Origin of the sequence: Dechloromonas sp. ARDL1, assembly GCF_051122455.1 — a bacterium.
GTDB lineage: Bacteria > Pseudomonadota > Gammaproteobacteria > Burkholderiales > Rhodocyclaceae > Azonexus.
In genome coordinates this window covers 1,364,158-1,419,284 of record NZ_CP168939.1, presented here as the reverse complement: position 1 = coordinate 1,419,284, position 55,127 = coordinate 1,364,158, and the positions used below count along the sequence as shown (strand labels likewise).

The 55,127-nt window shown below is 55.1% G+C and carries 59 protein-coding genes, 4 tRNA genes and 1 other annotated feature; of the genes, 46 read left to right on the top strand and 17 right to left on the bottom strand.

Going from position 1 to position 55,127, the window contains the following annotated elements:
* Positions 1-7 precede the first annotated feature (7 nt).
* Positions 8-1,624, top strand: coding sequence for a hypothetical protein (locus AB6Q56_RS06970; protein WP_434516352.1), 1,617 nt, complete (start codon positions 8-10; stop codon positions 1,622-1,624).
* A gap of 51 nt (positions 1,625-1,675) precedes the next feature.
* Here the strand turns inward: AB6Q56_RS06970 and AB6Q56_RS06965 are convergent, their stop codons facing one another.
* Positions 1,676-2,884, bottom strand: a complete 1,209-nt coding sequence (locus tag AB6Q56_RS06965; RefSeq protein ID WP_434516351.1) for an aromatic amino acid transaminase — start codon at positions 2,882-2,884, stop codon at positions 1,676-1,678.
* 76 nt (positions 2,885-2,960) lie between these two features.
* Here AB6Q56_RS06965 and uvrB point away from each other — a divergent pair, with 76 nt between their 5' ends.
* Together uvrB and AB6Q56_RS06955 are read left to right on the top strand one after the other, a co-directional pair.
* Positions 2,961-5,027 carry an excinuclease ABC subunit UvrB gene (gene uvrB, locus AB6Q56_RS06960; RefSeq protein ID WP_434516350.1) on the top strand — a complete coding sequence of 689 codons (2,067 nt, stop codon included), beginning with the start codon at positions 2,961-2,963 and terminating at the stop codon, positions 5,025-5,027.
* Between the two features lie 2 nt (positions 5,028-5,029).
* On the top strand, positions 5,030-5,512 hold the full coding sequence (locus AB6Q56_RS06955) for a low molecular weight protein-tyrosine-phosphatase (protein WP_434516349.1): 483 nt from the start codon (positions 5,030-5,032) through the stop codon (positions 5,510-5,512).
* Positions 5,513-5,579: 67 nt separating this feature from the next.
* Here the strand turns inward: AB6Q56_RS06955 and AB6Q56_RS06950 are convergent, their stop codons facing one another.
* Positions 5,580-8,225 carry an Rne/Rng family ribonuclease gene (locus AB6Q56_RS06950; protein ID WP_434516348.1) on the bottom strand — a complete coding sequence of 882 codons (2,646 nt, stop codon included), beginning with the start codon at positions 8,223-8,225 and terminating at the stop codon, positions 5,580-5,582.
* Positions 8,226-8,624: 399 nt separating this feature from the next.
* Between AB6Q56_RS06950 and AB6Q56_RS06945 the strand changes: the two genes are divergently transcribed.
* The 4 genes from AB6Q56_RS06945 to AB6Q56_RS06930 are packed head-to-tail and all read left to right on the top strand — an operon-like array spanning position 8,625 to position 11,570.
* Positions 8,625-9,629: an RluA family pseudouridine synthase gene (locus AB6Q56_RS06945; RefSeq protein ID WP_434516347.1), complete on the top strand. Its 1,005-nt coding sequence runs from the start codon at positions 8,625-8,627 to the stop codon at positions 9,627-9,629.
* 8 nt (positions 9,630-9,637) lie between these two features.
* Positions 9,638-10,276, top strand: a complete 639-nt coding sequence (locus AB6Q56_RS06940) for an HAD family hydrolase (protein WP_434516346.1) — start codon at positions 9,638-9,640, stop codon at positions 10,274-10,276.
* The gene (locus tag AB6Q56_RS06935; protein WP_434516345.1) at positions 10,255-10,605 is read left to right on the top strand and encodes a Rieske (2Fe-2S) protein; all 351 of its coding nucleotides are present in this window, start codon (positions 10,255-10,257) and stop codon (positions 10,603-10,605) included. The genes AB6Q56_RS06940 and AB6Q56_RS06935 overlap by 22 nt, the downstream gene beginning before the upstream one ends.
* A 2-nt stretch (positions 10,606-10,607) precedes the next feature.
* Positions 10,608-11,570 carry a S49 family peptidase gene (locus AB6Q56_RS06930; RefSeq protein WP_434516344.1) on the top strand — a complete coding sequence of 321 codons (963 nt, stop codon included), beginning with the start codon at positions 10,608-10,610 and terminating at the stop codon, positions 11,568-11,570.
* A 1-nt stretch (position 11,571) separates the two neighbouring features.
* Here AB6Q56_RS06930 and AB6Q56_RS06925 read toward each other — a convergent pair whose 3' ends face one another.
* Positions 11,572-12,279: an SAM-dependent methyltransferase gene (locus tag AB6Q56_RS06925; RefSeq protein ID WP_434516343.1), complete on the bottom strand. Its 708-nt coding sequence runs from the start codon at positions 12,277-12,279 to the stop codon at positions 11,572-11,574.
* Positions 12,279-12,860 (bottom strand): Maf family protein, encoded by a 582-nt coding sequence (locus AB6Q56_RS06920; RefSeq protein ID WP_434517138.1) that lies wholly within the window; start codon positions 12,858-12,860, stop codon positions 12,279-12,281. Before AB6Q56_RS06920 ends, AB6Q56_RS06925 begins: the two co-directional genes overlap by 1 nt.
* Positions 12,861-12,971: 111 nt before the next feature.
* Between AB6Q56_RS06920 and AB6Q56_RS06915 the strand changes: the two genes are divergently transcribed.
* The 9 genes from AB6Q56_RS06915 to AB6Q56_RS06875 all read left to right on the top strand — a co-directional run bounded on the left by AB6Q56_RS06915 (position 12,972) and on the right by AB6Q56_RS06875 (position 19,479).
* Entirely contained in the window at positions 12,972-13,460 is a 489-nt protein-coding gene (locus AB6Q56_RS06915) for a YceD family protein (RefSeq protein WP_434516342.1), read from the top strand.
* A gap of 19 nt (positions 13,461-13,479) precedes the next feature.
* On the top strand, positions 13,480-13,659 hold the full coding sequence (rpmF, locus tag AB6Q56_RS06910) for a 50S ribosomal protein L32 (RefSeq protein ID WP_434516341.1): 180 nt from the start codon (positions 13,480-13,482) through the stop codon (positions 13,657-13,659).
* Between the two features lie 57 nt (positions 13,660-13,716).
* The gene (plsX, locus tag AB6Q56_RS06905; protein ID WP_434516340.1) at positions 13,717-14,742 is read left to right on the top strand and encodes a phosphate acyltransferase PlsX; all 1,026 of its coding nucleotides are present in this window, start codon (positions 13,717-13,719) and stop codon (positions 14,740-14,742) included.
* A complete protein-coding gene (locus AB6Q56_RS06900; RefSeq protein WP_434516339.1) occupies positions 14,743-15,702 on the top strand; it encodes a beta-ketoacyl-ACP synthase III in 960 nt (319 codons plus the stop codon). It abuts the gene before it with no gap.
* A 17-nt stretch (positions 15,703-15,719) separates the two neighbouring features.
* The gene (gene fabD / locus AB6Q56_RS06895) at positions 15,720-16,646 is read left to right on the top strand and encodes an ACP S-malonyltransferase (RefSeq protein ID WP_434516338.1); all 927 of its coding nucleotides are present in this window, start codon (positions 15,720-15,722) and stop codon (positions 16,644-16,646) included.
* A gap of 4 nt (positions 16,647-16,650) precedes the next feature.
* The gene (gene fabG / locus AB6Q56_RS06890) at positions 16,651-17,391 is read left to right on the top strand and encodes a 3-oxoacyl-ACP reductase FabG (protein WP_434516337.1); all 741 of its coding nucleotides are present in this window, start codon (positions 16,651-16,653) and stop codon (positions 17,389-17,391) included.
* A gap of 73 nt (positions 17,392-17,464) precedes the next feature.
* On the top strand, positions 17,465-17,701 hold the full coding sequence (acpP, locus tag AB6Q56_RS06885; protein WP_027458475.1) for an acyl carrier protein: 237 nt from the start codon (positions 17,465-17,467) through the stop codon (positions 17,699-17,701).
* A 75-nt stretch (positions 17,702-17,776) separates the two neighbouring features.
* A complete protein-coding gene (gene fabF / locus AB6Q56_RS06880; RefSeq protein WP_434516336.1) occupies positions 17,777-19,012 on the top strand; it encodes a beta-ketoacyl-ACP synthase II in 1,236 nt (411 codons plus the stop codon).
* A gap of 29 nt (positions 19,013-19,041) precedes the next feature.
* Positions 19,042-19,479, top strand: a complete 438-nt coding sequence (locus tag AB6Q56_RS06875; RefSeq protein WP_434516335.1) for a protein YgfX — start codon at positions 19,042-19,044, stop codon at positions 19,477-19,479.
* Here AB6Q56_RS06875 and nadB read toward each other — a convergent pair.
* Complete coding sequence (gene nadB, locus AB6Q56_RS06870; RefSeq protein ID WP_434516334.1) at positions 19,448-21,031, bottom strand: L-aspartate oxidase; 1,584 nt, start codon at positions 21,029-21,031, stop codon at positions 19,448-19,450. The two genes, AB6Q56_RS06875 and nadB, sit on opposite strands and share 32 nt — an antisense overlap.
* A gap of 171 nt (positions 21,032-21,202) precedes the next feature.
* On the opposite strand from nadB, the gene rpoE reads away from it, so the two are divergent.
* From rpoE to nagZ, 13 genes are read left to right on the top strand one after another with little or no spacing between them, the layout of a single operon-like run.
* The gene (gene rpoE, locus AB6Q56_RS06865) at positions 21,203-21,802 is read left to right on the top strand and encodes an RNA polymerase sigma factor RpoE (RefSeq protein ID WP_434516333.1); all 600 of its coding nucleotides are present in this window, start codon (positions 21,203-21,205) and stop codon (positions 21,800-21,802) included.
* Between the two features lie 6 nt (positions 21,803-21,808).
* Positions 21,809-22,243: a SoxR reducing system RseC family protein gene (locus tag AB6Q56_RS06860; RefSeq protein WP_434516332.1), complete on the top strand. Its 435-nt coding sequence runs from the start codon at positions 21,809-21,811 to the stop codon at positions 22,241-22,243.
* A gap of 24 nt (positions 22,244-22,267) precedes the next feature.
* Complete coding sequence (locus tag AB6Q56_RS06855) at positions 22,268-23,692, top strand: DegQ family serine endoprotease (protein ID WP_434517137.1); 1,425 nt, start codon at positions 22,268-22,270, stop codon at positions 23,690-23,692.
* A gap of 10 nt (positions 23,693-23,702) precedes the next feature.
* Positions 23,703-23,927, top strand: coding sequence for a glutaredoxin family protein (locus AB6Q56_RS06850; protein ID WP_434516331.1), 225 nt, complete (start codon positions 23,703-23,705; stop codon positions 23,925-23,927).
* A 59-nt stretch (positions 23,928-23,986) separates the two neighbouring features.
* A complete protein-coding gene (gene lepA, locus AB6Q56_RS06845; protein ID WP_434516330.1) occupies positions 23,987-25,777 on the top strand; it encodes a translation elongation factor 4 in 1,791 nt (596 codons plus the stop codon).
* 14 nt (positions 25,778-25,791) lie between these two features.
* The gene (gene lepB, locus AB6Q56_RS06840; RefSeq protein WP_434516329.1) at positions 25,792-26,580 is read left to right on the top strand and encodes a signal peptidase I; all 789 of its coding nucleotides are present in this window, start codon (positions 25,792-25,794) and stop codon (positions 26,578-26,580) included.
* Positions 26,581-26,590: 10 nt separating this feature from the next.
* Complete coding sequence (locus tag AB6Q56_RS06835; RefSeq protein WP_434516328.1) at positions 26,591-26,944, top strand: DUF4845 domain-containing protein; 354 nt, start codon at positions 26,591-26,593, stop codon at positions 26,942-26,944.
* 3 nt (positions 26,945-26,947) lie between these two features.
* Complete coding sequence (rnc, locus tag AB6Q56_RS06830) at positions 26,948-27,616, top strand: ribonuclease III (protein ID WP_434516327.1); 669 nt, start codon at positions 26,948-26,950, stop codon at positions 27,614-27,616.
* Positions 27,613-28,497, top strand: coding sequence for a GTPase Era (gene era / locus AB6Q56_RS06825; protein ID WP_434516326.1), 885 nt, complete (start codon positions 27,613-27,615; stop codon positions 28,495-28,497). Before rnc ends, era begins: the two co-directional genes overlap by 4 nt.
* Positions 28,494-29,219, top strand: coding sequence for a DNA repair protein RecO (recO, locus tag AB6Q56_RS06820; RefSeq protein ID WP_434516325.1), 726 nt, complete (start codon positions 28,494-28,496; stop codon positions 29,217-29,219). Before era ends, recO begins: the two co-directional genes overlap by 4 nt.
* The gene (locus tag AB6Q56_RS06815) at positions 29,216-29,971 is read left to right on the top strand and encodes a pyridoxine 5'-phosphate synthase (RefSeq protein ID WP_434516324.1); all 756 of its coding nucleotides are present in this window, start codon (positions 29,216-29,218) and stop codon (positions 29,969-29,971) included. Before recO ends, AB6Q56_RS06815 begins: the two co-directional genes overlap by 4 nt.
* Positions 29,968-30,345, top strand: a complete 378-nt coding sequence (gene acpS / locus AB6Q56_RS06810) for a holo-ACP synthase (protein WP_434516323.1) — start codon at positions 29,968-29,970, stop codon at positions 30,343-30,345. Before AB6Q56_RS06815 ends, acpS begins: the two co-directional genes overlap by 4 nt.
* 23 nt (positions 30,346-30,368) lie before the next feature.
* Positions 30,369-31,361, top strand: a complete 993-nt coding sequence (gene nagZ, locus AB6Q56_RS06805) for a beta-N-acetylhexosaminidase (protein ID WP_434516322.1) — start codon at positions 30,369-30,371, stop codon at positions 31,359-31,361.
* A gap of 53 nt (positions 31,362-31,414) precedes the next feature.
* On the opposite strand, the gene efp is transcribed toward nagZ, so the two are convergent.
* On the bottom strand, positions 31,415-31,972 hold the full coding sequence (gene efp, locus AB6Q56_RS06800) for an elongation factor P (RefSeq protein WP_434516321.1): 558 nt from the start codon (positions 31,970-31,972) through the stop codon (positions 31,415-31,417).
* A gap of 37 nt (positions 31,973-32,009) precedes the next feature.
* On the bottom strand, positions 32,010-33,104 hold the full coding sequence (earP, locus tag AB6Q56_RS06795; protein WP_434516320.1) for an elongation factor P maturation arginine rhamnosyltransferase EarP: 1,095 nt from the start codon (positions 33,102-33,104) through the stop codon (positions 32,010-32,012).
* 60 nt (positions 33,105-33,164) lie between these two features.
* On the opposite strand from earP, the gene AB6Q56_RS06790 reads away from it, so the two are divergent.
* The 14 genes from AB6Q56_RS06790 (at position 33,165) to AB6Q56_RS06725 (ending at position 43,066) form a co-directional block, all read left to right on the top strand.
* Positions 33,165-33,767 carry a uracil-DNA glycosylase gene (locus AB6Q56_RS06790; RefSeq protein WP_434516319.1) on the top strand — a complete coding sequence of 201 codons (603 nt, stop codon included), beginning with the start codon at positions 33,165-33,167 and terminating at the stop codon, positions 33,765-33,767.
* Positions 33,768-33,773: 6 nt separating this feature from the next.
* Positions 33,774-35,585: an excinuclease ABC subunit UvrC gene (gene uvrC / locus AB6Q56_RS06785; protein WP_434516318.1), complete on the top strand. Its 1,812-nt coding sequence runs from the start codon at positions 33,774-33,776 to the stop codon at positions 35,583-35,585.
* A gap of 3 nt (positions 35,586-35,588) precedes the next feature.
* Complete coding sequence (pgsA, locus tag AB6Q56_RS06780) at positions 35,589-36,167, top strand: CDP-diacylglycerol--glycerol-3-phosphate 3-phosphatidyltransferase (RefSeq protein ID WP_434516317.1); 579 nt, start codon at positions 35,589-35,591, stop codon at positions 36,165-36,167.
* 54 nt (positions 36,168-36,221) lie between these two features.
* A tRNA-Gly gene (locus AB6Q56_RS06775) sits at positions 36,222-36,297 on the top strand.
* Positions 36,298-36,364: 67 nt separating this feature from the next.
* Positions 36,365-36,438 (top strand) — tRNA-Cys (locus AB6Q56_RS06770).
* Between the two features lie 8 nt (positions 36,439-36,446).
* A tRNA-Gly gene (locus AB6Q56_RS06765) sits at positions 36,447-36,522 on the top strand.
* 224 nt (positions 36,523-36,746) lie between these two features.
* Positions 36,747-37,034 (top strand): hypothetical protein, encoded by a 288-nt coding sequence (locus tag AB6Q56_RS06760; RefSeq protein ID WP_434516316.1) that lies wholly within the window; start codon positions 36,747-36,749, stop codon positions 37,032-37,034.
* A gap of 45 nt (positions 37,035-37,079) precedes the next feature.
* Positions 37,080-38,174, top strand: a complete 1,095-nt coding sequence (locus AB6Q56_RS06755; RefSeq protein ID WP_046535740.1) for an IS5 family transposase — start codon at positions 37,080-37,082, stop codon at positions 38,172-38,174.
* A 159-nt stretch (positions 38,175-38,333) separates the two neighbouring features.
* Entirely contained in the window at positions 38,334-39,242 is a 909-nt protein-coding gene (locus AB6Q56_RS06750) for a tyrosine-type recombinase/integrase (RefSeq protein ID WP_434516315.1), read from the top strand.
* Between the two features lie 114 nt (positions 39,243-39,356).
* Positions 39,357-40,334: an IS5 family transposase gene (locus tag AB6Q56_RS06745; RefSeq protein WP_434517136.1), complete on the top strand. Its 978-nt coding sequence runs from the start codon at positions 39,357-39,359 to the stop codon at positions 40,332-40,334.
* A 278-nt stretch (positions 40,335-40,612) separates the two neighbouring features.
* Positions 40,613-41,044: a hypothetical protein gene (locus AB6Q56_RS06740; RefSeq protein WP_434516314.1), complete on the top strand. Its 432-nt coding sequence runs from the start codon at positions 40,613-40,615 to the stop codon at positions 41,042-41,044.
* Between the two features lie 13 nt (positions 41,045-41,057).
* Entirely contained in the window at positions 41,058-41,504 is a 447-nt protein-coding gene (locus tag AB6Q56_RS06735) for a hypothetical protein (protein WP_434516313.1), read from the top strand.
* A gap of 14 nt (positions 41,505-41,518) precedes the next feature.
* Positions 41,519-42,496, top strand: a complete 978-nt coding sequence (locus AB6Q56_RS06730; RefSeq protein WP_205231579.1) for an IS5 family transposase — start codon at positions 41,519-41,521, stop codon at positions 42,494-42,496.
* A gap of 3 nt (positions 42,497-42,499) precedes the next feature.
* Positions 42,500-43,066 (top strand): hypothetical protein, encoded by a 567-nt coding sequence (locus AB6Q56_RS06725; protein WP_434516312.1) that lies wholly within the window; start codon positions 42,500-42,502, stop codon positions 43,064-43,066.
* Between the two features lie 95 nt (positions 43,067-43,161).
* Here the strand turns inward: AB6Q56_RS06725 and AB6Q56_RS06720 are convergent, their stop codons facing one another.
* The 5 genes from AB6Q56_RS06720 to mobC all read right to left on the bottom strand — a co-directional run bounded on the left by AB6Q56_RS06720 (position 43,162) and on the right by mobC (position 48,509).
* Positions 43,162-44,205, bottom strand: a complete 1,044-nt coding sequence (locus AB6Q56_RS06720; protein ID WP_434516311.1) for a hypothetical protein — start codon at positions 44,203-44,205, stop codon at positions 43,162-43,164.
* Positions 44,206-44,300: 95 nt separating this feature from the next.
* Positions 44,301-45,532, bottom strand: a protein-coding gene (locus AB6Q56_RS06715) for an IS3 family transposase (protein WP_434517128.1) whose coding sequence is annotated in 2 segments (ribosomal slippage) — positions 44,301-45,244 and positions 45,244-45,532 — 1,233 coding nt in all. Because the reading frame shifts where the segments join, the coding sequence is not laid out codon by codon here.
* Positions 45,138-45,254 (bottom strand) — a sequence feature (AL1L pseudoknot). Its footprint overlaps the gene before it by 117 nt.
* A complete protein-coding gene (locus AB6Q56_RS06710; protein WP_434516310.1) occupies positions 45,504-45,785 on the bottom strand; it encodes a hypothetical protein in 282 nt (93 codons plus the stop codon). Before AB6Q56_RS06710 ends, AB6Q56_RS06715 begins: the two co-directional genes overlap by 29 nt.
* A gap of 622 nt (positions 45,786-46,407) precedes the next feature.
* Complete coding sequence (locus AB6Q56_RS06705; RefSeq protein WP_434516309.1) at positions 46,408-48,138, bottom strand: relaxase/mobilization nuclease domain-containing protein; 1,731 nt, start codon at positions 48,136-48,138, stop codon at positions 46,408-46,410.
* Positions 48,135-48,509 (bottom strand): plasmid mobilization relaxosome protein MobC, encoded by a 375-nt coding sequence (mobC, locus tag AB6Q56_RS06700; RefSeq protein WP_434516308.1) that lies wholly within the window; start codon positions 48,507-48,509, stop codon positions 48,135-48,137. The genes AB6Q56_RS06705 and mobC overlap by 4 nt, the downstream gene beginning before the upstream one ends.
* A gap of 540 nt (positions 48,510-49,049) precedes the next feature.
* Here mobC and AB6Q56_RS06695 point away from each other — a divergent pair.
* The 3 genes from AB6Q56_RS06695 to AB6Q56_RS06685 all read left to right on the top strand — a co-directional run bounded on the left by AB6Q56_RS06695 (position 49,050) and on the right by AB6Q56_RS06685 (position 50,189).
* The gene (locus AB6Q56_RS06695; RefSeq protein ID WP_434516307.1) at positions 49,050-49,403 is read left to right on the top strand and encodes an H-NS family nucleoid-associated regulatory protein; all 354 of its coding nucleotides are present in this window, start codon (positions 49,050-49,052) and stop codon (positions 49,401-49,403) included.
* 130 nt (positions 49,404-49,533) lie between these two features.
* Positions 49,534-49,619: transfer RNA gene (locus tag AB6Q56_RS06690), tRNA-Leu, on the top strand.
* Positions 49,620-49,736: 117 nt separating this feature from the next.
* The gene (locus tag AB6Q56_RS06685; RefSeq protein WP_434516306.1) at positions 49,737-50,189 is read left to right on the top strand and encodes a DUF1178 family protein; all 453 of its coding nucleotides are present in this window, start codon (positions 49,737-49,739) and stop codon (positions 50,187-50,189) included.
* Between the two features lie 500 nt (positions 50,190-50,689).
* Here the strand turns inward: AB6Q56_RS06685 and AB6Q56_RS06680 are convergent, their stop codons facing one another.
* The 5 genes from AB6Q56_RS06680 to AB6Q56_RS06660 all read right to left on the bottom strand — a co-directional run bounded on the left by AB6Q56_RS06680 (position 50,690) and on the right by AB6Q56_RS06660 (position 54,838).
* Entirely contained in the window at positions 50,690-51,667 is a 978-nt protein-coding gene (locus AB6Q56_RS06680) for an IS5 family transposase (RefSeq protein WP_205231579.1), read from the bottom strand.
* A 314-nt stretch (positions 51,668-51,981) separates the two neighbouring features.
* A complete protein-coding gene (locus AB6Q56_RS06675; RefSeq protein WP_434513752.1) occupies positions 51,982-52,575 on the bottom strand; it encodes a plasmid pRiA4b ORF-3 family protein in 594 nt (197 codons plus the stop codon).
* Position 52,576: 1 nt separating this feature from the next.
* The gene (gene tnpC, locus AB6Q56_RS06670) at positions 52,577-54,112 is read right to left on the bottom strand and encodes an IS66 family transposase (protein WP_434513753.1); all 1,536 of its coding nucleotides are present in this window, start codon (positions 54,110-54,112) and stop codon (positions 52,577-52,579) included.
* Between the two features lie 52 nt (positions 54,113-54,164).
* Positions 54,165-54,512 carry an IS66 family insertion sequence element accessory protein TnpB gene (gene tnpB / locus AB6Q56_RS06665; RefSeq protein WP_434513754.1) on the bottom strand — a complete coding sequence of 116 codons (348 nt, stop codon included), beginning with the start codon at positions 54,510-54,512 and terminating at the stop codon, positions 54,165-54,167.
* On the bottom strand, positions 54,509-54,838 hold the full coding sequence (locus AB6Q56_RS06660) for a transposase (RefSeq protein WP_434517123.1): 330 nt from the start codon (positions 54,836-54,838) through the stop codon (positions 54,509-54,511). The genes tnpB and AB6Q56_RS06660 overlap by 4 nt, the downstream gene beginning before the upstream one ends.
* Positions 54,839-55,127: the final 289 nt, after the last annotated feature.

Below are 55,127 nucleotides of genomic sequence, written 5' to 3'. Positions count from 1 at the left end.
CCTGCGCATGGTTCTGGTGCAGGTTGATGGGAAGATGAGTGTTCAGGAGCTGTCTGCCAAAATTGGAAATCCCCGTCTTGTCGAAGCTGCATTGCGTGAATTGGTGGAGGGGGGATACATTCTTCCGTTACAGCCGGAGGATCAGGCCTGGATAGAGCGTGACAGGGTGGTGGAAAATACCGGGCAGCACGAATTGCAGCAACCGATGTCCCAATTCTCGGTTTTTGGTGCAAAAACGACGACGCTTCCGAACTCATCCGATTCGCCAAGTGCAGCCAGCAGTTTTTCGTCCTTTGGCAAGCCGATATTGCCGACAAGAGGGAATACTGATGCAGGAGGTTTCAAGCCGTCGATGATGCCACCACCGTTTCAGATCGAGCGGGAGATTGCTCCGGATACACGGCAACCGGTGCGTATGAAAGCTCGGCACCTGGGGTGGTCAATTTTTATCCTGGGGCTCCTGGGGATCGGGGCTCTTCTGTTCTATCCGTATGAGCGTTTTTTGCCGGAGATTGAGGCGGCAGCCAGCAAGTTTGTCGGTATGCCGGTAAAGGTGAGTCGTCTTGGCTTGGCGGTTTATCCCACGCCTCACCTGAGGTTGGGTGGAGTTAAGTTGGGTGACGGCGGGGAAGGGCGCGTGGATGATATCCGCATTTTTTCACCATTGACCCTGTTAGGTAGCGCCCCGGTACGGATTTCGCGGATTGATGTCAGCGGCGTGCACTTGTCGCCAAAACAACTGGTTGCCTTGCCATTTTTTCAGCCCGGGGAGCTAAAGACGGAAGGGGCTTCCATTCGGAAATTGCGCGTCGAGCATTCCGAAGTCATTTTGGCGGAGGGGCTCGCGTTTTCTGAATTCACCGGTGAAATCAATTTCCGCGATGATGGAAGCTTGGAGAAGGCAACATTTGAAAGCAACGACCGGTGCTTGCTGATTGAAGCAAAGCCGGCATCGCTTGGAATAGCGCTGGATATCGAGGGGCGTGCCTGGAAAGCGACGGGGACACCGGTCGTTTTTGCGTCGCTGCAAGCCAGCGGGGTGCTGCAGGGCGACAAACTGCTTGTTCAGAACCTTGATACGACTTTCCTGGGGGGGATTCTGCGCGGCAATTGGCTTCTGGGTTGGGCTGACGGCTTGACCATGGCCGGGGAGGGATCGCTTGGCAGGCTGGATATGCGCAAGGTTGGCGCGGCATTTGCTCCATCCTTGAAAATGGAGGGGGAGTTGAGTGGGGCGTTCAAATTACGTGCCAAAGCTCGCAACTGGGAGGATTTGTGGCGAAACGTGGAGGCATCCCTGAGCTCCGAAGTATCCCGAGGCACGCTGCAGGGGCTCGACCTCGGCGAGGCGGCGCGGCGCAATGGTGTTTCGGATGTTCGTGGCGGGGCGACCAAATTTGATTGGTTGCGTTCGACGCTATTAGTAACGCCAAAACAGATTGCTTCGAGGGATGTGCGGATGGATGCCGGTATGGTGACCGCCACCGGCCAGTTCGTCGCAGGCCGCGATGGGCTGGTCGAGGGACATTTGGTGGTTGTCCTGCAGTCATCGGTTGCCAGGGCGAATGTTCCGCTTCGAATCCATGGAACCTTGCCTGATTTGACGGCTGTTGGGCAAAAATGAAAAAGGCGGAACCGTAGTTCCGCCCTTTTTTAATCAGCCCGGGGTTTCGATTCAGGCTTTGGTGACTGCCGCGATCGCTTTGGCGACATAGTCGAGGTTCTTCGTATTCAAAGCAGCCAGGCAGATACGGCCGGTCGACACGGCATAAATGCCGAACTCGTCCTTCATGCGCTCAACCTGAGCAGCGCTCAGGCCGGTGTAGGAGAACATGCCGCGTTGCTGGGCTACGAAAGAGAAATCCTGTGCGCAGCCAGTTGCCTTGATGGCATCGACCAGGCCGGTACGCATGGCGCGGATACGGTCACGCATGCCGGCCAGTTCGGCTTCCCACTGCGCGCGCAGTTCGGCCGAGGCGAGAACGCCTGCAACCAGGGCGCCGCCATGGGTCGGCGGGTTGGAGTAGTTGGTGCGGATAACGCGCTTGACCTGCGACATGACACGAGCCGATTCATCCTTGCCGGCGGTGACGATGGACAGGGCACCAACGCGCTCGCCGTACAGCGAGAAATTTTTGGAGAAGGAACTGGAGGCAAAGAATTGCAGGCCAGACTTCGAGAAGGCACGGACAGCGACAGCGTCGGCATCGATACCGTCGGCAAAGCCCTGGTAGGCCATGTCGAGGAAGGGTACCAGGCCGCGTTCCTGGCAGATGGCGACGACTTCGCCCCACTGGGCATCGCTCAGGTCGGCGCCGGTCGGGTTGTGGCAGCAGGCGTGCAGGATGATGATGGAGCCGGCATCCAGCCCCTTCAGGCAGGCCTTCATGCCATCAAAGTTAACGCCACGGGTGGCGGCATCGTAGTACGGGTAGTTTTCGACGACGAAGCCAGCGGACTCGAACAGCGCGCGGTGGTTTTCCCAGGACGGGTCGCTGATATAAACCTTGGCGTTCGGATTCAGGCGCTTCAGATAGTCGGCACCGATCTTCAGGGCGCCAGTGCCGCCGAGAGCCTGGGCGGTGATAACCTGGCCATTGGCGATCAGCTCGGAGTCCTTGCCGAGCAGCAGGTTCTGCACAGCAGCGTTATAGGCCGGGTTGCCTTCGATCGGCTGGTAGCCGCGTGGCAGGCCTGCCTTGACGCGGGTTTCCTCGGCGGCCTTGATGGCGGCCAGTAGCGGGATCTTGCCGTTGTCGTCGAAGTACACGCCAACGCCCAGGTTAACCTTGGTGGTGCGCGTATCGGCGTTGAAGGCTTCGTTCAGACCGAGGATAGGATCGCGCGGGGCCATTTCCACCGCTGCGAAGATCGAAGAGGACATAAGAACTCCGTGGAATAATACGAATGATGATCACGCAGCACGCTTGCCACGCGAGAGAAAACCGAAGAATTTTAGCATGACCGAAACCAACACCTCCACGCCGGTTGTCACCTTCGATAACAGTCCTTATCGGTTGCATCAGCCATTTCCGCCGGCAGGCGATCAACCGGCAGCCATTAACCAATTGGTCGAAGGCATAGAGGACGGTTTGTCGTTCCAGACCTTGCTCGGTGTGACCGGTTCCGGGAAAACCTATTCCATGGCCAACGTCATTGCTCGCACCGGTCGGCCGGCGCTGGTTCTGGCGCCGAACAAGACGCTGGCGGCGCAGTTGTATTCGGAATTCAAGGAATTTTTTCCCGAAAATGCAGTCGAGTATTTCGTGTCCTACTACGATTACTATCAGCCAGAAGCCTACGTGCCGTCGCGTGATCTGTTCATCGAAAAAGACAGTTCGATCAACGATCACATCGAGCAGATGCGGCTATCGGCGACCAAGAGCCTGATCGAGCGTCGCGACGTGGTGATTGTTGCGACGGTGTCATGCATCTACGGCATTGGCGACCGTGACGAATACCACAACATGATTCTGACCATGCGTGTCGGAGATCGGCTCGACCAGCGGGCCATCGTCAAGCGTTTGACGGATATGCAGTATGAGCGCAACGAGATGGATTTCCATCGCGGGACGTTCCGTGTGCGCGGCGACATCATCGATGTCTTTCCGGCCGAACATGCCGAGCACGCTATCCGTATTTCGCTGTTCGACGACGAAATCGAGGGACTGCAGTTCTTCGATCCGTTGACCGGACATTTGCTGCATAAGGCTCTTCGCTTCACGGTGTTTCCAGCATCGCATTACGTAACGCCGAGGGCCACGGTATTGCGCGCCATCGACGCCATCAAGGAGGAACTGAGAGAGCGGGTCGGCTGGTTTGCGGCCAATAACAAGCTGGTTGAGGCGCAGCGCATTGAGCAGCGAACCAAGTTCGATCTCGAGATGCTCGACCAGATCGGATTCTGCAAGGGCATCGAGAACTACTCGCGACATTTTTCCGGACGCAAGGCTGGCGAGGCTCCGCCAACGCTGATCGATTATCTGCCGCCCGACGCCCTGATGTTCATCGACGAATCACACGTTTCCATCGGTCAGGTTGGCGGTATGTACAAGGGCGACCGCTCGCGCAAGGAAAACCTGGTCGATTACGGGTTTCGACTGCCTTCTGCGCTGGATAACCGGCCGCTACAGTTCAACGAGTTTGAAGCGCACATGCGGCAGACTGTTTTCGTTTCAGCGACTCCTGCCGATTACGAGCAGCAGCATGCAGGACAGGTTGTCGAGCAGGTGGTCCGCCCGACCGGGCTGATCGACCCCGAGGTCGTGGTCCGGCCGGCATCGACCCAGGTCGACGATTTACTGGTCGAAATCGGCAAGCGGGTGTCGGTCGGGGAGCGCGTTTTGGTGACGACGCTGACTAAGCGTATGGCCGAGGATTTGACTGATTTTCTGGGCGACAACGGCATCAAGGTTCGCTACCTCCATTCGGATATCGATACCGTCGAGCGGGTCGAGATCATTCGTGACCTTCGCCTTGGTGAATTCGACGTCCTCGTCGGCATCAACTTGTTGCGCGAGGGGCTGGATATTCCCGAGGTGTCGCTGGTCGCCATTCTTGATGCGGACAAGGAGGGCTTCCTGCGTTCGGAGCGTTCGCTGATCCAGACCATTGGGCGTGCCGCGCGTCACATCCATGGCACAGCTATCCTCTATGCTGATAAAGTTACGCAATCCATGCAGCGTGCCATTGCCGAAACGGAACGCCGGCGTGAAAAGCAGATCAGCTTCAATCAGGAACACGGTATTACGCCGCGCGGGGTATCGAAGAAGATCAAGGACATCATTGATGGCGTCTACGATACGGCCTCGCTCCAGAGCGAATTGAAAGCTGCTCAGCAACAGGCGGCCTACGAGGCCATGGATGAAAAGACAGTGGCCAGGGAGATCAAGCGCCTCGAAAAGCAGATGATGGAGTGCGCCAAGAACCTGGAATTCGAAAAAGCGGCGGTGGCCCGCGACGAATTGTTCCTGCTCAAGGAGCGTGTATTCGGTGCGGCACGACACGACGCGGACGGAGATAAGTAAAAATGACTTACCGCGTGCTTCTGGTGTGCATGGGTAACATATGCCGCTCCCCAACCGCAGAGGGAGTGCTTCGTTATTTTATTAAAATCAACAATCTTGGTGACAAAGTTGAAGTTGATTCTGCGGGGACGCATGGCTATCACGTCGGTGAAGCGCCGGATTCCCGGACTCAGCGCGCTGCGTCGGCACGGGGTTACAACCTGTCTCAACTCAGGGCGCGCAAGGTCGCACGCCAGGACCTGGACTACTTTGACCTGATCCTGGCCATGGACAAGAGCAATCTGGACAATCTCAAGCGTATGGCTTCGCCGGAGCAGCAGGAGCGGATCAGGCTATTCATGGATTACGCCAGGAACTTCGACGATGACGAAGTGCCCGATCCTTACTACGGACTGGGACATGGCTTCGACCTAGTGCTGGATATGGTCGAGGACGCTTCGTTGGGATTGATCGAGGACATCCGGAAGCGACTCGGACGTTCCTGACCCTCGCTTGCTGCAGGCAAAAAAATGGCACCCATCGGGTGCCATTTTCATTGGAGTGGATGAGGCGCTATTTGGCCGTTTCCACCATGACCAGCGGTTCGTCGGCCGCCAGGGCCGGCGATTTCTGTTTGCGCGGGCGTCCCAGCTTGATCGGTGCTTCAGCCTGCGCAGCGATGATCGGCGTGGCGGTCGTCTGCACCATGACTAGGCCGCTGTCAGCCAGGACGGCATCGAGGTTGACTGGTGCCGCTGCGATGATGGCGGGCTTTTCCTCGGGGGCAGCTTCGACGACGATAGCGGCGGGGGCAGGTTCGGTCGCTTGCGGTTCCTCTGCGAGCACCGCCACTTCCGGTGCCGCAGCGTGCAGGGCGGTTTCCATGGCGGCAGCCGTCGCCACAACAGGTTCTGCGCTGGATTCAGCGACGGGTTCTACAGTAGTCGAGGGTTCAATCGCCGGAATCACCACGACAACCGGTTCCTGGCTTGCGGGAGCAGGTTCGAATACTTCTGGTGCGGAAAGGGTGTCGGCAACAATGGGGGTTGCGGCAGACTCTGCCTCATTCCGACGCTCGCCACGACCACGCCCACCGCGACGGCCGCGACGGCGACCGCCTTGCTCTTCGTTGTTGGTGTCCGGGGTTTCATTGGCGCCAGCCGGAGCGACAACGGCCGATGCTTCGGTCGCGACGGCGGCGAGTTTGGTTTCTACGGCCTCCGGTTGCTGGCGCTCGCGGCGCTCCTTGCGCTCGCCGCGCGGACGACGCTCCTGACGCTCACTCGCATTGGTTGCCGATTCTTCCTGGGCCGGCTTGTCCACGTTGCGTTCGTTACGGCTGCCACGGTCCTTGTTGCGCTCGCCACGTTCGCCACGCTCTTCATCGCGGCGGTTGCCATTGCGGCCACCACGGCGGCCGTCGCGGTCGCGGCGGTTTTCGGAACGCCCTTCACGCGGCTTCTTGGCGGGTTCAGGAGCGGCAACGGGTTCAACCGGCTGCGGCTCGGACCGGAACCAGGAGAAGATCTTGGAGAACAAGCCAGCTTCCTGCTTCACGGCAACCGGTGCGGGGGCTGGGGTGTCAACCTTCTCCGCAACGATCGGTGCGGGCTGCTCAGGCGAAACGCCCTTGATGGCGGCTTCCTGGCGCGGCTTGGCGGCCTCTTGCTGCGTAGCCTGCTTGATCGCATCCTCGATCGGCATGTCGACCATCTTGTAGGATGGTTCGCGCGAGTCGTCGTGGTTCAGGTCATCATGGCGCAGGCGGGTGATCGTGTGCTGCGGCGTTTCCAGATGAACGTTCGGAATGAGCAGGATGGTGACCTTGTGGCGCAGTTCGATGGCCTGGATGTCCGGGCGCTTCTCGTTGAGCAGGAAGGTCGCGACATCGACCGGAACCTGGACATGCACGGCGCCGGTGTTTTCCTTCATCGACTCCTCTTCCAGGATGCGCAGGATATGCAGCGCAGCGGATTCGGTGGAGCGGATGTGGCCGGTGCCGGTGCAGCGCGGGCAAGGGATGTAGCTGGTTTCGGCGAGGGCAGGACGCAGGCGTTGACGCGACAGTTCCATCAGGCCGAAGCGGCTGATCTTGCCCATCTGAACACGGGCACGGTCGAAACGCAGCGCATCGCGCAGGCGGTTTTCAACTTCGCGCTGATTCTTGGCGTTCTCCATGTCGATGAAGTCGATCACGATCAGGCCACCCAAGTCGCGCAGACGCAACTGGCGGGCCAGTTCTTCGGCGGCTTCAAGGTTGGTTTTGAACGCGGTTTCCTCGATATCGGAACCCTTGGTGGCGCGACCCGAGTTCACGTCGACGGCGACCAGTGCTTCGGTGTGGTCGATAACGATGGCGCCGCCGGACGGCAGATTGACTTGGCGAGCGAAGGCCGTCTCGATCTGGTGCTCGATCTGGAAGCGTGAGAACAGTGGTACGTCGTCGCGGTAGCGTTTAACGCGATTGACGTTGCCCGGCATGACAGTGCCCATGAAGGCGCGGGCCTGTTCGTACACTTCGTCGGTGTCAATCAGGATTTCGCCGATGTCCGGCTGGAAGTAATCGCGGATGGCGCGGATGACCAAGCTGCCTTCAAGGTAGATCAGGAAAGCACCGGATTGCTGTTGAGCGGCACCTTCGATGGCGGTCCACAACTGCAGCAGGTAATTCAAGTCCCACTGCAGTTCTTCCGCTTGACGGCCGATGGCAGCGGTGCGGGCGATCAGGCTCATGCCGTTGGGCACTTCGAGTTGATCCATGACTTCGCGCAGTTCGGCTCGCTCGTCGCCGTCAACACGACGGGAAACGCCACCGCCGCGTGGATTGTTCGGCATCAACACCAGATAGCGGCCGGCCAGCGAGACGTAGGTGGTCAGGGCGGCGCCCTTGTTGCCGCGTTCGTCCTTGTCGACCTGGACGATTAGTTCCTGACCTTCCTTGAGCGCCTCGTTGATCTTGGCGCGACCGACTTCTGTACCCGGCTGGAAATAGGAGCGGGAGACTTCCTTGAACGGCAGGAAGCCGTGGCGATCGGCACCGTAATCGACGAAGCAGGCTTCGAGGGACGGTTCGATCCGGGTGATGACACCCTTGTAGATGTTGCTTTTGCGTTGTTCCTTGGCGGCGGATTCAATGTCGAGATCAATCAGTTTCTGACCGTCGACAATGGCGACACGGAGTTCTTCCGCCTGTGTCGCATTGAAGAGCATGCGTTTCATTATTTTCGGGCTCCAGCGCACATCGGCACGCTGCAACGAAACGCCTTGGCAGGCAGCGACTATTCTTTATCGGGTTGCGTTCATGTTGGTGATGAGGGCAAAGGCGACTGGAAGGTGCTGATCAACAAACGGCCGCGTGTTTTTTATTGAAATGCGCGACCTGAAAATTCCTGCCACTGGCAATCGTGCGTGCTTACCGTGGGCTTATCCATTAACATCACTACTTTTGGTGAGTGAACTTAACCAGTCGTTTTACGTTGGTCTGGCCTGAGCAATTGGCGCAGGTGAGACTTCGAAGCCTGCCGCTTGGCGGTCGCGCCAGTGGAGCGAGGGCGAACGGTCTGACGGTTCGGCATCTCTTGCAAACCGAGACGTAAAACGTGGGCAGTATATTAGAAAATGAATGGCGTAGGTAACAATTCAGTCGCATATGTCGTGATCGGCGACGAAGAACAAGGTCAGCGTCTCGACAACTTCTTGATACGCTGCTGCAAGGGGGTTCCCAAGAGCCACATTTACCGGATATTGCGTAGTGGCGAAGTGCGGGTAAATAGTAAACGAGTCGATGCCACCTATCGTTTACGTGCAGGCGACAATTTACGCATTCCGCCGATTCGCATTGCCGAAAGGCCGCAAAACGAAGTCGATGAGGCCGCAAAACAGCGTGTCGAATTGCCGATTATTTACGAAGATGACGCCATGCTGGTAATCGACAAGCCAGAAGGCGTGGCAGTGCATGGCGGTAGTGGAGTCAGTTTCGGCGTCATCGAAGCCCTGCGTCGGCAGCGGCCACAGGCCAAGTTTCTCGAACTGGCGCACCGACTCGATCGTGAAACATCGGGGGTATTGCTGGTCGGCAAGAAGCGTCTGGCCCTGACGGCTTTGCATGACATGTTTCGCGAACATGGTGCCGGTGCGGACAAGCGCTACCTCGTCCTGGTCAAGGGGCGCTGGATGAACAACACCCAACATGTGAAGCTGCCGCTGCACAAATACTTGACTGAGGGCGGTGAGCGGCGGGTGTCGGTTGATCCGCAAGGCAAGGCTTCGCACACGGTGTTCCGCCTGCTGGCGCGCTGGCCGGAAATGAGCCTGCTCGAGGCGCAATTGAAAACCGGCCGTACCCATCAGATTCGTGTTCATCTGGCGCATCTGGGTTTTCCGATCCTGGGCGACGAGAAATATGGCGATTTCGCCCTCAACAAACAATTGAAGCGGGATGGGCTGAAACGCATGGCACTGCACGCTTGGAGAATGGCTTTCCGCCATCCGCTGACTGCTTCACCGCTGGAGTGCTTGGCTCCTTTGCCCAACGGAATTGGAAGTTATATTGCAGCGATCGATGCCAAGCAGAGTCGCGAAATCTCCGCTGAAAACTACGAACAGATTTTTGCCGCATTATGAAATACGAAATGCTTGTCTTTGACTGGGATGGTACGTTGCTCGATTCGGCGGGCGCCATCGTGCGCGCCATTCAAGCTTCCTGTTGCGATCTCGGTTTGCCGGTGCCGGAGGATGCTCAGGCGCGTCATGTCATCGGCCTCGGGCTGGTCGATGCCATGCGCCATGCTGTTCCGGAACTGACGCCGGATCGTTATCAGGCCATGGTCGATCGTTACCGCTTTCACTATCTTTCCGGAGATCAGCAACTGATGCTGTTTGATGGTGTTCCGGAGATGCTTGGGCGACTGAGGCGCGATGGTCATGTCCTGGCGGTGGCTACTGGCAAGAGCAGGGTGGGTCTGGAGCGCGCCCTTGATCATTCCGGACTTCGTCCGATGTTTCAGGCCTCTCGTTGTGCAGATGAGTGCCACTCGAAGCCTCACCCACAAATGCTGGATGAATTGATGGCGGAGTTTGGTATGACGCAAGCAGCAACGGTCATGATCGGCGATACCTCGCATGACTTGCTCATGGCTCGAAACGCTGGGGTCGATGCATTGGCGGTGACTTATGGCGCCCATCCGCACGACCACTTGCTGGATCACAAGCCTGTGGCGTGTCTGCATTCGGTGAGTGAGCTCAATCAATGGCTGAAGAACTTCGCCTGATTTGCAGTAGTGGTGACGTCGTCGAAGCTGGCAAGGGCTTTCGCTTCACCGTTGAGCGCTATGGCCGAGAGGTTCCGGCATTCATCATCCGCTTTCGTAGTGTGGTTTATGGCTATTTCAATGAATGCGGCCATGTTCCGGCAGAGCTGGATTGGATGCCAGGCGAATTCTTCGACGATTCCAAGCTATACTTGATTTGCTCGATCCATGGCGCGCTTTATGCTCCGGATTCGGGCCGATGTCTCGGTGGGCGTTGTCAGGGCAAGGGACTCAAGCCGCTGAAAATTCGAGAGATTGACGAAAAGATTTTGCTGGAGCAGAAAAGATAATTATGGATACTTCCCAACCCCCGAACAATGATTCCAACTGGGAGCGCAAAACCCTGGAAAAACTGGTTTTCGCCGCTCTCGATGAGCAGCGATCCCGACGGCGCTGGGGGATTGCCTTCAAGATATTTGGGTTTGGTTATCTCTTGGCGGTCCTTGTTGCTGTGGTTGATTGGGGGGCTAGTGCCGAGCATCAGGAGCGGCATACGGCCATGGTCAACATGATGGGGGTGATCGAGGCGAAGGGCGATGCCAGCGCAGAGAATCTGGTTGCAGCGCTCAACAGCGCTTTCGAGGAAAAGAACGCTGTTGGCGTCATTCTGCGTATCAACAGCCCGGGGGGGAGCCCGGTTCAGGCCGGAATCGTCAACGACGAAATTCGTCGTTTGCGTACGAAATTTCCGGACAAGCCGCTTTATGCCGTGGTTGAAGATATGTGTGCTTCAGGTGGTTACTATGTTGCAGCTGCGGCAGATAATATTTACGTAAACAAAGCCAGCATCGTCGGGTCAATTGGGGTTTTGATGGATGGTTTTGGATTTACCGGAACAATGGACAAGTTTGGCGTCGAGCGCCGCTTGCTCACTGCCGGTGAAAACAAGGGCTTCCTCGACCCCTTCTCGCCCCAGGCACCGCAGCACAAAGCTCATGCCCAGTTGCTGCTCAACGACATTCACAAGCAGTTCATCGATGTCGTCAAGGCCGGGCGTGGCCAGCGTCTGAAGGAAACGCCGGACATGTTCTCCGGTTTGATGTGGACCGGTGCACAAAGTATTCAACTGGGATTGGCGGATGGCTACGGCAGCGTTGATTCGGTTGCCCGGGATGTCATCAAGGCGGAAAAGATCTTCGACTATTCGGTCAAGGACAACATTGCGGAACGTTTTGCCAAGCGCCTTGGCGCTGGAACTGCCGCAAGTTTCTGGAAGGGTATCTCGGAAAGCGCGCAGGGTGTGCGCCTTTTCTGACTCAGGCCAGTAGCAAGAAAACTGTCGGACGCCGCTCGATATCGGGTGGCGTTTGTTTTTTCCACTGTTGAATACTCAGTGTGCGTACGGTTTCGCTCGGCAGAGTCAGGTCCGTGGCGACTGTCAGTCGCGTTCCCGGCTGGCAACTACCGAGAATGGCATCAAACATGGCCCGGTTGCGATAGGGGGTCTCGATGAATAGCTGGGTCTGGTGGCGCTTGCGGGATTCGCTTTCCAGTTCTCGCAAGGTTTTGGTGCGTTCGGCTTCCTTGGTGGGCAGGTAGCCCTGGAATGCAAAGCGCTGTCCGTTCAATCCAGATGCCATCAGGGCGAGCAGCAGCGAAGATGGCCCGATCAGCGGCACGACGCGAATATTTTCCTTTTGCGCCAGTGCGACCAGATTGGCACCGGGATCGGCAACGGCGGGACAACCGGCCTCCGACAGCAGGCCGACATCGTTTCCGGCGAGCAATGGTGCGAGCAGTTCGGTCAGCGCTTCATTCTTGGTGTGCTCGTTCAGTTCCGAGAGCTGCAGTTCCTGCAGCGGCTTGTTGGTGCCAGCGGCCTTCAGGAAGGCGCGCGCGGTCTTGGCTTGCTCGACGATAAAATAGCTGAGCGGTCGTATTGTCTCCAATGTGGCGGGTGTCAGCGAATCCTGTGGTGGTGTCGGGCCCAGTGGAACCGGGATGAGGTATAGCGTTCCAGCCATCACAGTACCGCTATGCCTTGGCGGCGAAGCATGTCGCAGAGCGCGATCAAGGGCAGGCCGACAAGGGCGTTCGGGTCATCGCCGCGCATGCTGCTGAGGAGGGCAATACCAAGCCCTTCTGATTTGGCCGATCCGGCGCAGTTGTAGGCGGGTTCGCGGCGCAGATAGTTTTCGATTTCGTCGCTGCTCAGGTCGCGAAAGGTCACGAGTGTCGGAATGCCGCGCACATCTGCGAGGCCGGTCCGGGTGTTGAGTAGGCACAGTCCGGTGAAGAAATTGACGGTCTTGCCCGATAGTTGGTGCAATTGTTCGACGGCGCGTTCATGGTTCCCGGGTTTGCCGTAAATTTTCCCTTCGGCGGTGGCAACCTGGTCGCTGCCGATGATCAGCGCATCGGGGTAGGCGTCGGCAACGGCTCGAGCCTTGGCTTCGGAGAGGCGTAGCGACAATGCTTCCGGGGATTCCGATGGAAAAGGCGTTTCATCTGTTTGTGGGTTGGCAACCTCGAAGCGCAGCCCGAGGCGGTTCAACAATTCACGACGGTAAGGTGACGTCGAGGCCAGAATCAGTTTTTGTGACATGAAAGGCTCAATACAACAAAGTCTTGCATCGAACTCTTGAGGCGACACTTTGTTTTGACTTGGAAAGCCAAAAATAATATCATCCAATGTTTAAGTCGCAACAGCTCAAGATTGAAAAGAATTACGGACGTATTTCGCTTTGCCAAAGATGGGCGTGTTCTCGAGGGAACGCTACCTGTTTTGGCTCTTGAACGCCTGCATGATCTGCTGGCCGTTGTGGAGGGAGAGGTTTCCTTTCGCATCGAAGGTTTCAAGGGTGGGCGTGGCGAGTGCCTGCTGCAACTGGCGGTGACGGGGACGCTCCCGTTGGCTTGTCAGCGCTGCCTGAAGTCCGTGTCTTATAATCTCGATGTCGATAGCCTGCTGGAACTTGTTCCCGAAGGTGCCGAGCTATCGCAAGATGAGTTGGAAGACGACACCCGGGATTTCCTGCCGGTGGCGAAGGAACTGGATGTGGCCGAATTCGTGGAGGACGAGATCCTCTTGGCCCTGCCGGTGGCGCCGCGGCACGAAAAATGTGGTTTGCCTGGTGCGGCCGATGCGGGCGAGCGGATCAATCCGTTTGCAGCATTGTCCGGGCTTAAAGGCAAGCCGAACTGATTTTTTTTGGAGTAACAACATGGCCGTTCAACAGAACAAAAAGTCCCCGTCCAAGCGTGGCATGCATCGCGCCCACGATTTTATGACCAACCCGCCGCTGGCCGTCGAATCGACTACGGGCGAGGTTCATCTGCGTCACCACATCTCCCCGACCGGGTTCTATCGCGGTAAAAAAGTCCTGAAGGCCAAGGGCGAGTAATCGTTCAATGAAAGGCAGGCGGTTCGCAAAGAGCCGCCTGCCTTTTCTTTTGCCTATATGACAACCCGCATTGCCATCGATTGCATGGGGGGTGACCACGGTCCGTCAGTGACGGTGCCGGCGGCCATTCAATTTCTTGCGGAGCATATGTCTGCCAATCTCGTCCTGGTGGGTCAGGAGGAGGTTTTGCGGCCGTTGCTTGGCGAGCATGCCTCTGATTCCCGTATTCGCATCATTCACGCCTCCGAGGTCGTCGGCATGGATGAGTCTCCGGCCCTCGCGCTGCGCAACAAAAAAGACTCATCAATGCGGGTCGCCATCAACCAGGTCAAGACCGGAGAGGCTGACGCCTGCGTATCGGCTGGTAACACCGGTGCGCTGATGGCCATTTCCCGATTCGTGCTGAAGATGCTGCCTGGCATTGACCGGCCGGCGATCTGCGCGCCTTTGCCGACCGTCAATGGTCACACCCACATGCTGGACCTCGGGGCCAACGTGGATTGTGGGCCGGATCACCTGTTGCAGTTCGGCATCATGGGGGCCATGCTGGTTGCCGCCATGGAGCACAAGGCAGCACCGACCGTCGGCATCCTGAATATCGGCGAGGAAGAGATCAAGGGCAACGAAGTAGTTAAGGCAGCCGCCGAGCTATTGCGCGCATCGGGCCTCAACTTCGTCGGTAACGTCGAAGGTGACGGCATTTACAAAGGCGACGCTGATGTCATCGTGTGTGACGGCTTTGTCGGCAATGTCGCCCTGAAAACCTCAGAAGGTTTGGCTCAGATGCTGGCTTCGTCTTTGCGCGAGGAATTCAAGCGCAACTGGTTGACCAAGTTGGCTGCGCTGATTGCTATTTCCGTGCTCAACAACTTCAAACGCCGCTTCGATCATCGCCGCTACAACGGTGCGATCCTGCTTGGCCTGAAGGGCATTTCGGTTAAGAGCCACGGCTCGGCCGATGTGCTGGCCTTTGGTAATGCTATTTCCCGCGCCTACGATGCGGCTGAAAACCGCGTCCTGGAGCGCATTTCCAGCCGCATCGCAGAAATGATGCCGGCCCATGCTGCTGTGGAGAACGTCTGAATGTATGCACGCCTGATCGGTACCGGCAGTTATCTTCCGGGCAATCCAGTCAGCAACGACGACTTGGCGGCGCGCGGTATCGAAACCAACGATGAGTGGATCGTTACCCGTACCGGGATTCGCAGTCGCCATCTTGCCGAGCCAGGAACGACCTCGAGTGAACTGGGCCTGATTGCTGCGCAACGGGCGCTGGAGATGGCCGGGGTTACTGCTGCCGAAGTCGACCTGATCATCGTCGCCACCTCGACACCGGATTTCATCTTTCCGAGTACGGCCTGTCTGATTCAGGGCAAGCTGGGCAACAAGGGTGCTACGGCATTTGATGTGCAGGCCGTTTGCGCCGGATTTGCTTATGCCTTGGGAATTGCCGAAAAGTTCATTCGTTCCGGCAGCCACAAAAAGGTATTGGTCATCGGTGCCGAAGTATTTTCCCGTATTCTCGATTGGAACGACCGCGGCACCTGCGTATTGTTCGGTGACGGTGCCGGCGCCGTGGTGCTCGAGGCCTCGGAAAAGCCCGGTATCCTGGCCAGTGCAATGCACGCCGACGGTAGCTATGCGGGCATTCTCAATGTGCCAGGGCAGGTCTGCGGCGGCCAGGTGACCGGCGATCCCTTCCTGCGCATGGATGGTCAGGCCGTATTCAAGTTTGCCGTTCGCGTACTGGCTGAAATTGCCGAAGAGGTCTGTGTCAGCGCAGGCATGAAGACAACCGATGTCGATTGGCTTATTCCGCACCAGGCCAATATCCGCATTATCGAGGCGACCGGCAAGAAGCTGGGCATCGACCGCGAAAAGGTCATTGTCACCGTCGACCGCCATGGCAATACCTCGGCCGCGTCGGTGCCGTTGGCGCTTGACGCGGCGGTTCGCGACGGACGTATCAAGCCAGGCCAGAAGGTGTTGCTCGAAGGTATTGGCGGCGGTTTTGCCTGGGGCGCCGCCCTGCTCGAATTTTGATATCAGGAGACTGAACGATGTCTTTTGCTTTCGTATTTCCCGGCCAGGGCTCGCAGAGCGTTGGCATGATGGCTCCCTATGGCGACTCCGCCGTGGTTCGTGCCACTTTCGATGAAGCCTCCGCCGCCTTGGGCGATGACCTGTGGCAGATGGTCGCCGAAGGCCCGGCCGAGGTGCTGACCCAGACCGTGAATACCCAGCCGGTCATGCTGACTGCCGGTATCGCCGCCTGGCGCCTGTGGCAGGAGAAGGGCGGTCGGATGCCGGCCATGGTTGCAGGCCACAGCCTGGGCGAATATTCGGCGCTGGTCGCCGCCGGTGTCATCGCTTTCAAGGATGCCGTGCCGCTCGTCCGCTTGCGCGCCGCCGCCATGCAGGAAGCTGTTCCGCTCGGTACTGGCGCGATGGCCGCCGTGCTCGGTCTCGATAATGTCGGAATCGTTGCCGCTTGTGCAGAAGCCGCACAGGGCGAGGTTGTCGAACCGGTCAATTTCAACGCCAATGGCCAGACTGTGATCGCCGGCCACAAAGCAGCCGTCGAGCGCGCGATGGAAGCCTGTAAGGCGCGCGGTGCCAAAATGGCTAAGGCGCTGCCGGTGTCGGCACCTTTCCACTCTTCGCTGATCCGCCCTGCCGCCGACAAGCTGGCGGCCCGCTTGGCCGAACTGACGCTGCAGTCGCCAGCCATTCCGGTGGTCAACAACGTCGATGTCGCGATCGAGAATGATCCGTCCCGCATCAAGGACGCGCTGGTCCGACAGGCCTACAATCCGGTGCGCTGGGTGGAGACCATTCAGTTCATGGCCAGCCTGGGCATTACCATGGTCGCCGAATGCGGCCCGGGCAAGGTACTGGCCGGCCTGACCAAGCGCTGCGCCGACGGTGTCGCCGGTGTTGCGCTGGCCGATGTGGCAGCTATCGAAGCCAATCTCGGCCTGGAGTAATCGCATGTTGAACGATAAGATCGCGCTGGTTACCGGCGCTACCCGCGGCATCGGCCGTGCCATCGCGCTGGATTTGGGCAGGCAGGGCGCCACTGTGATCGGAACGGCGACCAGCGAAGACGGTGCCGGCAAGATTTCGGCCTATCTGGCCGAAGCTGGCGTGAAGGGCAAGGGCATTGTGCTCAACGTCACCGACGCGGCGCAGACGGATGCCGTATTAGCCGACGTGGCGAAGGAGTTCGGGGCCATAGCGATCCTCGTGAACAATGCCGGCATTACGCGCGATAACCTGACCATGCGGATGGGGGATGATGATTGGGATGCGGTCATTGATACCAATCTGAAGGCGGTTTTCCGTCTGTCGCGCGGTGTCATGCGCGGCATGATGAAGGCCCGTTTTGGCCGTATCGTCAATATTTCCTCGGTGGTCGGCTATTCCGGCAATGCGGGGCAAGCCAACTACTGCGCAGCTAAGGCCGGTGTCGCCGGCCTCAGCCGTTCGCTGGCTCGCGAGTTGGGCAGCCGCAACATCACGGTCAACTGCGTCGCCCCCGGTTTTATTGCCACAGACATGACGCATGCCTTGACCGAAGAGCAGAAGGCCACCATGCTGGCGTCTATTCCGCTGGCTCGCGCCGGTACGCCGGAAGATGTAGCCGGTGCCGTCGGTTTCTTGGTTTCTCCCGCCGCCTCGTATGTTACGGGTACCACCGTGCATGTGAATGGTGGCATGTTTATGGATTGATTTCCCGAAGCCTTGGCTTTTGGTAAAATCCCTGTGTTTTTTTTCGTACCCCTGAGGGGAAGGAGTTTTTCGAATGGATAACATCGTAGAGCGCGTCAAGAAGATCGTCGCCGAACAACTGGGCGTGAACGAAGCGGACATCAAGAACGAGTCCTCCTTTGTGGACGATCTGGGCGCTGACTCCCTGGACACCGTTGAGCTGGTCATGGCTCTGGAAGAGGAATTCGAGTGCGAAATTCCAGACGACCAGGCCGAGAAGATCACCACGGTTCAGCAGGCTGTCGATTACATCCTCGCTAACAAGAAGTAAGCCAATTCCGGTTTGAACCAGGCAAGGCCGGCCTCATGGGCCGGCCTTGCTACATTTGCTTTCGGAGTGCACATCTTGGCACGTCGTAGAGTCGTCATTACTGGCCTGGGGCTGATTTCCCCGGTCGGCAACAGCGTTGAAGAGGGCTGGCAGAACATCATCGCCGGCGTTTCTGGTATCGCTCCCGTTACCCGTTTCGATACCTCCACCTTCCCGGTTCAATTCGCCGGCGAGGTGAAGAATTTCGATATCACTCAGTACATTTCCGCCAAGGATGCCCGCCGCATGGATAAATTCATCCATTACGGCCTGGCAGCCGGTATTCAGGCAGTGCGCGATGCCGGTTTGGACAAGGAAGGTGCTGCCGATCCAGAGCGTGTCGGTGTGGCCATTGGCTCCGGTATCGGCGGCCTGCCGCTGATCGAGGAAACCAAGGACGAATACAACGCGGCCGGTGTCCGCAAGGTATCGCCGTTCTTCGTTCCGGGTTCGATCATCAATATGATTTCCGGCAACCTGTCGATCGAATTCGGCTTCAAGGGGCCAAACCTCTCCATCGTGACCGCATGCACGACCGGTACCCATTCGATTGGTGAGGCCTCGCGCATCATCGAGTACGGGGATGCCGATGTGATGGTGGCCGGTGGAGCCGAATCGACGGTCTCTCCGCTGGGTATGGGCGGCTTCTGCGCGGCCCGCGCGCTGTCAACGCGCAATGACGATCCGGCAACCGCCAGCCGTCCGTGGGATAAGGATCGTGACGGTTTCGTCCTGGGCGAGGGGGCTGGCGTACTGGTTCTGGAAGAGTACGAGCATGCCAAGGCTCGTGGTGCCAGGATCTACGCCGAAGTTTCTGGTTACGGGATGAGTGCGGACGCTTACCACATTACGGCACCCAACATGGACGGCCCGCGTCGCTCGATGGTTAATGCATTGAAGAATGCAGGTGTTTCGCCATCCGACGTTCAATACGTGAACGCCCATGGTACCTCGACTCCGTTGGGTGACAAGAACGAGTCGGATGCCATCAAGGCAGCTTTCGGTGACGCCGCCTACAAGATCGTTGTCAATTCGACCAAGTCGATGACCGGTCACTTGCTGGGTGGTGCTGGTGGCGTCGAGTCCCTGTTTACCGTGCTGGCGATTTACCATCAAATCTCGCCGCCGACCATCAACATCTTCAATCAGGATCCGGAGTGCGATCTGGACTACTGCGCCAACAAGGCACGTCCGATGAAGATCGATGTTGCACTGAAGAATAACTTCGGTTTCGGTGGTACCAACGGCTCGCTGGTCTTCAAGCGCGTCTAAGCAACACCTCCAGCAAGGAAATACGAACGGTGCAGCTTCTGATAACCATCGGACTGCGCCGTTCCCGCATTGGGGATGGTGTTTTGTTGCTGATTAGCATGCTGTCCGTTGTTACATGGTCTTTCTGGCCGGAATCCATCGGCATGAGGCTGGTGGGAACAATATTGATATTCGCTGGATTGTGGCTCATCCGGCGGCAGTTGGAGCCTGTACTACATATCATCAAAATGGATGGTGATGGGAGGGTGTCAGGTGGTTCGGGCGAGGGGGATGGGCTGGAAGTGCTGCACGCCTTGCCCGGAGCGATTGTGCATCCATGGTTGACCGTTGTACGCTTTCAAGATGAGCGTGGTCGGCGCTATGTCGTGTTTGCCACCATTGACTCTATGAGTCCGGATGATTTTCGGCGTTTTCGGGTATTTCTGCGCTGGCGTCTCAAGTTTTCCGGGCCGGTAGGCGGCGCTTGATGACGGTGCTTTTCGCCTTGCTTGCCATTTCCGGATAATCGCGGGAGAAGTGAAGGCCACGGCTTTCCTTGCGTTGCATGGCGCAGCGAACGATAAGATCGGCCGTGAACACGAGGTTGCGCAATTCGATCAGGTCATGGCTGACCCGGAAGTTGGCATAGAACTCGTCGATTTCCCTCATCAGCAAGCGAATGCGGTGCTTGGCACGCTTCAGTCGCTTGGTCGTGCGCACGATTCCGACATAGTCCCACATGAAGCGGCGCAGTTCGTCCCAGTTGTGCGATATCACCACTTCTTCGTCGGCATCGGTAACCCGGCTCTCATCCCATAGCGGGAGTTCTGGTGTTTCCGTGGTTTTGCTATCCAGCATGTCGGAAACGGCCGCCTCGGCAAACACCAGGCATTCCAGCAACGAATTCGAAGCCAGTCGGTTGGCACCATGCAGGCCAGTGCAGGATGCTTCACCGGCCACATAGAGCCCGGCGATATCGGTGCGCCCCTTGAGGTCGCTGACGACACCGCCACAGGTGTAGTGTGCTGCCGGGACAACGGGAATCGGGTCGCGGGTGATGTCGATGCCCAATTCCAGGCAGCGCGCGTGGATGTTGGGAAAATGGCCGCGGATGAATTCCTCACCTTTGTGGGAAATATCCAGGAAAACGCAGTCGAGGCCGCGTTTCTTCATTTCGAAATCGATAGCACGGGCAACGATGTCGCGCGGAGCCAGTTCTGCCCGCTCATCGTGCTCTGGCATGAAACGAGTACCGTCGGCAAGACGCAATAAACCACCTTCGCCACGCACTGCCTCGGAAATCAGGAAGGACTTGGCTTGCGGATGGTATAGGCAGGTCGGGTGAAATTGGATGAATTCCATGTTGGCGACGCGGCAACCGGCACGATACGCCATTGCAATGCCATCTCCGGTTGAGGTATCCGGATTGGTCGTGTAGAGATAGACTTTTCCGGCTCCACCTGTTGCGATCAGGGTGTTGGGCGCGCCAACCGTTATGACTTCACCGGTCTGGTTGTTCAGTACGTAGGCACCGTAGCAGCGCTTGTTGGCCTTACCCAGTTTGTCGCCGGTTATCAGGTCGATTGCAATATGATGTTCGAGAACGGTAATGTTCGGATTGGCGCGAACTTTTTGGGTGAGGGTATCCTGAACCGCCAGTCCGGTGGCGTCGGCAACGTGAATGACGCGCCGTGCGCTATGGCCGCCTTCGCGGGTCAGGTGGTAGCCTGCCGCGTCCTTGGTGAACGGTACGCCCTGTTCGATGAGCCATTCGATAACCCGCCGGCCGTTTTCAACGACAAAGCGAGTAGCTTCTTCATCATTCAGCCAGGCGCCTGCGATCAATGTGTCACGAATATGCGCCTCGATGGAGTCCTGGCTGTCCAGAACGGCTGCGATCCCACCTTGGGCCCAGCCTGAAGCGGAGTCTTCTAGTTTGCGTTTGCTGATCAGGGCGACCCGGCAATGGGGGGCCAGTCTCAATGCAGCCGATTGTCCGGCGAGTCCACTACCAATGATCAGTACATCGAATTTCTGCACGGCTGTTCTCTAGGGGGAGTCGTTTTGCGCGAAATATAGCATGCAGGGCGATCTGGATTCCGTTACACATGGTCACAAATAAGGATAAATACGTGTCATCAGGTGGAAAATCGGTAGGCTATACTGCGCTCAATAATCATACAAATCATTACCCTCAGGGAAATCAGAGCCATGACTGAGCGCGAAATCGATCAAGTGCTGGTCGAGAGGGCGCAAGGCGGAGATCAGCACGCCTTCGACCAATTGGTGAGCAAATACCAGCGAAAACTGGGGCGTTTGCTGTCGCGCTTCATTCGTGATCAAGCCGAAGTAGAAGACGTGTCGCAGGAAGCCTTTATCAAGGCATATCGCGCCTTGCCGTCATTTCGGGGAGAGAGTGCTTTCTATACTTGGCTCTATCGCATCGGGATCAATACCGCCAAAAACTATTTGGTTTCCCAAGGGCGCAGGGCGCCCACGACAACCGAGTTCGATTCCGAAGAGGCTGAAGGATTCGAGGATGCTTCCCAACTGCGGGACATCAATACACCCGAGAGTCTGCTGCTGTCGAAACAGATTGGCCATACTGTCAATGCCGCGATGGATTCGTTGCCCGAAGAATTGAGAACGGCAATCGTCCTGCGCGAACTTGAAGGACTTTCCTACGAGGAGATTGCCGACATCATGCATTGCCCGATCGGTACAGTTCGTTCGCGAATCTTTCGCGCACGTGAGGCGGTTGCCGCCAAGCTCAGGCCGTTGCTCGACACGGCACCGGATAGACGTTGGTAACAGTTGATGAATGATGAACTGATCACGGTTCGCGGCGTGGTGCGTGCATTGGAGGGAGGCGATGCGCTGGTCGAAGTGGAACAAGGAGGCTGTGGCAGGTGTCACGAGGAAGGGGGCTGCGGCGGGCAGCAGTTGACGCAGATGTTCTGTAGCGGCCCCAAGTCCTATCGTGCCGAAAACACTATCGGTGCCGGTATTGGAGATCGCGTCGTGGTTGCCACGCCTTCGGGAAGCGTTCGTCGGACGGCCAATCTTGCTTATGGAGCTCCTTTGCTGGGGGCCATAGCCGGTGCCTTTGTGGGGATGTCAATTGGCGGCGATCCCTGGGCCATTTTGGGTGCGTTGTGCGGTCTGTTTGCCGCCCTTGCCTATGTGCGCTTTCGCACGCGTCTTGATGCTGGAAGTACTCAGAGTCGCCCCCATCTTGTCTCTCGTTCCTAGTTGAATCTGGAGGTCATGCTGACCATGAAACGTTTTGCAATCTTCGTTTTTCTGTGGTTTCTATCTATCGGTGCTTTTGCGCAGACACGCGGTCTTCCCGATTTTTCCGAGTTGGCGGAGAAACAAGGGCTGGCGGTGGTGAATATCAGCACGACGCACGTGGTACGCGGGCAGGCTCAGATGATGCCGTTTCCGTTCGATGAAAACGATCCGGCTTTTGAGTTTTTCAAGCGCTTCATTCCTCGTGCCCCGGGGGGGGGCTTGCCGCGTGATTTCGAGAATAAGTCGTTGGGCTCGGGATTCATAGTTAGCGGTGATGGCTTCATTCTGACCAATGCCCACGTTGTCGACGGTGCCGACGAGGTGACGGTTCGCCTGACCGACAAGCGCGAGTTCAAAGCCAAGATCATCGGTGCGGACAAGCGGACCGATGTGGCACTGATCAAGATCGAAGCCTCGGGCTTGCCTGTCGTTAAGCTCGGCGATCCGGCGCAGTTGAGGGTTGGCGAATGGGTGGTGGCCATTGGTTCGCCGTTCGGTTTCGATAATTCGGTAACGGCGGGCATCGTTTCAGCAAAGGGGCGTTCTCTGCCGCAGGAAAACTATGTTCCCTTCATCCAGACCGATGTTGCGATCAACCCCGGGAATTCAGGCGGGCCGCTGTTCAACATGCGCGGAGAGGTGGTAGGGATCAACTCCCAGATTTACAGCCGTAGCGGCGGTTACATGGGGGTGTCTTTTGCCATCCCGATCGACGTGGCCATGGATATCCAGAGCCAGTTGCGTGCTTCCGGAAAGGTTAGCCGTGGCCGACTGGGCGTGGTCATTCAGGAGGTGAGCAAGGAGTTGGCCGATTCGCTCGGCTTGGCGCGTCCCATGGGTGCAGTCGTCAATTCCGTGGAAAAGGGCGGCCCTGCGGAGAAGGCCGGCGTGGAGGCGGGCGACGTGATTCTCAAGTTCGACGGCAAGGTAATCAACAGTTCCGGGGATTTGCCACGCCTCGTTGCAGGGACGCGTCCTGGGACGCGCTCCGCAGTGCAGGTATGGCGCAAGGGAGCAACACGCGATATTCCAGTGACTGTTGGTGAAATGTCCGACGAAAAGCAGGCGGGAGGCAAACCCGCCAAGGGCGCAAAGCCTGCGGAGCAGGTTCCCAATCGCCTTGGCTTGGTGGTTAGCGAACTGACCGCCGAGCAGAAGCGCGAATTGAAAATGAACTCAGGCCTTCTGGTCGAGGATGTGCGTGGTATCGGCGCGCGTTCCGATCTCCGTTCCGGTGATGTGATCATTGCCGTGATCAGCAAGGGAGCGACAACGGAGGTCAAATCGGTCGATCAGTTCAATAAATTGCTGGCCCAGTTTGAAAAAGGTAGCAACGTGACCCTGCTTGTCCGGCGTGGCGAGATGCAGACTTTTATTACCATAAAGGGCTTGAACGGTGGGAGTTGAGCTGACCCTGATGAGTCGCAGTTATTGCCATCTCTGTCATGACATGGAGGTGGCTTTGGCACCGCTAGCGAGGGAGTTTGGAGCATCAGTCAGAGTTGTCGACGTTGATGCCGATCCGGCTTTGGAGGCCAAATACGACGAGCTGGTGCCGGTCTTGCTGCATGGCGAGACGGAGCTCTGCCATTACTTTCTGGATGAAGCCAAAACTCGTGAATATTTGGGCGGAATCCGCTAGAATTCAGGGTCTTCTGAAAAGGGAAGGGCGCCGGACAGCGCCCTTTTTTACTGGTAGCAATGGATCACATTAGAAACTTCTCCATCATCGCGCACATCGACCACGGCAAATCGACGCTGGCTGATCGCATCATCCATCTTTGCGGTGGCTTGTCCGATCGTGAAATGGAGGCGCAGGTGCTCGATTCGATGGATATCGAACGCGAACGCGGCATCACCATCAAGGCACAGACCGCTGCCCTGAGCTACAAGGCAAGGGATGGCAAGGTTTACAACCTAAATCTAATTGATACGCCGGGACACGTTGACTTCTCCTATGAGGTCTCCCGTTCGCTATCTGCATGCGAAGGAGCCCTGCTGGTCGTTGACGCCTCGCAAGGCGTCGAAGCGCAGACCGTGGCCAATTGCTACACCGCCATCGAGCTCGATGTCGAAGTCGTTCCGGTGCTAAACAAGATCGACCTGCCGTCAGCGGACCCCGATAACGCCCGCCAGGAAATTGAGGACGTCATCGGTATCGATGCCACTGATGCTGTGCTGGCCTCGGCCAAGACCGGCTTGGGCGTGCAGGATATTCTGGAGGCAGTCGTCGCGCGGGTGCCGCCGCCCAAGGGCGATGCAGACGCGCCGCTCAAGGCCTTGATCATTGACTCCTGGTTCGACAACTACGTCGGTGTCGTCATGCTGGTGCGGGTTGTCGACGGCGTGATGCGCCCCAAGGACAAGTTGTATTTCATGGCCACCGAAGCCCAGCAGCTTTGTGAGCAGGTCGGTGTCTTCACACCCAAGTCAGTGCAGCGCAGCGAGCTGCGTGCCGGCGAAGTCGGCTTCGTCATTTCAGGCATCAAGGAACTGAAGGCGGCCAAGGTCGGTGACACGATTACCACGGTGGAGCGCAAGGCAGCCGAGCCGCTGCCCGGTTTCAAGGAAATCAAGCCGCAGGTGTTCGCCGGTCTGTATCCGGTCGAATCGAACCAGTACGATTCGCTGCGGGAATCGCTCGAAAAGCTCAAGCTCAACGATGCGTCGCTGCAATACGAGCCGGAGGTTTCGCAGGCACTGGGCTTTGGCTTCCGCTGCGGCTTTTTGGGCCTGTTGCACATGGAAATCGTGCAGGAGCGCCTGGAGCGCGAATTCGATCAGGATCTGATTACCACCGCACCGACAGTGGTTTACGAGGTCGTCCAGCGCGATGGCAGCGTCATTCAGGTGGAAAACCCGGCCAAGCTGCCGGAGATTTCGAAAATCGAAGAGGTGCGCGAGCCGATCATTACCGCCACGATATTCGTGCCGCAGGATTATCTCGGCAACGTCATCACGCTGTGCAACCAGAAGCGCGGCAATCAGGTCGACATGCACTACCACGGGCGCCAGGTGAAGCTGGTTTATGAAATGCCGATGGCCGAAGTGGTGATGGATTTCTTCGATAAGCTGAAATCCTGCTCCAAAGGTTATGCCTCGCTCGACTACGATTTCAAGGAATACCGCGCGGCCGATGTCGTCAAACTCGACATCCTGATCAACAGCGAAAAGGTCGACGCCCTGTCGCTGATCGTGCACCGCTCCAATTCGCAATACCGCGGTCGCGAACTTGCTTCCAAGATGCGCGAATTGATTCCGCGGCAAATGTACGACGTGGCCATCCAGGCTGCCATCGGGTCGCATATCATCGCCCGCGAGAACGTCAAGGCCATGCGCAAGGACGTGCTGGCCAAGTGTTACGGCGGTGACATCAGCCGCAAGAAGAAACTTCTGGAAAAGCAGAAGGCCGGCAAGAAGCGCATGAAGCAGGTTGGCTCCGTCGAAATTCCGCAAGAGGCCTTCCTTGCAGTGCTGCGTGTCGATAACTGAGGACGAGATTCACGATGAACTTTGCCCTGATCCTTTTTGTTCTGCTGGTGATTACCGGTGTGCTGTACGCCGTTGATGCCCTGAAATTCCGCAAGTTGCGTGCTAAGGATACCAAGGAGCCGCTGTGGGTGGAGTGGGGAGCCAGTTTTTTCCCGGTCATCCTGATCGTTTTCGTATTGCGCTCCTTCTTGTTCGAACCGTTCAAGATTCCTTCCGGTTCGATGATTCCGACCCTGCTGGTCGGTGATTTCATTCTTGTTAACAAATTCACCTACGGCATTCGCCTGCCGGTGATCAACAAGAAGATCATCGACATCAATTCGCCGCAACGGGGGGATGTGATGGTTTTCCGCTATCCGGAAGACCCTTCGCTCGATTACATCAAGCGTGTTGTCGGCTTGCCGGGCGATACGGTGTCTTATCAGAACAAGAAGCTGTCTATCAATGGCGTCATGGTTTCGACACAGCGGGTTGGCGACTATCTGCATCCTGAGCGTTTGTACTATTCAGAGCAGTTTCAGGAAAAGTTGGGCGATGTTGAGCATCGCGCGCTGAACGACGCTGACGCCCCCGCTTTCATCCCCGACGCGGCCCGTTTTCCGCACCGCGAGAATTGCACATACAATGCAGCAGGCGTCATTTGCAAGGTGCCGGATGGTCACTATTTCATGATGGGTGACAACCGTGACAATAGCCGCGATAGTCGCGCCTGGGGATTCGTCCCGGAAGAGAATATCGTCGGCAAGGCATTCTTTATCTGGCTGAACTTTAGCGATCTTGGCCGGATCGGTTCCTTCAAGTAAGGGGAGACAGATGAACAAACAACGTGGCGTCGCACTCTCAGGGTTGCTGTTCTGGAGCGTCATTTTGGCTCTTGTTGCCGTGCTTGGCATGAAGGTTCTGCCGACCTATATTGAATACACCAAGATTCTGAAGGATGCGAAAGCAACAGTTTCCAAGGTCGGGCCGGATTCGACGGTCGCCGATGTGCGTCGTGCTTTCGACAAATTTGCCGAAATCGATATGCTGGACTTCAAGTCGAGCGATCTCGATGTCACCAAGGATGGTGGCAAAATCGTCATCGAATTCGGCTACGAAAAGCGCATCCATCTATTCTGGAATGTCAGCCTGCTGATCGACTACAAGGGTTCGACCGCAGGGTCATAAGGCATGACTGCGCAGTCCGTTGCCAGAAAACTTGGTCATGTCTTTTCCGATGAGGGGCTGCTGAAAACGGCCCTGACACATCGGAGCTACGGTACTCCCAACAATGAGCGCCTGGAATTCCTGGGTGATGGCATTCTCGATTTCGTAATCGCCGCCTCGTTGTTTCAGCGTTTTCCGAATTTGCCCGAGGGTGATCTGTCGCGTTTGCGGGCGAACATGGTTCGCCAAGAGTCGCTGCACCGGTTGGCGCAGGAATTGAATATCGGAGATGTCCTGCGCCTTGGGGAAGGCGAGCTGAAAAGCGGCGGGGCGCAACGTCCGTCAATACTGGCTGATGCGCTTGAGGCCGTGTTTGGGGCGATCTATCTCGATGCCGGTTTTACGGCCGCACAACAGATCATCGAAAAGCTTTACGCACCCATGCTCGATGAATTGAAACCAGGCCAATTCCAGAAAGATGCCAAGACCCGTCTGCAGGAGTGGTTGCAAGGGCATAAGAAGCCCTTGCCGCGCTACCAACTGCTGGAAACGACTGGTGCAGCACACTTGCAGCGTTTCGAGGTAGCCTGCGAGATCGACAGCCCCGTCTTGCGCACCGTCGGACACGGTTCCAGCCGGCGCATTGCCGAACAAGTGGCGGCCGAACAGGCCCTGAAAGAACTCCAAGCATGAAAAAGATACGCTCCGGTTACATCGCCATCGTCGGCCGTCCCAATGTCGGGAAATCGACCCTGCTCAATCGCCTGGTCGGCGAAAAAATCAGCATTGTCTCGCGCAAGGCACAGACGACGCGGCACCGCATTACCGGCATCTTGACCAACGACGATGCGCAGTTTGTTTTCGTCGACACCCCGGGCTTCCAGACCAAGTTTTCCAATGCCCTGAATCGCGCCATGAATCGTGGGGTGACGCAGACCTTGAATGATGTAGATGTCGTATTGTTTGTGGTCGAAGCGGGGCGCTATGACGCCAAGGACAAATCTGTTGTCCGCCTCCTGCCAAGGGACCGGCCTGTGGTTCTGGTGGTCAACAAGACCGATCAGTTAAAAGATCGCAATGCCTTGCTGCCCTTCCTGGCAACTGTATCGGCCGATTTTGACTATACGGCCGTTGTGCCGGTAAGTGCGGCCAAGGGCAAGCAGACCGATGATCTGCTGGCTGAGGCGAGAAAGCATTTGCCGAACGAAGGCTTGATGTTCCCGGAAGACGATCTGACCGACAAGAGCGAGCGTTTTCTGGCCTCCGAGTATATCCGCGAGAAGGTGTTCCGCCTGCTTGGCGACGAACTGCCGTATGCGACAGCAGTGGAGATCGAGCGCTTCGAGGTTGAAGGTGCGTTACGCCGGATATATGCCGCGATTGTCGTTGATCGCGAAGGCCACAAGGCTATCGTTATCGGCAAGGGCGGTGAGTCGCTGAAGCGCATCGCCAGCGAGGCGCGGCAGGATATGGAGCGGCTTTTCGATGGCAAGGTTTACCTCGAAATCTGGGTCAAGGTGAAATCCGGCTGGAACGATGACGAGCGTCTGCTGAAGAGTCTCGGCTACGAATGAGCCGCAGCAAGGTCGACGGCCAGCCGGCCTACGTTCTGCATACTTATCCCTTTCGGGAAACCAGTCTCATTGTTGAAGTGTTTTCCCGTGATTTCGGGCGCATGGCCTTGCTTGCACGCGGTGCCCGTCGCCCGCGAGCAGCCATCCGTGGTTTGCTCATGGCCTTTCAGCCGCTGGAAATAGCCTGGGCGGGCAAGGGTGAGGTGCTAACCCTGATGAAGGCCGAATGGCAAGGCGGACAGCCGCTGCTCGCTGGCGAGGCACTGTTCTGCGGTTACTACCTGAACGAATTGCTGATGCATTTGTTGCCGCGCGAAGATCCGCATGAACAGCTTTTCAGGCGCTATGGCGAGATGTTGGTACATCTGGCTGCCGATCCGTTGGGTAAAGTTCGCGAGGCGGACTTGCGTCGATTTGAAAAGGCGTTGCTACAGGAACTTGGTTACGGATTGACCCTGAACCACGACAGCGGTGGTGCCCCCATCGTTGCGGATGCCCATTACACTTACCGCATGGAGCTAGGGCCGGTTCGCCTGATGCATGATGCGGAGTCGGAGCAGGTGGTCAGCGGAAAAACCTTGCTCGACCTTGAGGCCGAGAATTTTTCCGATCAACGCTCGCGACAGGAGGCGAAAGCCTTGATGCGGACATTGATGTCCTATTACCTGGCCGGCAAGGAACTCGAAACACGTAAAATATTCAAGGAGTTGCAAGAGTTATGATCGAACTTGGCGTCAATATCGACCACATTGCCACCATTCGTCAGGCGCGTCGGACCTACGAGCCGGATCCGGTTTGGGGGGCTGTGGAGGCTCACCTCGGCGGAGCCGACGGTATCACGGTTCATTTGCGCGAGGATCGTCGACATATTCAGGATGCGGACGTTCGCCGCCTGCGTGAAACGACGCAGGTCAAGCTGAACCTGGAAATGGCGGCAACTGACGAAATGGTCGGCATCGCCTGCGCGCTCAAGCCCGAAATGGCCATGCTGGTTCCCGAGGGGCGTCACGAGGTCACCACCGAAGGCGGCCTCGACATTCTGGCCCAGGAAGCCCGTCTCAAGGAGGTCATTTCCCGTCTCGCAGATGCCGGTATCACGACCAGTGTCTTCATTGATGCCGAACCTGCACAGATCGAAGCGGCGGCACGTATCGGCGCCCGCGTCTGCGAAGTGCACACCGGTCCTTACGCCCACGCCTTTCATGATAGGGGCCGCGATGCCGAAGCGCAGGCCGTTCTCGCCGAACTCGACAAAATTCGCCAAGCCGGCAAGGCTATCCGCCAGTTGGGCATGCGCTTCAATGCAGGTCATGCGCTGAACTACTACAACGTTCAACCGGTCGCCAAACTGGCTGGCATTCGCGAACTGCACATCGGACATGCCATCGTCAGCCGTGCGGTTTTCGTCGGCCTGCGCGAAGCGGTGCGCGAAATGAAAGCCCTGTTGCGCGAAGCAGCGCAGGACAGCGAATGATCTACGGCATCGGCACCGATATCGTTGCCGTTGCCCGCTTGCGCGGTATGTGGGAGCGACACGGGGAGAGGATTCTGGAAAAACTTCTCGGATCGCAGGAAATGCCGGAGTTCGCCAGAGCTGCGGACAAGGGGCGTTTTCTGGCCAAGCGGTTTGCAGCCAAGGAGGCATTCAGCAAAGCGCTGGGGACGGGCGTACGCTCGCCAGCGACCCTGCCAGCCATTACTGTTACACACGATGATCTCGGAAAACCGATGCTGGATTTTTCCCCCGCGCTAAGCGCCTTGCTTCAGGAAAAAAATCTGAAAGCTCATCTCTCGATCAGCGACGAAGCCGATTATGCCGTCGCCTATGTCATTCTGGAGCAAGCATGAAACACCTTCCGCTCGGGCCGCTGATGATCGATATCGCCGGTACCGAACTGACCGATCTCGATCGTGAGCGCCTGTGCCATCCGCTGGTCGGCGGGATTATCCTGTTCTCACGTAACTATGCCGATCCGCAGCAACTGTCGGCGTTGACTACTGCCATTCATGCCTTGCGCTCGCCATCCTTGCTGATCGCGGTCGATCATGAGGGGGGCAGGGTACAGCGTTTCCGCGACGGGTTTACCCGCCTGCCACCGATGGCGACGCTGGGCAGGCTATGGGACCGTGATCCGACGCTGGCCTGTGCGGCGGCCAGGCAACTCGGCTATGTGCTGGCATCTGAACTCAGAGCGCGCGGTGTCGACTACTCGTTCACGCCGGTGCTCGATCTCGATTATGGCCCGTCGCGCGTCATCGGTGACCGGGCTTTCCATCGTCAGCCCGAAGCCGTGATTGAATTGGCCGAAGCGCTCGGGCAGGGCTTGAGACAAGGCGGCATGAGTAGTTGCGGCAAGCATTTTCCCGGGCACGGCTATGTCATTCCGGATTCGCATGTCGAACTACCGGTCGACGACCGTGCTTTTGAGGCCATGCAGGAAGATATCGCGCCCTACCGCCAACTTGCCCTCGGCGGGGTTATGGCGGCACATGTGATTTACAACTGCATGGATTGCAATACAGCTGTATTTTCAAATAAATGGATTGATTATTTGAGAAACAACATTAATTTTGATGGCGTCGTTTTTACTGATGATCTGTCGATGGCTGGTGCCGGTGTGGTCGGCGACATGCTGGCGCGCGTTGAAACGGCTTATGCCGCAGGTTGTGACATGTTGCTGGTGTGCAATGCGCCAGATGTTGTGGGCAAGGTGCTGGCCAACTGGAAGCCCGAAATCGATGCGCGACGCAGCAGGCGTGTCGAAGCCTTGATTCCAGTGGCTCCGGAAAAATCCTGGGAGCAATTGCAGGGGGATACGATTTATCGGGCAGCCTTGCGCACGGTTGGCGAATTAATGGCCTGAAATGCAATCGGGCAGCCGAAGCTGCCCGATGAGTGCCAGACGAAAACGGCGTCTTACTTGACGCGGTTCTTGTATTCGTCGGTACGGGTGTCGATTTCGATCTTGTCGCCAATGCTGACGAAGGCTGGAACCGGCAGTTCGAAACCGGTGGCCAGCTTGGCCGGCTTCATGACCTTGCCGGAGGTGTCGCCCTTGACGGCCGGCTCGGTGTACACAACTTCACGAACCACGCTGTTCGGCAGTTCGACCGAGATGGCCTTGCCGTTGTAGAAAACGACTTCGCAAGCCAGGCCATCTTCAAGATACTTCAGTGCGTCGACCATGTTTTCGGCTTCGACTTCGAATTGCTCGTAGTCAGCGTCCATGAACACGTACATCGGGTCGGCGAAGTAGGAGTAGGTCACTTCCTTCTTGTCGAGAACGACGACTTCAAACTTGTCGTCAGCCTTGTAAACGGCTTCCGAAGCGGCACCCGACAACAGGTTCTTGAGCTTCATCTTGACGACGGCGGCGTTGCGGCCGGACTTGTTGTACTCGGTCTTCTGGACGACGAGCGGGTCGGCACCAACCATAATGACGTTGCCGGAGCGGAGTTCCTGTGCGGTCTTCATTCGGGATTCTCTAAGTCAGAAAAAGAAAAACGTTAGATTATACCTTGGAAGCACAAAAATTGATGAGCGCAGTCACCAAGTCGTCGCGCGATGCCAAGTCCCGGCACCAGGTTCGATTAGCTTCGGCGATGGCCTGGCGATTTTCAACAAAGTGCAGGAGTGCCGTGGCGAGATCGGGTTCGCCGCCATTCCAGGCGGTGAACATTGCCGCTGTGGCCTGCGCCGACGTGCTGTCCATCGTCGCGCAGTAGCGATCGAGAAACGCCGACAGCTTGATCAGATGCGCATCTTCATCTTGCGGGTAGATTTGCCAGACAAAAGGCTTTGCAGCCCACTGCGCCCTGACAAAAGAGTCTTCCCCGCGAACGAAATTGATGTCGGACCGCCACAGCAGGTGGTCGTACTTATCCAATGGCAGGAACGGAATTGGCTCGATTTTCGCGTTGCCATGCCGCCAGGGGCCGGTACCAGGTAAATGCTGCCTGATCGCCGCCAGCGGCTTACCGGGCGGCACGTGAACGACAGATGCCTGTTCCATTTTCGCCAATGCCGCCAGGAGACCGCCTACCGGGGCAGTATCGTAGCAAAACAGGCTGATTTCGAGATGCTCGCGCGCCGGAAGCAACTCCTGGTAGCGACTCCTTGTCTCCAAGAGACTCTTTTCCCGCAGCAGTCCGCCGGTGTTTGCAGCGAATCCCGGGAAAAAGAAATACTTGGTCAACGGTAGGGCAGGGTGGGGCGAGGCTATGCCGTGGCAATCTGAAGCCCATGATTCGGCGGTCAGATACTCCAGGTTGATCCAGCACGGTTTGCGTTCTGCCTTCGCCATCGTTGCCAAGTAAGAGTCCGGCAACTCGCACGCGAAAGCCTCGATGACAACATCAGCCGAATACTCGACGGAAATGTCGCTAACCCAGTGCCTGACCTCGACCCCTTGCGCCGATTGCAGTGCGCGCGCTGGATTGATCATCGGGGAAAGTGGCTGCAGGCTGGGCAGATCGTCCACCCATAAGCGAACCCGTCGCCCGCGCTCGGAAGCCAGTTGCCGGGCAAGGCGCCAGCAAATTCCAATATCGCCGTAGTTGTCGATAACCCGGCAAAAGATGTCCCAATGAAGCTGCATGGCTGCCATGCTAACATCCCGGCCATGTCTAGATTTGAAGATCCTATTGAATGTGTGGCCTGTTCACGCTTGGCTGAACACTTGGCAGGGATTCGTCGGCGCGACCCGGCTTGGCATGCGTTGCCGGTTCCTGCTTTCGGTTCGCTCGATGCGCAACTGCTTGTCGTCGGACTTGGTCCGGGAGAAAAGGGCGCCAACCGGACTGGACGCCCCTTTACCGGCGACGTGGCGGGAGAGTTGCTTTATCCGGCGCTGCATCGTTTCGGATTCGCCAGCAGCCCTGAACCACTGGGGGGCGAGGGATGGGCTAACCCAGCCATGTCGCTCAGCAATTGCCGCATCACCAACGCCGTGCGTTGCCTGCCTCCGGCGAACAAGCCGACGACCCAGGAAGTCCGCCAATGCAACCGCCATTTGATTGCGGAGCTGGCGGCCATGCCTCGATTGAAGGTTATCGTTGCACTGGGTGCCGTCGCGCATCAGGCGCTGCTCCGCTCTTACGGCTTGAAGCTCAAGGATTACCCGTTTGGCCACAACGTTCTCCACGTTTTTCCCGACGGCCGCGTACTGCTCGACAGCTATCATTGCAGCGGTTACAACTGGCGTACGGGCCGCCTGACACGCGAAAGTTTCGAAGCGGTGTTTGCCAAGGTCAAGTCACTGCTTGGCTGATTCGCGATGAGCTTCGATGCCAAGGCCTTTCTGGCCACCCTGACCGAACTCCCAGGTGTTTATCGCATGCTCGGAGACGGCGGCAGCGTTCTCTATGTTGGCAAGGCGAAGAACCTGAAGAAGCGGGTTTCATCGTATTTCCGCGAAAATCTTTCCAGTCCGCGCATTGCGCACATGGTCAGCCAGATTGCGCGTATCGAAACGACACCGACGCGCACCGAAGCCGAGGCGCTGCTGCTTGAAAACAACCTGATCAAGTCGCTGTCGCCACGCTACAACATCCTGTTCCGAGACGACAAATCCTATCCCTATATTGTCCTGAGCAAAGGAAAATATCCTAGGCTGGGGTTCTTTCGCGGCAATCCGGACCGCAGGGCCGATTATTTCGGCCCCTATCCATCTTCCTGGGCCGTTCGCGACAGCATCCAGTTGCTGCAGAAGATGTTTCGCCTACGGACCTGTGAGGAAAGCGTATTTGCCAACCGCTCACGACCTTGCCTGCTCTACCAGATCAAGCGCTGTAGCGGCCCATGCGTTGGCTACATTGGACAAGACGATTACGCGGCAGATGTTCAGACAGCGGCCATGTTCCTGCTGGGCAAGCGGCAGGAGGTTACGCGCCGCCTAACCAAGGCTATGGAAGATGCTTCCGGCCGCCTAGCATTCGAGCAGGCGGCTATTTTTCGCGATCAGATTCAATCCCTGCATCAGGTTCAGGAAAAGCAGTTCGTTTCCAGCAGCAAGGGGGAAGACGTTGATATCCTTGTCGCCCTGAAGGAGGCCGGGCAGTTGTGCGTCAATCTGGCCATGATTCGCGGCGGACGCCACCTGGGAGATCGCCCTTTTTTTCCCAGTAACGTGGGAGACTCGGACGCGGCAGATGCGTCAGCTGCATTCATTCGTCAGCACTACGCGGCGCATCCCGTCCCTATGCGCATCCTGGCCCACCCTTTACCGGCAGAAGATGAAGGGGGGGGCAGCGAGGCCGCGTTAGCAGAGTTTGCCGGTCGTGCTGTTCCCATCCAATCGCCCCGAACAGTCTCCCAAAGAACCTGGGTCGAGATGGCGATGCAAAACGCACGTTTGGCCATTCTGGCGCGAAATCAAGTCAGCGCCCAGCAAGAGGCCCGTCTCGCAGCGCTTCAGGAGGCGCTGCAGCTTGCAGAGCCCATCTTGCGCATCGAATGCTTTGATATCAGCCATACCATGGGCGAGGCAACCGTTGCCTCCTGCGTGGTCTATGAAGGTAATCGCATGAAAAAAAGCGATTACCGCCGTTTCAACATCCGGGATATCCAACCCGGTGACGACTATGCCGCGATGCGCCAAGCTGTCAGTCGACGGTACGACAACCTCGCATCTGGCGAGGGCAGGGCACCTGACCTGATCCTCATCGATGGTGGCAAAGGGCAGGTTGCCTCGGCATTTTCGGCGCTCGCTGACCTTGGGTTGTCCCATCTGCCGATGGTGGGGGTCGCAAAGGGTGAAGAGCGCAAGGCCGGTCTGGAAACGCTTATTTTTCCGGAAGGGCGTGAGCCGCTACAATTGGCGCCCGATCATTCTGCGTTGCATCTAATTCAGGAAGTCCGTGATGAGGCTCACCGTTTTGCCATAACCGGGCACAGGGCGCAACGTGGCAAGGCCAGAAAAACCTCCAGACTGGAATCGCTGCCCGGCGTAGGCCCGGCCCGACGCAAAGCCCTGATCGCCCGATTTGGTGGTTTGCCTGGGGTGCTCGCAGCAAGCGCCGAGCAACTGGCCGAGGTTCCCGGAATCAGCAGGGAATTGGCCGAGAACATATATTCCGCATTACACTGAAGCATGCCTTTCAATCTGCCTATCCTGCTTACCTGGCTTCGTATCGTAGCGATTCCGCTATTGATCGCGGTCTATTACCTGCCCACTGCCTGGGCCTCCTCTTACGAGCGCGACCTGATAGCAACCGTTCTGTTTTGTTCTGCCGCAGTGACCGACTGGGCTGACGGCTATTTGGCGCGGAAACTGAATCAGACATCCGCCTTCGGCGCGTTTCTCGATCCAGTAGCCGACAAGCTGATGGTGGCAGCGGCGCTCATCATCCTGGTTCAACTGGGTAGGGCTGATGCCATTGTCGCCATGATCATCATCGGCCGCGAAATTACCATCTCGGCCTTGCGCGAATGGATGGCCAAGATCGGGGCATCGAAAAGCGTCGCCGTTTCCATGCTTGGCAAGATCAAGACCACCGCCCAAATGCTCGCACTGCCCATGCTTCTCTACTACGCCCCGTTGGCTGGCCTCGATATGAAAGTCATCGGTAACTGGTTGATCTGGATAGCAGCCTTGCTGACACTCTGGTCCATGGGATATTACCTACGCATGGCCTGGCCCGAAATTGCCAGGCGGAGTGCAGAAAAGTAGAGAAACAATGTTGACATTCCCCGTGGATGGCCTATAATGCGCGCTCTGTTTGACGCGGCAGTAGCTCAGTTGGTAGAGCGCAACCTTGCCAAGGTTGAGGTCGAGAGTTCGAGACTCTTCTGCCGCTCCAAGTTTTCGAAGAAAAGCTAGGGCTTTTCTGTGTGTAGTAAGCAGTAACGCAAAGTTTGTTTGTAGGCGGCGCGGTAGCAAAGCGGTTATGCACCGGATTGCAAATCCGTGTAGGTCGGTTCGACTCCGGCCCGCGCCTCCAAGAAATACGCGGCAGTAGCTCAGTTGGTAGAGCGCAACCTTGCCAAGGTTGAGGTCGAGAGTTCGAGACTCTTCTGCCGCTCCAAAATCGATAAAAGGGAAAGCGCAGGTCGCTTTCCCTTTTTCGTATCGGGGTGCCAATAACAATCTGATCGGCACGCCGGCCCGGGTGGTGAAATTGGTAGACACAAGAGACTTAAAATCGACTGCCAACCGCCTTGAAACCCGCATAGATACAAGAACATCTTGAAATAAATCTGATTTGTGTGCATTATTTGTGCAACACAAGAGATTTTGAGGTGTTCTAAAATGAGTATCTACCAGACCCCAGCCGGCAAATGGCGTGTTCAGGTTGGTAGCGGTGACAACCGTAAAACCAAGGTCTTCAATACCAAGCGTGAGGCCGACCGCTGGCAGGTTGAACAAGAAAAAGAACGCGAAGGCATCAGCCCAACAACCTGGGGGGATCTTGCCGATGATTATTTCAACAGTAGTAGGTTCTTCGAGAAATCAGAGAAGACACAACCTGTCGAAATTAAGGCCTCTAACAGGCTGCTGAAATACTTCCCCATCCTGTCGACGAAACAGCGGGTTTGATCGTTATAGAGATTCACCGAGATTACCGAGAGCACAAAGCGGATCATGCGCGGAGCCGACACCTTCACCGAGAGTTTGTTTACGATGCGTCGCCTGGACGACTTTGTGCCGGCGCAGCACCCGTTGCGGCCGATCCGGGCGATGGTGAATCGGGCGCTCAAGGATATCGAACCCCTGCTCAGCGGCATGTATGCCGCCGACGTCAAAGGCGGTCGCCCCAGCATTGCCCCGGAGAAACTCCTGCGTGCCATGCTGCTGCAAATCTTCTACAGCATTCGCTCGGAACGGCAATTGATGGAGCAGACCCAGTACAACCTGCTCTTTCGCTGGTTCATCGGCCTATCGATGGACGATGCAGTCTGGGTGCCCACCGTCTTCACCAAGAATCGCGAACGCCTGATTGCCCACGATGCCGTGATCGAACTCTTCAATGCGGTACTGGCCATTGCCGAGAAGCAGAACTGGCTATCAGGCGAACATTTCAGTGTCGACGGCACGCTCATCCAGGCTTGGGCGGGACACAAGAGTTTCCTGCGCAAGGACGGCGGAGATGATGAAGGCGGCGGCAATTTCAAGGGCCAGTCACGCAGCAATGACACCCACGCCTCACGTACCGACCCGGATGCCCGACTGTACCGCAAGGGCAATACCGCCAGTGAGTTGCGCTACATGGGACACACCTTGAGCGACAACCGCCACGGACTCATTGCCAGTGCGGTCGTGACCACGGCCGATGGCTATGCCGAGCGGGAAGTTGCCAAGGCCCTGATCGCCGATGCCCGCCAAGTCGCCGGCGAAACGGCTGAAATCACCCTCGGCGCGGACAAGGGCTACGATGCCCAGGAATTCATTGCGGCACTCATCGAACTGAATGTCATTCCCCATGTGGCGCAGAACACCAGCCATCGCCGTTCTGCCGTGCCGGACGACATTGCCGGCAGTGACGGTTACGCGATCTCCCAGCAAAAGCGCAAACTCATCGAACAGGGATTCGGCTGGGCCAAGTTCATTGGGCCGATACGCCAGGTGATGGTGCGCGGACTGGAGAAGGTCGATCAGTTGTTCGTGCTGACCATGGCCGCCTACAACCTGACGCGCATGCGCTCCTTGGGAGCAATCCGTCCGCTGGGGGCAATATGATAGGAAAACACCTCGGAATCCCTGTAAAACACGTGCGAACGACCGAAAATCCGCTTCGCCTTACGAAAAACGACTCCGTTCCATGCCACCGTCTGCAGTTGCAGGGCGGTATTTCAGCAGCCTGCTAAGCCCGTTCTAGCGCATTTCTCTACGCTCTTGGTGGCTACCACTACCGCAGACGAAATAGACGCCTACAAAGAGGAACGGCTGTTTACGGTCAGTCCTAGAACTAAGCGCAAACTATCAGGTAACACAGTTCGCCTTGAACTTGCGTTTCTATCGACATTAATCAATATCGCACTTCGCAAGCGCATCATTACAAGCAGCCCATTGACACTTGTAGAGATGCCCAAATGCAATGAACGCGATGTACGCATTAATGACTCAGAGCTAGCAATTATCTTTGAGACATTGAACGCGATGGCAGGGCTTCAAGAAAATGTACATCTAACATATTTCAGTCTGTTATTTGCTATTGGTTGTAGGCCGTCTGAGCTTGCTGAACTCACATATGCCGATGTAAGCATAAAGAACCGTCAGATAAGGTTTAGGCGCACAAAAAATACAAAGTCCAGAACTGTGCCTATTGCCCATGGTGACTTTAGGTTGTTGATTGAATGGCTTCGGCGTAAGGATAGACCGGATATGGATGAATGCCCTTGGATATTTCCTTGTATGAAGCGTTCGGGCGAGTGGTCATCGTATGATTTCAGTAATTCATGGAAGACCATTAAGAAAAAATGCGGCAAATTAATTAATTCTGGCATCAGTCCGCACGCGTTTAGACACGAACGCATATCTAGATGGTTTGAGCAAACTGATATGAACGAGGGTCAAATTATGGAATTATCTGGACACTTGACCGCTGCGGCATTGAATAGATATAGGCATATCAGGGCTGAAAACTTCCGTGGACATATTGAGATTTTACGGAATAAAGATGAGGCCAATATGATTGATGCCTTCAAAGAAGTGTACAAGAACGGCAAACCAACAGAACGCCCTAGCTTCGATGATGAATTGCGGATGTTCTGGAATGATGCAAAAGATGAGCTACTTGAAAAATAGCTTATATGCAATTTTTGATGATTTCTTAAGGAAAGTCTGCATAAGTGACCGTTATGCAGCGTGATTTGAGAAAATGACGGCATTGTCATTGCGTTGATGAGACAGATGAAATCGATGAAGCAACTGAGCCTGGCTGAGACGGGTTTCCTGCCGAAAGCGGGCAAGCAAACCCGAAAGGCGGTGTTCCTGGCGGAGATGGAAACGGTTGTTCCATGGTCTCGCCTGGAAGCACTGATCGAACCGTTCTACCCAAAGAAGGGAAACGGTCGGCCACCGATGCCGTTGGGCACGATGTTGCGGATTCACTTCATGCAGCAATGGTTTGGCTACTCTGATCCGGCGATGGAAGAGGCGCTGCACGACGTTCCGCTGTTGCGGCGCTTTGCTGGGTTGGATGCCTTCGAAGACGTGATGCCGGACGAAAGCACGATTCTGCGCTTCCGGCATCTGCTGGAGAAGCATGATCTGGCGGTCGCGATTTTCGCTGAGGTCAATGCTGTATTGTCGGAGAAAGGCCTGTCGATGAAGCGCGGTACGGTCGTCGATGCCACGCTGATTGCGGCGCCCAGTTCGACCAAGAACGAGGACAAGAAACGCGATCCGGAAATGACGCAGACCAAGAAGGGCAATCAGTGGCACTTCGGCATGAAGGCGCACATTGGCGTCGATGCTGAGAGCGGCTTGATTCACACCGTGGAATGCACGACGGCAAAGGTCGCGGACATCACGATGATGGAAGCCTGCCTGCACGGGGAAGAAACGCTGGTCTTGGGCGATCGTGGCTATCACAAGAAGAATCGAACCCTCGACGACTTCGAGAAGGAGGGCGATCTGTCTGTCCTGACGCCGACCAAGAAGCCGGCGGGTGGTGCGCTGAGCAAAGAGCAGAAGGCTTTCAACCGGATGCTGTCGGCGGCACGGGCGATTGTTGAACACCCCTTCCGGGTGGTGAAGCGGCAGTTTGGCTTTGTGAAGGTTCGCTATCGTGGTCTGGCGAAGAATACCGGGCAGATTGTCACCCTGTTTGCGCTGACCAATCTGTGGCTGGCACGCAAGCGATTGATGCCTTTGATGGGCGAGGTGCGCCCGTGAAGCGCGAAATGCAGAGGAGAACCTCTGCATTTCATGGCCAACGGTCGAAAATCGCCTGTTTTTCATGTTTTTTTTATGACAGCCTGCGCCAAAGCAGTGGGTTGTTCAGAGAATCCTTAATGTGTGCTGCAGCATCGCAGAAGCATCAGCTTTTTGGGAACGGGGGCTGGTCTATCTGGCCAATAGCAGCCGCTCGCAATTCCCTTTGCATAGTGATATGATGACAGCTTTCGACCTACAACTAGACTTCAGCCAAGCACAAATCAAAATATATTGACATGGGCACTTCAAGATATAACAGGTGGCAGGGGCTGGCTATTTCTCAGTTCTCGGTGGCGATAGCTCTTATTTCCGGTTGGTCTTTATCCGGTCTCGGTGTTTGCTTTGCGCTAGTTCAAAGTGATAAATTAATCATAACGGAAATGGTTAAGCCTTTTTTATTGGCAGCATTTATCTGTTTTTTTGTGGCAGCGATTTTTTGTTGTATAGCCGTACTCACGAGAACCATCGATTTTCGGCTTACGGCAAGAAAAATCAGACTAAAAGAATATCCTGAATACAAAAATAAACTAACGATATTCCTAATTGATTCAAATCAGTATGGGAAGTTGTCTTGGGCGTCGTTTTGGCTTAGTTTTGTATCATTCTTAACAGGAGGTGCCGCAATTGCGGTATCCGTATTCCATTTATTTAGTGGAAAATTAACTTAACCGAATAATATAAATGAAAGCAAATTCAGCGCTTGCAACTATGCTAATGGTTGCCCTTTTGGGATTTTGCCTAACGTCTCATGCCGCTAATTTTTCTGTTACCTGCCCTAAAAGTAACGAATTAGATGTTGGCTGCTGGATAGATTTGCACGGAGAAATTATTGAAGGCGATGCAAATAAACTGCTGGCCATTGTTTCATCAAAACCAAAGTCAACAGATATTTATCGCTGGCTGGTACTGGACTCACTCGGAGGTGATGTTGCCGAGGCGCTTAAACTAGCCAAAGTTGTTCGGGATTCCATGTTAAGAACCCAAAATTTTTCCGCAGCCCCTCGTTATGAAAACTCTGGAGAACGTGTATATGTATGCGCTAGTTCGTGTGTAATAGGGAAACTCTGCATAAGCGCCCATCATGCAGCGCAATTTGAGAAAATGACGGCATTGTCATTGAGTTGGTGAGGCAGATGAATCTGATGAAGCAACTGAGCTTGGCTGAGACGGGATTTTTGCCGAAAGCCGGCAAGCAAACCCGCAAGGCAGTGTTCCTGGCGGAGATGGAAACAGTGGTGCCGTGGTCGCGTCTTGAGGCGCTGATCGAGCCGTTCTATCCGAAGAAGGGAAACGGTCGTCCGCCGATGCCGTTGGGCACGATGTTGCGGATTCACTTCTTGCAGCAATGGTTTGGTTACTCCGACCCAGCAATGGAAGAAGCACTGCACGATGTTCCGTTGTTGCGTCGCTTTGCCGGACTGGATGCCTTCGAAGACGTGATGCCGGACGAAAGTACGATTCTTCGCTTCCGTCATCTGCTGGAGAAGCATGACCTGGCGGTGGCGATCTTTGCCGAGGTCAATGCCGTGCTGTCGGAGAAAGGCCTGTCGATGAAGCGCGGTACGGTGGTCGATGCCACGCTGATTGCAGCACCGAGTTCGACGAAGAACGAAGACAAGAAGCGCGATCCGGAAATGACGCAGACCAAGAAGGGCAATCAGTGGCACTTCGGCATGAAGGCGCACATTGGCGTCGATGCCGACAGCGGCTTGATACATACCGTTGAATGCACGACGGCCAAGGTCGCCGACATTGCGATGATGGAGAAGTGCCTGCACGGGGAAGAAGCCATTGCGCTCGGTGATCGCGGCTATCACAAGAAGAACCGGACGATTGACGCGTTCCAGAAGGAAGGCAATCTGTCTGTTCTGACACCGACCAAGAAGCCGGCTGGCGGCACGCTGACTGTGGAGCAGAAAGCGTTCAATCGGATGCTGTCCTCGGTGCGGGCAATTGTCGAACATCCGTTCCGAGTAGTGAAGCGCCAGTTTGGCTTTGTGAAAGTTCGCTACCGTGGTCTGGCGAAGAATACCGGGCAAATCGTGACGTTGTTTGCGCTGGCCAATTTGTGGATGGCGCGCAAGCGATTGTTGCCCTTGCTGGGCGAGGTGCGCCCGTGAAACGTGAAATACAGGGAAAACTCCCTGGATTTCCCGGTCAACGGTCGAAAATCGCCTATTTCTCATCGCTTTTATGACGACCTACCAGTAAATGGCCGGTTGTTCAGAGAGTCCATAGTGGCAATGGCAGGTGTGGAAAGAGATTTTAGACTCCATAAAGGAGGAGGTGTAGGACTCCATCGGCCATTCATCAAAAATACAAGCATAACAAATATTCCTCCAAGTAAAATCGCAGAGCAACAGGCTTTTGCAATGCGTTCAGTTAGAGATTTTTTTGTTGCTGAACGAATGCCTCAACGACTAATCGACGAAATGATGAATCGCTCGTCCAGAGATATTTATTGGCTAACAATTGATGATTATATCGAGGTGCCACAAATGTCTGCCTGGTATGAGGAGATGTTAATTGCGCAATGCCAGTATAATCCATCGATTAATGAAAGGCAGGCAAAGGCTATTTTGAGCCGCAACAAGGCCGCAATTGATGCAGCGAGAAATGAGATGGTTGTAACTGCAGGGTGTGGCCGTGCATTAATAGGTCTTGCTCAGAAAAAATTGCAAGGTAGCTAATGCAAATTGGCATTTGCAAAACACAGCAAACAGGTGTCAGAGAAATGCAGCGCTGGCGCCAACAATAGATTGTTCCACTGGCCTATGAGCCTGACTTAGGAAAAGTCTAGCTCTAGACCGGGTATAATGGTTGGTACTGGCGTTATAATGATTGGCGTTGGATTCATGTAGTTGTGTATTACTTTCTTGTAATCTTCGATTTCAAAATCACAACGCGACACATGAATAGATAGAAGCTTGTCTTTTTCTATTTCTGTAGATGCCTCTTTTAATTTATCTGCTAACTTCTTGGCGTGTTTGCGTTTAATTAATTCTATATTAGATTTAATTGTTTCATCGCACATGCGCAAAGCCATTATTTTGACGCTGCCTGCGTGTGTTGATTCGCTACGAGCTGCACGCAATATAAATGCCAGTCCTGCACGTTCATTGGTTGGCGCTGTGGCTACTATATGATGTACTTGTGGATACTCGATTAGCTGCGATTGTTCTTCATCCATAGCGCGGTCTTTTGGCTTTCTCCACTCGCTAGGACATGGAATACCTAGTTTTGTGGCTAATTGACCTACATTCCATTTGTCACGACCTTGGATAGCCTTTGCTGCTCTAATCCAGTCATTACCGGCTAGAGAATCACCCAATCTATTTTTATCTAATAGTTGGAAAAGCGTTTGTAAGTCTCTCTTACTTTCGGTCTTGGTATCATAAGCGGCTACTTCTGCTGCAATCTCTTTTGCAATGTATCGTGCATCAAACTCGCCGTTTTTGCGTAGATTAACACCATGACCATTACACTTTAGGCCGAACTTCTTTAGGGCTGCTTTCCACTTCTTTAATGCAACTGCTTCAAATGCTTCAATATCTACGCCCGGTTTATATGTAAATAGGTCGTGCATGTGGATATGCAAGCCATTTAAGCCTACTGGCGATTCCATAGTTCTAATGCGCCCAAGGCTACCCATGGCGTCTAGGTTGTACTTTATTGACCTTCTGAACTCTGCGAGAGCTAGATAAAAATTAGATACAAACACTGACCAATCAATATCGCGCTTGTGGTGAGCTGTAAGTGTCAAAAGACCGATACTTAAACCGCGTCTATCAATCTCTGGTAAGAATATTTCTGTAATCCAGTCGCGCATGTGTGCCGCTTTGACACTTGAACAATGGGCGCATAGATGGGCATTGCCGCAATGTGCAACATGAATCGCCCCGGGTTTCGTAGAGGCTCCGAGGTTTAAGTGCAGGCGGTCGTTGCCTGCACAAGGGATTGTGAATAGTACCGTTCCTCCGCCTCGGCGGGCGGGATGTTTCCGATGGGCTCGAGGAGTCGAGTGTGATTGAACCAAGTCACCCAAGTCAGGGTGGCCAGCTCCAGGGACTCGATGGTTTTCCAGGGGCCCCGGTGATAAACCAATTCGGCTTTGTAGAGGCCGTTGATGGTTTCAGCCAGGGCATTATCGTAAGAGTCGCCTTTGCTGCCGACAGAGGGCTCGATGCCTGCTTCGGCCAGCCGCTCGGTGTAGCGGATGGAAACGTACTGGCTTCCCCTGTCTGAGTGATGAATCAGTGCCCCGTCACGCTTGGGCTGTCGGTCATACAGCGCCTGCTCAAGCGCATCGAGGACAAAATCGGTACGCATTGACCTGCTGACACGCCAGCCGACGATACGACGAGCGAAGACATCAATCACAAAGGCGACATAGACAAATCCCTGCCAAGTAGAGACATACGTAAAATCAGAGACCCACAGTTGGTTCGGGCGCTCGGCCTTGAACTGGCGATTCACCCGATCCAGCGGGCAAGGCGTACGGGTGTCGCTGAAGGTCGTTTGCATGATCTTGCCGCGCCTGACGCCTTCCAGGCCAAGATGCTTCATCAGCCGTTCGACCGTGCAACGCGCCACGGGCGTTCCCTCACGGAGCAATTGCCGCCAAACCTTGCGGACACCATAGACTTGGAAATTGGCCTGCCAAACCCGTTGAATCTGAGGAATCAGCAATTCATCCCGTTGCGCCCTGGCGCTCCGCAGGGAAGGATTGCGTTGCCGGGCAGCGTGACGCCAATAGCCAGACGGGGCAACCTGCAATAGCTTGCAGAGCGGCTCGACCCCATATGTCTCCCGGTGCCGGTCAATAAATGTCCTCACTTCTTCTTGAGGCGGTCGAGCTCCGCCTGCGCGAAAAACGCACTGGCTAGCCGCAGAATTTCGTTGGCCTGACGGAGCTCCTTGTTCTCCCGCTCCAAGGCTTTCATACGCTCACGCTCATCGGTGGTTATCCCATCGCGCCGGCCCGTATCCACTTCATGTCGCTTGACCCAGTCATGCAACGTCTGGGCTGCGCAACCAATCTTCGGGGCTATCGATTCAATGGCTGCCCATTGCGACGGATGTTCTTTGCGGGCTTCTTGTACCAGCCTCACCGCACGTTCTCTGACTTCAGGGGAATATCTGTTTGATTTGCTCATCATGGCTCCATTCTCTCAGGTAATGGAGCCTCCTCAATTCCCGGGGCGATTCAACATCCCGCATGTTGGCGAATGTTCGGCCATCCTTTGTATTTACTTCAATGTATGCTGTATCTGGATTGTGGCTATTGTGAGCTTTTGCGCGTCTGCATAGCTTCAAGCCGTCGCCAAGTAGATTTTCTTTTGTTTCGGCATAGTGCTGATTTAGTAATCTAGCTGCTTGTTGTTGTCTGTTTGCTGTTCTGTAGTTCATGGGTTGGGTCCTCTGTTCAGTTACAAAACTGAAGAACTCTTACCCGATGTTCCTTCACTACACTTGACTATTTTATATTAATCATTAAAATAATAAATGAAAGAGATTGATTGCATGTTGGGTTGCTTTCAGTCTTGAGTAATTCAAACTGCTAATTTGAATTACTCCGAATACATTACTATACATTTTCAATGTAGTCAATATAACCAGGGTGTAAAAACCTCGGTTTTTTTGCGTCCGTATTTTATGTAATTCTATCTGGTTGTGGATTATATAAGTATTTATAGATGATTTTTATTTTTTTGAAAAACACGGAAAGCCTTGTTGTTGCTATCTGTGAGTGGTGTTTTTGAAAGTGTTTTTTATCCCTAATACAAATATTACCTAGGGCTGCTGCCCCCCAGAGGGTCCCCCCGCATGTATTAGGCGCTTTTGTGATTCTGGTTGATGCGATGTTGTGTAACTAAATTGCTTTCTTATTGACTGCGATACATCAAAGCAATATAGTTAATGAACATATTCCGGTATCTATCGTGCGGTACTTTAGATGCGTGAATATGTACGGGTGCAGGGTAGGGGTGTTAGTTAAATATCATCCCCACTTCTTTTGCTAGTACCGCCGTCATATAGATAGCCCGCTATCATTGCTATATCCAGACGACCTAGAACTATTCTGTGTATTCATCTGTTTGGCGTACTCTGCAAGCCTTCTACTCATATCACTTATATCAGGTTCTTTGGTAACTGGCTTATCAGGTGTCCAAGTTGGTTCTTCTGCTCGTTTGGCTGCTAGCTGGCGTTCTTTTTCATACGCAAATTCAGCTTGTTCACGAGTCATACCACCCTTGGTAATTAGATTAGTTATAGAGCGTTCGCGGCGTTTTACTTTATCTTCTTGTAAATCGACTGTAGCCACTGGTTGTTCGTCGCTGTGTCCTGCCCCAGTTTGTCCAACCGTTTGCTCATTAAAGCCATTTCTGCTGTTGTTGTCTGTTGCGGACTTGATACTTTGTTCGACAGATTCCACATACCGTATGCTAGTGCTAGGTTGATAACTAGGAGAACCCCCGACACTATCAAGGCTAGCGGCGATATGTCTATTATCGGTGCTGGTTGTACTGGTATTTTCGGAGCGTCCATCTTCACGGTTAGAGGCTCGTTGTCCCGTAACTTCTTGAGGTACGCTGCTAGGTCGTGCAAGTTCGTTTCTGTCTTCATGTCCGATGCTAGGACTAATTCCGTTATCTGCGACATTAGCGCCTTGTTCGATTCGGACGGTTTCGGTAAGTGCTTCTGTAACTCTAGTAAGTTCTTCTGTGATTCGAGTAAGTTCGCTAGCTGTGTTGATACTTGTTTCAACAACTGGTCGGTTTGCACTTTCTCTAGCTTTGAGTCCTGCGAGTTTTTGAAAATCTCTGCTGTGTTCATAATTAAGTTCCTTTTCTAAGTTAGCCCATTTGTATTTTTTTCCTAAGTCTGACGCTTTAATAAAACCGTCCATATCTTCTGTTGCAAACGAAAGGCCATTTACCTTGGTGGCATTCATATTTGGTTTGATACGGATGTGGTACTGCTCTGCAAGTTCTAAGAACTTATCAAACTGATTATTACTTTCGGTATATGCGCGTGCTAATCTACCAGCTAAGTCCATACTATCTGAAAGAATCCCTTTATCTTTCAATAGATGAACTTCCGCATTACTTGGGCGCTTGACTTGTGATTGTCTATGTTCGCCTTCATGCATCATTGCTTTACGATGTTGCACTCGTTCTAGGCCGTATTCAATTTCTAGTTTCTCGTTGGTTAGTTCCCATTGACGATAATCACGAACCTTTGTTTTATTTCCGTGTTCATCGGTCAATGTTGAACCGTCCCAAATCTTTCCGTGGCTATCTACCATCGCTGCGGCAAAATGAACATGCAAACACTCCGTATCGCCATGTAGTGATAAGAACATAGGGCGGTCATCACTCATGGTCATACCGATTCCCCGTTTGCACACGGCTAATATTTTCCTTGTGTCTAGGTATCGCTCTCCGGTGTGCGACTCTGTATAGAACTGTTCTTTGTCGGCCTTGGTAAAACTAAATTCACCAAGCAACGCTGGACAGGCGGGTGCTTTCTTTCCCGGTCGATGTTCGTTGTTCCAATCCATAATTTGATTGGTAATGTCATGCGAGGTGGCGTTATGCTCAACATCCGGTCCAATGCTTATATACTGTGTATCAATATCTAATACACGCTCGCCGGCTTGGTAGTGTTGATTTTCTTTTTCTTCTTTTGGTGCCAATGTGTAACGGACATATCTTTGAATATCACTGGCCGTTTTGGCTCTGTGAATATTCGTTATCATAGCTGTCCTTTAATTACATCAATCTGGCTGTAGATGTCATTGAGTCTGCTTGTCAAGCCACCAACGTTTATCAAGCCTGCCTTGTGTGCTTCGTTTGCAATCTTGGTTAGTTGATTTAGATTGTTCCCGATTGCTGTCAGTTGGCGTAATAATTCTTCGGTTACTCTTGGATTTGGAACTTTGATTGTTGCACCGTCTAGAATTGCTTTAATTAGTTGGCTTTTGCCTAGCTGTGTTTCCTCTGTCATCTGGTCAAACTTCTCCATTGTCGAACCGGGTAACCGGATGCTGACGACAAAGCCTTTGGTCTTTTCGTAATATTCTTTATTGCGGTTTGGCTTAGCCTTCTGTTGTTCGTTTTGTGTAGTCATTGTCTTATCCTCCGATATATTTTAGTTTTAAGTATGCGAAGCATCAGGGGGACCCGTGGAGCGTTAGCGAGATGGGGGCGCTAGGGACTGACGAAATGAGCGCAGCGATTGTAGTCAGTTCCTATTGGTGCCTATCATCGTATATAAATATAAATACAAATCTCGTAACATCCACAAGTTAAACCTAATGCTTTAACATGCTATGTGAATTTAATATATCAAAATGTAGTCAGTAATTCAACTAATTAGCGAAATATATTTAAACATAACCTAATCTATATTTCCGGGATAACCGATATATAGATATAACCTAAGTAATTAAGGCGTGTGGTTTATTGCCGATGGGTTGCGGCGTGCAGTGCTGACTACACCGGGGAGGGCGCATAGGCCAAAGTGAAAATCTTTGTTAGGTTCGTGTTTGGCTTGCTTGCAAACAAACAGGAATCAGACAAGTGAAGCGCGTCAGTATCCGTATTGCAACTTCTACATAGCAGGTGTAAAGTTCTGACGACTTAACTTTCTAGTGAGAGGGTGTGTGATATGTCCAAGACTTACAAGGAACTGATTAAAGATAGGGAAGCGTTAGATAAAGACATTGCAAACGCTCTTGTAACAGAAAAACCTGCGGCTATAGCATCTGTTCTTGAAACCATTAAAGCATTTAATCTAACTGCGGAAGAGTGTGGTTTTAAGTTACCTGCACCAAAGAAGAAGGCATCAAAAGCTACTGATAAACCCGATGGCCGTAGCGCACCCAAACAAGCAAAGTATCGGAACCCCAAGAACCCTAATGAAACTTGGACTGGCCTTGGGGCTACATCCAAACGGCCTATATGGGTCAGGGAGCATTTGGAGGCTGGCGGGAAGCTCGAAGACCTCTTGATTCAGAAGTAACGAGTGGGGCGGGGGGGGGGGGCTGTGCTACAATCCTGCCCCGTTGCTCGTGTGCAGTTTTGTGTGCAGTTGTGTGCATGGTGTGCAGCGCAAAAGACAACACGCTAATGTAAGTTACTGTTTTATAAGTGCCCGGGTGGTGAAATTGGTAGACACAAGAGACTTAAAATCTCTCGGCCTCTGGCTGTACGGGTTCGATTCCCGTCCCGGGCACCATCCATCCTGTTTTAGATAGTGCTCTTTAGTAGGCAAATCCTCGGGGCCAATACGACAATCGGGCGATGAGATGGCTTACTCCAGATTCGCTCCTGACGAACTTGCAAGCACACCGAAATGATTATTTACGACCTTAGCTGCGATAACAATCATAAATTCGAAGGTTGGTTTCGCAGCGTAGACGACTTCAAGCGACAGCTCGAGGGACACCAGATTGTTTGTCCGCAATGCGATAGCGACGCCATTCGGCGCATACCATCCGCCGTGGCAATTTCATCTAGCGCTGGCAATCAAAGCGAAGCCGCAGTCAGTTCAGCAAGTGAGTCCGTAAGTACTGCACTTATGCCTGTAGGCACTCAAGCAATGGCTCTGTATCGTCAATTGGTTCAGACAATTATTGCCGGTAGCGAAGATGTTGGACACTCCTTCGCAGAAGAGGCGAGGAAAATACATTACAACGAAGCCCCAGAAAGAGCTATTCGCGGCCACGCTAGTGCAGATGAGTGTGATGCTCTCCGAGATGAGAGTCGGGTGACACAATTTTGCCCTTTCAAGGTGCGTACTAAGTGACTGATTTTAAGTTGTGACCCGTTGCTTACGGAGCTGATTTCAGGCCACAACTTCCACCACAATCCAGTCCCCCAGTCTTGGCAAGGCCACAAATGAGCCCCGTAGCCTAAACATTTGGTCGCAAATTTATCCCTTGTCCGTAGGTAGTAGTCTCTTTGCGAGACAGAAAACTTTTCACGATAAACAACACGGGTGGTACTTCCGAGTTCGTGAAAATTTCATCCGACTACGGCGTGCAAAGTATCAGACAACTACAAAGTAGAGTTGATGTTCCCCGGTTGCTGTATTCGCGACCCGGATCACTCCAACTGGAAAATAACTCCGGTTCCTCCAGCATCCAAGTCGGTTTGCCCACTGATCAACTGCGGTGAGCCATTGTAGGTTAGGGACTCTCTGAACAACCGGCCATTTACTGGTAGGTCGTCATAAAAGCGATGAGAAATAGGCGATTTTCGACCGTTGACCGGGAAATCCAGGGAGTTTTCCCTGTATTTCACGTTTCACGGGCGCACCTCGCCCAGCAAGGGCAACAATCGCTTGCGCGCCATCCACAAATTGGCCAGCGCAAACAACGTCACGATTTGCCCGGTATTCTTCGCCAGACCACGGTAGCGAACTTTCACAAAGCCAAACTGGCGCTTCACTACTCGGAACGGATGTTCGACAATTGCCCGCACCGAGGACAGCATCCGATTGAACGCTTTCTGCTCCACAGTCAGCGTGCCGCCAGCCGGCTTCTTGGTCGGTGTCAGAACAGACAGATTGCCTTCCTTCTGGAACGCGTCAATCGTCCGGTTCTTCTTGTGATAGCCGCGATCACCGAGCGCAATGGCTTCTTCCCCGTGCAGGCACTTCTCCATCATCGCAATGTCGGCGACCTTGGCCGTCGTGCATTCAACGGTATGTATCAAGCCGCTGTCGGCATCGACGCCAATGTGCGCCTTCATGCCGAAGTGCCACTGATTGCCCTTCTTGGTCTGCGTCATTTCCGGATCGCGCTTCTTGTCTTCGTTCTTCGTCGAACTCGGTGCTGCAATCAGCGTGGCATCGACCACCGTACCGCGCTTCATCGACAGGCCTTTCTCCGACAGCACGGCATTGACCTCGGCAAAGATCGCCACCGCCAGGTCATGCTTCTCCAGCAGATGACGGAAGCGAAGAATCGTACTTTCGTCCGGCATCACGTCTTCGAAGGCATCCAGTCCGGCAAAGCGACGCAACAACGGAACATCGTGCAGTGCTTCTTCCATTGCTGGGTCGGAGTAACCAAACCATTGCTGCAAGAAGTGAATCCGCAACATCGTGCCCAACGGCATCGGCGGACGACCGTTTCCCTTCTTCGGATAGAACGGCTCGATCAGCGCCTCAAGACGCGACCACGGCACCACTGTTTCCATCTCCGCCAGGAACACTGCCTTGCGGGTTTGCTTGCCGGCTTTCGGCAAAAATCCCGTCTCAGCCAAGCTCAGTTGCTTCATCAGATTCATCTGCCTCACCAACTCAATGACAATGCCGTCATTTTCTCAAATTGCGCTGCATGATGGGCGCTTATGCAGAGTTTCCTTAGGTTGAATCGAATTTTGTTTGCAAAAGCCGACGAGTGTTTGATTCCACTCTTTGGCAATTTCGAGCGCTGCTAACCATGAAGCCCCCAAAACGCCCTCCATGATGGCAATGCTGCTGAGTGAGAGTTCAACGGGTGGGCTCACCCCGGAAAAAAGGCCTGGAATTGCATTTCGGCAGAACTCCCATCGAGAATAAAAGTAAGCGTCGTCCCGAAGCCGTCTTGAAATCAGATTTTCAGGTCGTGTAAAGCGAGGCTAATGGCGACGACGTCCACGAATGCGGGATCGAAGGCATCGCCGTGCCATTCGGACATCGACTGGTGCTCGGGATGGTTGGGGTCGGTCATGGCTGCCACGAAGTCTGCGTAACCGGGCGCGCCACCGACATCTTCCGGAGGTGTGGCATTCGCGGCTTTCAGGAGCATGGCACGGTGGCTCAATTCGGGATCGCCTGGCAATTTCTTCTCGACCTTGACCCGGTGTTCCCAGTGATCGCCGAAGTCGTAGATGTACTTGAACGAACTCATGCCGCCCAAGGCGGTTTTGAGCTGGACTCGTGTCTCCGGGCGAACTGGCTCCCAATCGAATTCGGGGTCGGGAATGCCGAAGCGCTTGCCACCAAAGTCGAACTCGTGCAAGTGGTAATCGCACCAGCCGAAGGTGACTTGCAGGACCTGATGTAGATTGCCCAGCGTGATCGACTCCGGCACCAGGATGCGCCGCCAGATGGTCGGCTTGATCCAGGCCAGCTCAATCTTCAGTTGCAGCAGATCGGGAATCTTCTTGGCTCTGGGCTTCTTCAGCGCAATGACGTTACTCATTTCAGGCAGCTTTCTGTTCAACGGTGGCGTGATCGGGGTAAAGATTCCACGGGAGTAGCTCATGAATCCGATTGATCGGATGCTCGGCAATCCGGGTCAGGACTGTCCGCAAGTAAGCCTCGGGATCAATCCCATTGAGTTTCGCGCTACCGATCAGGCAATACATGCTGGCTGCGCGCTCGCCGCCGACATCCGAGCCGCCGAACAGGTAGTTCTTTCGCCCCAAAGCGACTCCGCGTAATGCACGCTCTGCCGCATTGTTATCGATCTCGATTCGGCCATCTGCGGCATAGCGGATCAACGCAGACCAGTGATTGAGCGCATAGCTGATTGCATCGGCAAGGCCGGATTTGCGTGATATCCGCTGGCGCTGAGCGTCGAGCCAGGCATGCATGATCTTGAGCAAGGGATAGGCTTGCACTTGACGAATGACCTGCCGCTCACCGGGCGATCGGCCACGGATTTGACTTTCGACGGCATACAGCTCGGCAATCTGGGCAATGGCCTCGGCCGCGATGGGCGAAGCCTGGGCCCGATAGACATCGACGAATTTGCGCCGGACGTGCGCCCAGCAGGCGGCTTCCTGAATCTTGCCAATCTCGTACAAGGCATCGAACCCGCTATAAGCATCGGCTTGCAGGATGCCGCGGAAGGATTTCAGATGATCACGGGGATGTTGTCCCTTGCGATCTTCCGAGTAGGCAAACCAGACTGCTGGCGGATCGCCACTTCCCGCTGGGCGATCATCCCGCACATACGTCCACAGCCTTGCGGTCTTGGTTCGCCCCTTGCCCGGCGCGAGCACTGGTAACGGTGTGTCATCGGCATGTACCTTGCTGCCGCCCAGGACATAACGCCGGATCGCATCCACCAGCGGCGAGAGCAAGTCATGGCAATGTCCAACCCATTCGGCCAGGAGTGCCCTGTCCAGGTCCAGACCGCTGCGTGCATAAATGGCGCTTTGCCGATACAGCGGCAAGTGATCGCAGAACTTACCGACCAGCACGTGAGCCAACAGGGCAGGACCGGCAAAGCCGCGGGGAATCGGACGGGCGGGGGCCGCCGCTTGGGCAATGTGATCACACCGGGTGCAGGCCAGTTTCGGCCGCACATGGCGAATCACTTTGAAACTGGCTGGCACGTACTCGAGCATTTCCGAAACGTCCTCACCGAGGTGCGTAAATTGCCCGCCACAATCCGGACAGCACTCTGCCGTCGGCATATGCGTCACCGTTTCGCGGGGCGCTGTTTCCGGGAAGGGCTTGCGGTTCCTGATTCGCGGCGTGTCGGCCGGTTTATCCGGCGCGGACGATATCGGCGAAGCCGGCGTGAGCGGCAGTGGCTCGAACGCCAGCCCAAGATCGAGTTGCCCCAATTGCGCCAGCGTTTCCGATTTCTGGCCAAAGTGCAGGCGACGATACTTGGCGACGAGCAGCTTCAGACGGGCGTTCTCCTCAAGCAGCCTTTCAACCTGCTGGCGCAGCTTATCGACTTCGCAGGAAGCCTGGCTGGTAGAGGATTGGTCTGGCTTGGGCATGACCGAAGTCTACGGGAATTCAGGGGCAGTGAACAGCCCCCGCAGGCCGGCTTTACGCCGCCCGCTCGGGCTGCCAGGTACGCGCAGGACGCCGCCAGTCGATCCCTTCCAGGAGCATGGCAAGTTGGGCTTTGCTCAGATGAACTCGCCCATCGGTGGCATTCGGCCAGATGAAGCGCCCGCGTTCGAGCCGCTTGGCAAACAGGCACAGACCATCGCCATCCCACCAGAGCAGTTTGACGAGGTCGCCGCGCCGGCCACGAAACACGAAGACGTGACCGCTGAATGGGTCTGCCGCCAATTGCTCCTGGGCAATGGCAGCCAGTCCATCAAAGCCACGGCGCATATCAGTCACGCCGGCCGCCAGCCAGATCTGCGTTCCTACCGGCAGTCCGATCATTCCCTGGACGCCAGGCAATCCAGTACCAGATGCAGTGCCGAGGCCGTGACATCGCCACACACACGAACGCTGGTCTGGCCCCGGACGATCTCGATATATCCCGCCGCCGCGGTGATCGTCGCCTTGGTGGCCTTTGTGTCGCCCGCCGGTTCTGCAATTACGGGCAGGAACAGGGGCTGAGGCTGTATCCCAACGGCCTTGGAGTCGCCCTGTATCTCGAACTGCCCCGCCCGATATTGCCGCCGCCACTTGAACACCATGTTCGTGTTCAGCCCGTACCGCAGCGCTAGCTTCGCCACCGACACCCCGGGCTCGCAAGCTTCCACGGCCAATCGGCGCTTGAATTCAAGCGGATAATTCGGCCGGCCACGCCGTCCGCCGCTAACAACCTCTGCTGTCTCCAAAATGATCCCCGCTACTTTGTTTGGCGGGCACCACTTTCTCTCTGTTTCAAACTATTCGCCAGACGGCCATGAAAGGACGCTTACGAATAAAACTGGGAATACGTCGATGAGACTCGTTCAAACTGCGCTCGCCAGATCAAATGAGCGTGGAGTTCGGGCGGTACGATAGGATCAGTTGGTACTGCTACGCCGAAGCTTGGGGTGAGGAAAT

What these genes read in the sequence shown, in the direction of transcription:
- AB6Q56_RS06755 (WP_046535740.1), top strand. Translation starts at nt 37,080, where the DNA reads ATGCGCGGAGCCGACACCTTCACCGAGAGTTTGTTTACGATGCGTCGC.
- AB6Q56_RS06695 (WP_434516307.1), top strand. Translation starts at nt 49,050, where the DNA reads ATGTCCAAGACTTACAAGGAACTGATTAAAGATAGGGAAGCGTTAGAT.
- AB6Q56_RS06945 (WP_434516347.1), top strand. Translation starts at nt 8,625, where the DNA reads ATGAATGGCGTAGGTAACAATTCAGTCGCATATGTCGTGATCGGCGAC.
- rpmF (WP_434516341.1), top strand. Translation starts at nt 13,480, where the DNA reads ATGGCCGTTCAACAGAACAAAAAGTCCCCGTCCAAGCGTGGCATGCAT.
- AB6Q56_RS06855 (WP_434517137.1), top strand. Translation starts at nt 22,268, where the DNA reads ATGAAACGTTTTGCAATCTTCGTTTTTCTGTGGTTTCTATCTATCGGT.
- efp (WP_434516321.1), bottom strand. Translation starts at nt 31,972, where the DNA reads ATGAAGACCGCACAGGAACTCCGCTCCGGCAACGTCATTATGGTTGGT.
- AB6Q56_RS06850 (WP_434516331.1), top strand. Translation starts at nt 23,703, where the DNA reads ATGAGTCGCAGTTATTGCCATCTCTGTCATGACATGGAGGTGGCTTTG.
- AB6Q56_RS06710 (WP_434516310.1), bottom strand. Translation starts at nt 45,785, where the DNA reads ATGAACTACAGAACAGCAAACAGACAACAACAAGCAGCTAGATTACTA.
- AB6Q56_RS06685 (WP_434516306.1), top strand. Translation starts at nt 49,737, where the DNA reads ATGATTATTTACGACCTTAGCTGCGATAACAATCATAAATTCGAAGGT.
- AB6Q56_RS06920 (WP_434517138.1), bottom strand. Translation starts at nt 12,860, where the DNA reads ATGTCACAAAAACTGATTCTGGCCTCGACGTCACCTTACCGTCGTGAA.
- AB6Q56_RS06735 (WP_434516313.1), top strand. Translation starts at nt 41,058, where the DNA reads ATGAAAGCAAATTCAGCGCTTGCAACTATGCTAATGGTTGCCCTTTTG.
- rpoE (WP_434516333.1), top strand. Translation starts at nt 21,203, where the DNA reads ATGACTGAGCGCGAAATCGATCAAGTGCTGGTCGAGAGGGCGCAAGGC.
- AB6Q56_RS06900 (WP_434516339.1), top strand. Translation starts at nt 14,743, where the DNA reads ATGTATGCACGCCTGATCGGTACCGGCAGTTATCTTCCGGGCAATCCA.
- rnc (WP_434516327.1), top strand. Translation starts at nt 26,948, where the DNA reads ATGACTGCGCAGTCCGTTGCCAGAAAACTTGGTCATGTCTTTTCCGAT.
- pgsA (WP_434516317.1), top strand. Translation starts at nt 35,589, where the DNA reads ATGCCTTTCAATCTGCCTATCCTGCTTACCTGGCTTCGTATCGTAGCG.
- AB6Q56_RS06720 (WP_434516311.1), bottom strand. Translation starts at nt 44,205, where the DNA reads ATGCGCGACTGGATTACAGAAATATTCTTACCAGAGATTGATAGACGC.
- acpP (WP_027458475.1), top strand. Translation starts at nt 17,465, where the DNA reads ATGGATAACATCGTAGAGCGCGTCAAGAAGATCGTCGCCGAACAACTG.
- fabD (WP_434516338.1), top strand. Translation starts at nt 15,720, where the DNA reads ATGTCTTTTGCTTTCGTATTTCCCGGCCAGGGCTCGCAGAGCGTTGGC.
- AB6Q56_RS06950 (WP_434516348.1), bottom strand. Translation starts at nt 8,225, where the DNA reads ATGAAACGCATGCTCTTCAATGCGACACAGGCGGAAGAACTCCGTGTC.
- AB6Q56_RS06835 (WP_434516328.1), top strand. Translation starts at nt 26,591, where the DNA reads ATGAACAAACAACGTGGCGTCGCACTCTCAGGGTTGCTGTTCTGGAGC.
- AB6Q56_RS06740 (WP_434516314.1), top strand. Translation starts at nt 40,613, where the DNA reads ATGGGCACTTCAAGATATAACAGGTGGCAGGGGCTGGCTATTTCTCAG.
- AB6Q56_RS06955 (WP_434516349.1), top strand. Translation starts at nt 5,030, where the DNA reads ATGACTTACCGCGTGCTTCTGGTGTGCATGGGTAACATATGCCGCTCC.
- fabG (WP_434516337.1), top strand. Translation starts at nt 16,651, where the DNA reads ATGTTGAACGATAAGATCGCGCTGGTTACCGGCGCTACCCGCGGCATC.
- AB6Q56_RS06680 (WP_205231579.1), bottom strand. Translation starts at nt 51,667, where the DNA reads ATGAAGCAACTGAGCTTGGCTGAGACGGGATTTTTGCCGAAAGCCGGC.
- earP (WP_434516320.1), bottom strand. Translation starts at nt 33,104, where the DNA reads ATGGCAGCCATGCAGCTTCATTGGGACATCTTTTGCCGGGTTATCGAC.
- lepA (WP_434516330.1), top strand. Translation starts at nt 23,987, where the DNA reads ATGGATCACATTAGAAACTTCTCCATCATCGCGCACATCGACCACGGC.
- AB6Q56_RS06860 (WP_434516332.1), top strand. Translation starts at nt 21,809, where the DNA reads ATGAATGATGAACTGATCACGGTTCGCGGCGTGGTGCGTGCATTGGAG.
- uvrC (WP_434516318.1), top strand. Translation starts at nt 33,774, where the DNA reads ATGAGCTTCGATGCCAAGGCCTTTCTGGCCACCCTGACCGAACTCCCA.
- AB6Q56_RS06730 (WP_205231579.1), top strand. Translation starts at nt 41,519, where the DNA reads ATGAAGCAACTGAGCTTGGCTGAGACGGGATTTTTGCCGAAAGCCGGC.
- AB6Q56_RS06815 (WP_434516324.1), top strand. Translation starts at nt 29,216, where the DNA reads ATGATCGAACTTGGCGTCAATATCGACCACATTGCCACCATTCGTCAG.
- mobC (WP_434516308.1), bottom strand. Translation starts at nt 48,509, where the DNA reads ATGACTACACAAAACGAACAACAGAAGGCTAAGCCAAACCGCAATAAA.
- tnpC (WP_434513753.1), bottom strand. Translation starts at nt 54,112, where the DNA reads ATGCCCAAGCCAGACCAATCCTCTACCAGCCAGGCTTCCTGCGAAGTC.
- plsX (WP_434516340.1), top strand. Translation starts at nt 13,717, where the DNA reads ATGACAACCCGCATTGCCATCGATTGCATGGGGGGTGACCACGGTCCG.
- AB6Q56_RS06930 (WP_434516344.1), top strand. Translation starts at nt 10,608, where the DNA reads ATGGATACTTCCCAACCCCCGAACAATGATTCCAACTGGGAGCGCAAA.
- AB6Q56_RS06760 (WP_434516316.1), top strand. Translation starts at nt 36,747, where the DNA reads ATGAGTATCTACCAGACCCCAGCCGGCAAATGGCGTGTTCAGGTTGGT.
- AB6Q56_RS06970 (WP_434516352.1), top strand. Translation starts at nt 8, where the DNA reads ATGGTTCTGGTGCAGGTTGATGGGAAGATGAGTGTTCAGGAGCTGTCT.
- recO (WP_434516325.1), top strand. Translation starts at nt 28,494, where the DNA reads ATGAGCCGCAGCAAGGTCGACGGCCAGCCGGCCTACGTTCTGCATACT.
- lepB (WP_434516329.1), top strand. Translation starts at nt 25,792, where the DNA reads ATGAACTTTGCCCTGATCCTTTTTGTTCTGCTGGTGATTACCGGTGTG.
- acpS (WP_434516323.1), top strand. Translation starts at nt 29,968, where the DNA reads ATGATCTACGGCATCGGCACCGATATCGTTGCCGTTGCCCGCTTGCGC.
- AB6Q56_RS06675 (WP_434513752.1), bottom strand. Translation starts at nt 52,575, where the DNA reads ATGAGTAACGTCATTGCGCTGAAGAAGCCCAGAGCCAAGAAGATTCCC.
- uvrB (WP_434516350.1), top strand. Translation starts at nt 2,961, where the DNA reads ATGACCGAAACCAACACCTCCACGCCGGTTGTCACCTTCGATAACAGT.
- era (WP_434516326.1), top strand. Translation starts at nt 27,613, where the DNA reads ATGAAAAAGATACGCTCCGGTTACATCGCCATCGTCGGCCGTCCCAAT.
- nagZ (WP_434516322.1), top strand. Translation starts at nt 30,369, where the DNA reads ATGATCGATATCGCCGGTACCGAACTGACCGATCTCGATCGTGAGCGC.
- AB6Q56_RS06965 (WP_434516351.1), bottom strand. Translation starts at nt 2,884, where the DNA reads ATGTCCTCTTCGATCTTCGCAGCGGTGGAAATGGCCCCGCGCGATCCT.
- AB6Q56_RS06745 (WP_434517136.1), top strand. Translation starts at nt 39,357, where the DNA reads ATGAAGCAACTGAGCCTGGCTGAGACGGGTTTCCTGCCGAAAGCGGGC.
- AB6Q56_RS06925 (WP_434516343.1), bottom strand. Translation starts at nt 12,279, where the DNA reads ATGGCTGGAACGCTATACCTCATCCCGGTTCCACTGGGCCCGACACCA.
- tnpB (WP_434513754.1), bottom strand. Translation starts at nt 54,512, where the DNA reads ATGATCGGACTGCCGGTAGGAACGCAGATCTGGCTGGCGGCCGGCGTG.
- AB6Q56_RS06705 (WP_434516309.1), bottom strand. Translation starts at nt 48,138, where the DNA reads ATGATAACGAATATTCACAGAGCCAAAACGGCCAGTGATATTCAAAGA.
- AB6Q56_RS06940 (WP_434516346.1), top strand. Translation starts at nt 9,638, where the DNA reads ATGCTTGTCTTTGACTGGGATGGTACGTTGCTCGATTCGGCGGGCGCC.
- AB6Q56_RS06935 (WP_434516345.1), top strand. Translation starts at nt 10,255, where the DNA reads ATGGCTGAAGAACTTCGCCTGATTTGCAGTAGTGGTGACGTCGTCGAA.